Raw genomic sequence first — 57,671 nt, 5'->3', positions numbered from 1 at the left:
TCCCTTTCCTGTGGCCCCGGCGCCGGGGTCATTTCCCTTACCGTAAGCGCCTCAGGCCGCCTCGGCCAAGACCTCGGCATAGAAGGCCGGGTCGACATTGCCGCCGGACAGCACCACGGCGATGGTGCGGCCGGCCGTTTCCACCTTGCCGGCCAGCAGCGCCGCCAGGGCGGCGGCCCCGCCGGGCTCCACCACCAGCTTCAGATTCGCGGCCGCGAATCGCATGGCGGCGCGCACCTCCGCTTCCGTCACCACCAGGCCGGGGCCCAGCAGCGCCTGGGCCAAGGGGAATGTGATGGTGCCGGGAATAGGTGCCAGCAGGGCGTCACAGGAGGATTTGCCGCCCGACGCGTTGGCCACCCGTTCACCGGCGGCCAGCGACCGCGCCATATCGTCAAAGCCTTCAGGCTCCGCCGTGTGCACGCTGACCTGGGGGAAGGTCTGCTTCAGGCCGAGGGCGGTGCCGGTGGCCAGGCCCCCGCCGCTGCAGTTCACCAGGCAGGCGTCGACCGTCAGGCCCAGGGCCGCCGCCTGGCGCCCGATCTCCAGCCCCACGGTTCCTTGGCCGGCGATGATGTGCACGTCGTCGTAAGAAGGCACCAGCACGGCGCCGGTGCGGGCGCACAGGTCGCGCCCGATGACCTCACGATCCTCCGTCAGGCGGTCATAGAACACGATCTCCGCGCCCAGGGCGCGCGTGCCCGCCACCTTGATGGCGGGGGCGTCGGCCGGCATGACGATGGTGGCCCTGGTGCCCACCAGGCGGGCAGCCTCCGCCACACCCTGGGCATGGTTGCCGGACGACCAGGCGACCACGCCCCGCGCCCGTTCCTCGGCCGTCAGGCGGCCCAGGCGGTTGTAGGCGCCGCGGAACTTGAAGGAACCGGTGCGCTGCAGCACCTCGGGCTTCAACAGCACGCGGGCCCCCACCGCCGCGTCCAGGGCCGCGTTGGTGATCAGGGGCGTGGCCACCGCCTTGCCCGCCAACAGCTCCGCCGCCGCCTCGACATCGGCACCCGTCACCGCCATGATCCGTTTCCCCTCGTTGAAGCAAGGGGATCAGGCTGGACCGCCGATCCACCGAAGGCAAGCCGCCGCCGGGCATGGCCCCTATTCGCCGCCTATTCGTAGCGCAGGGCCTTGACCGGCTTGGCCACCGCCACCCGGGCGGCGTGGCCCGCGACGGTGATCCAGGCGATCGCCAATGCGACCGCGCCGGCCGTGACGAAGACCAGGGGGTCGAGCGGCGTGCGCAGCGTGAACCCCGCCAACCAATGCCGCAGCCCCAGCCAGGCAAGGGGCCAGGCGATCATCTCCGCCAGCAGGACGGGTTTGGAAAATTGCCAGACCATAAGGTGGACGATGTCGAGAATGCCGGCCCCCATGACCTTGCGCAGCCCCATCTCCTTGGTACGGCGCTCGGCGGTGAACGCCGCCAGACCGAACAGCCCCAGGCAAGCAATAACCAAGGCCAGTCCGGTGAAAACGCCCAACAGCAGGGCCTGGCGGCGTTCCTGCTGGGACTGGTCCGCCAGGCTATCGGTCAGGAAGCGGCGGATCATCGGCGCATCCGGATACATTCCCCGCCATAGCGCGTCGATGGCCGCCAGCGTGTCCGCCCCAGCGTCATCCGTCAATCGGATGGCCAGACTGCGAATCGACGCTGGATCAAGAACGTAGACCACGGGCTGTGTCGCCATGCGAGCGTCGGTGTAGCGCACCGGGTCTACCACGCCGACGATGGTCATGGGATAGTTCTTGCCGAAGATCACCGTCTGGCCCACCGCCTCTTCCGCGGCGGCAAAGCCCAGGCGCCGGGCTGCGTCCAGGGAAAGCACGATGGTCCTTCCCGCCGGGTCCTGATCCTCGGGGGCGTCCACGCGCAGGGCATCGGCGGGGGCGGTGCCGTCGAATAGGCGTCCAGCCAGCAGGTGTACGCCCAACGCCTTCAGGAATTCGTAATCCACCGGCTCCGTCCGCAGGATGGCTGCGCCGTCATCGGGTGCGTCGGGCCGGCGAAAACTCTCCGTGTCCTCATTGCCATCGCCAGGGAGGGCGGATGCGCCGCCGGCTACCGCCACGCCCTTGAGGCGCACCACCTGTTCCTGGAAGGCCTTCAGCCGGGGCAACTGCCCGTCGGCGCGAGGAAAGCGGTCCCGTACCACCACCACCCCATCGGGTTGGAAGCCCAGCGCCTGAGTGCTGGCATACCGTGCCTGCTGGAAAATAACGACGGCGGCGATGGCCAGCATGATACCGGCGGCGAACTGGAAAACCACCAAGCCCATGCGGAAACCGGCGCCGGTCGCCGCGCCCTCGCCTTTCAGCAAGGTGGCGGGGGCGGGTCGGGAAAGGACCAGGGCCGGGTAAAGGCCCCCCAGCAGTCCGACACCGACGGCACCAGCGACGTTGGCCCCAAACAGCCAGGGGCTGACCAGGAAGCGCGTGTCGATGTGGACGGCCAAGGCTTGCAGCAGGCGGGGCATGGCCAATTCCAACAGCACCTGCCCTGCCACCATGGCCACCAATGCCATCAACACTGATTCCAGCAGAAACTGGGCCACCAGGGCCCGCCGCGGAGCGCCCAGAACCTTACGCAGCGCCACCTCCTTGGCCCGCAGGGTGGAGCGCGCCGTCGACAGGTTGACGAAATTGGCGACAGCGATCAGCAACACCAGAAGCGCGACACCCAGGAAGCCCTGAACCCCGGCACCATCGGCGCCCTGTTCCAGGTTGATGTCGCCCAGGGCCGTCAGCGACAGGGCAATGGTCTCCTTCCCTGTCGCAGGGTCCCGGTAGCCGGGGAAATGCGCGGCTAGGAAACCGGGAAAGCGGGCCGCCAGCGCCGTCGCATCGGCGCCGTGCCGCAGCAACAGGTAGGTGTCGACGAAATAACTGTCCCAGATCGTGGCCCGGCGGGCCAACTTGTCATCAACGCCGGTATTCAGCCGGGTATCAAGCCGCGTAACCAGCTCTCCCAGCAAATGGCTGTTGCTGGGCCGGTCATGCATCACGCCGGTCACCGTCAGGCTGGCGCCGGACGCCAGGGTCAGGACACGGCCCACGACATCGACGGTACCTAAATACTTGCGCGCCAGCCTTTCGGTCAGGACGGCGGTGCCGGGCCGGTCAAGGGCCGTAGCCCCCTGCCCGGCCAGGAAGGGGAAATCGAACAGGCGGAAATAATCCGCGTCCGCCATGGCGGCAATCTCGGCAAAGGACGTGCCGTCGCGCATCACCGCCAGGCGTTCATAATCCACCCGCACGATCCGTTCGATCTCGGGAAAATCGCGCAGCAGCGGCGCCGCCATGGGCAACGACGTGACCGGATAGCTTAGGGGTGCCCGGCCCGGCAGATATTCCGTATGTCCCAAGCGATAGATACGGCCGGCGTCGTGGAAAAAGCCGTCGTAGTGCGTTTCGTGCCAGACAAAGAGGCCGATCATGGACGCAGCTGCCAAGCCCAGTGCCAGCCCGGTGACATTCAGCGCGGTATAGACACGATGGCGCAACAGGATGCGCACGGCGACGGACAGCAGGTTCGGCAGCAGGGCCATATTATTCATATCGCCTCCTTATTCATACCGCAGCGCCGTGACCGGCTTGGCCGAGGCCACCCGGGCGGCGTGGCCCGCCACGGTGGCCCAGGCGACGAGCAGGGCGGCCAGGCTGGCCAAGGCGAAGACCAGCGGATTGAGGTCGATGCGATAGACATAGCCGCCCAGCCACCACCCCATCAGCATCCACGCCACGGGCCAGGCGATCAGGTTGGCCACCAGCACCGGCTTGCTGAATTGCCAGACCAGCAGGCGCACAACGTCGGCCACGGTGGCACCCAGCACCTTGCGGATGCCGATCTCCTTGGTCCGCCGCTCCGCCGTGAAGGCCGTCAGGCCGAACAGGCCCAGACAGGCGATCAAGATGGCGAGGCCGGAGAACAGGGCCAAAAGATCTCCCTGCCGCGCCTCGTCCGCGTAGACCTGGCGAATATGGTCGTCCAGGAATTCACGTGCCAGCGGCAGGTCGGGCAACAGCCGGCGCCAAGTGTCGTCGATGGCGGCCAGGGTGGCGGCGTCGGCGTTGGGTGCAAGACGCACCAGCATGACGGACCGGTCGTCATGCATGGCCAGGTAAATCGTGGGCTCGAAGCCGGAACGGGCGCTGTCGAACTGCACGTCGTCCACCACGCCGATGATGGTCAGCGCGGTGCCGCCGCCATACATCACCGTGCGTCCCACGGCCTGTTCCGCCGTGGCCAGGCCCAGGCGCCGCACCGCCGTGGTCGACAGTATGACGGGAATGGTGACGCCGCCACCACCCGCCCGCAGGGCGGCATGGCTGGTGATGTCGCCGGGCCGCGCCGGATCGAACAGGCGTCCCGCCCGCAAGGGCACGCCCAGGGCCTGCAGATAGTCCGTGTCCACCTGCTCGGTCCGGATCAGCAGGTCGGGCAATCCCTCCGGCGCCTCCGGCAGGCGGTAGTTGTTGGTCCATTCGCTGCGGTCGCTGGGCACATTGGCGGCGGCACCGACGGCGGCGATGCCGGGGATGCGCAGCAGCGCGTCGCGCAGGGCGTCGATGCCGGCCAATCCCGCCGGCCGGTCCAATCCGCGCAGCACCACCGCCCCCTCCGCCCGGAAGCCAAGGTTCTGCGTGCTGGCGTAGCGGGTCTGCTGGCCTATGACGACGGTGGCGATGCCCAGCACGATGGCCACCGTGAACTGCAGCATCACCAGGGCAGCGCGCAGCCGGCCGCCGCCGGTGGCTCGGCTTCCCCGCAGCAGATCGGTGGGCCGGGGCCGCGACAGGGCATAAGCGGGATAGAGGCCGCCCACGAGACCCACGATCAGCACCAGCGGCGAGATGGCCGCCAGCAGCCAGGCGCCGGACAGGAAGCCCGCGTCCAACCGCACGTTCAGAAGGTTGAGGAATCGGGGCATGGCCAGTTCCACCAGCACCAGCCCCAACAGGCCAGCCACCAGGGCCAACAGCAGCGATTCCAGCAGGAACTGCGCCACCAGCTGACCGCGCCGCCCGCCCAGGGTCTTGCGGATGGCGACCTCGCGCGCCCGCAGCGAGGACCGCGCGGTCGACAGGTTCACGAAATTGACGACGGCGATGGCCAGCACCAGGCCGGCGACGCCAACGAACCCCGCAAGCGTGACGGGAGATATGCCCCTGCCCTCGATCGGCTCGATGTGCATGGCTGTCAGCGGCTGCAGCTCCAGGGTTTCCACCAGGCCCGGCGCCACGGCCTCCATGCCTTCGCGGTGAGCGGCCAGCAGGGCCGGGAAGCGCGGCGCCAGGGCCGCCGGATCCACGCCCGGCCGCAGCATCACGAAAGTTTGAAGGAACTCGTCCCGCCACCGGGTGTCCTTGTCGGCGAACAAGGGGTCCCAGCCGTCCTGGAACTTGGTGGCGATGTTGGTCCAAATCTGGGTGGGCATCTCGCGGCTGAACAGGGTGTTGGACGGCAGATCCCGCACCACGCCCGTCACCATCAGCCCGGCGCCCGACGTCAGGGTCAGGGTGCGGCCCAAGACCTCCGTCGTCCCGAAATAGCGGCGTGCCTGCCCCTCCGTCAGGACCACGGTGCCAGGTCCGGCCAGCGCCGTAGCCGGATCGCCCGCCAGGAAGGGAAAGTCGAACAGGCGGAAGAAGGGCGCATCCACCAGCGCGACGCGGTCCTCCACCGGCGCACCCTTGTCGCGTAGCACCACGGTGTGACGCACCACCCGCACCATGGCCTCCACCTCCGGCAGGTCCGCCGCCAGGACGGGCCCCAGGGGCTTCGCCGTTACCGTCATGCGACTGGGCTCATGGCCGGGCAGGTATTGTGCCGGAAGCACGCGGAAAATGCGGCCGGCATCGCGATAAAAGCCGTCGAAGTGGGTCTCATGCCAGACGAACAGCGCCATCATGGCCGCCGTGGCGATGCCCAGCGCCAGGCCCGCCACGTTCAGGGCGGCGTAAAGCCGCTGGCGCACGAGCACACGAAACGCGACACGCAGATAGTTCAGCAGCATGGGGCGGGCATCCTATTCGTAGCGCAGGGCGCGCACCGGCTTGGCGGCGGCCACCCGGGCGGCGTGGCCCGCCACCGTCACCCAGGCGATCAGCAGCGCCACCAGGCCGGCGATGACGAAGACCAGGGGATCGCGGTCGACGCGGTAGACGAATTCGCCCAACCAGCGGCCGGCCAGCACCCAGGCCACCGGCCAGGCGACCAGCGTCGCCACGACCACCGGCTTGCTGAATTGCCAGACGAGCAGGCGCACGATGTCGGGCACGGTGGCGCCCAGCACCTTGCGCAGCCCGATCTCCTTCGTCCGCCGCTCCGCCGTGAAGGCGGCCAGGCCGAATAGTCCTAGGCAGGCGATGAGGATGGCGAGGCCGGAGAACAGGCCCAGCAGCTGGCCCTGGTGCGCCGTGGTGGCGTAGGTGTCACGGATGTGGTCGTCCAGGAATTCCCGCTTCAGCGGCAGGTCGGGGTAGAGGCGGCGCCAGGTGTCGTCGATGGCGGCCAAGGTACCGGCTCCGCTGCCGGCGGCCACCCGGACCGCCATGACGTCCATGAACCGGGGTTCGATCAGGTAAAGGGTGGGTTCCAGCACCGACTTGGCGCTGTCGAACTGCACGTCGTCCACCACGCCGATGACGGTCAAGGCCGTGTGGTCGCCATAGATCACCGTGTGGCCCAGGGCCTGTTGCGGGGTGCCCAGACCCAGGCGCGTCACGGCCAGGGCGGATAGCACGATGCTGTCCCCCTGGGGCGCCTCCTCATCCTCCGGCGCGTCCGGCCGGGTGATCTGGCCGTCCTGGGGATGGGCCTGATCGAACAGCCGGCCGGCCAGGATCTTCATGCCCACGGCTTCCATGTAGCCGAAGTCCACCCCCTCGGTGCGCAGCTGCAGTTCCTTCTCCTTGGGCGTATCGGGCAGGCGGTAGGAGGAGAAGCGATCGGAGCCGTCGCCCGGCATCCACAGGCTGCCGCCCGCCGCGATCACGCCCGGAATGCGCAGCAGCGCCTCGCGCAGGGCCTGCTGGTGGGCATGGCCCGCCGGCGTGTCCAGCCCGCGCAGCAGCACGACGTTTTCCGGCATGAAACCCAGGCGCTGGGTACTGGCGTAGCGCGTCTGCTGCAGCATGACGACGGTGGAGATGCCCAGCACGATGGCGGCGGCGAACTGGGCCACCACCAGGATGGCGCGCAATCGCCCGCCGCCGGCCGCCATGGGCCCGCCCTTCAGCAGGTCGCCCGGCCGAGGCCGTGACAGGACCAGCGCCGGGTAGAAGCCGCCGGCCAAGCCCACCACCGCCACCAGGGGCAGCGACACGGCCGCGATCCACAGGCCGGACATGAAATGCGCATCCATGCGCAGGTCCAGCAGCGCCAGGAAGCGGGGCATGGCCAGTTCCACCAGCACCAGGGCCAAGGCGCCGGAGATGAGGGACAGCAGCACCGATTCCGTCAGGAATTGCATCACCAGCATGCCGCGCCGCCCGCCCAGGGTCTTGCGGATGGCCACCTCCCGCGCGCGCAGCGAGGAGCGGGCGGTCGACAGGTTGATGAAGTTGATGACGGCGATCCCCAGCACCAGCGCCCCCACGCCCAGGAAAGTGACCAACAGGCTGAGGGGCACGCCGTCGTCGCTGATGCCCTCGACATGCACCCGGGTCAGCGGCTGCAGGTCCAGGGTCGCGCTGGGCTTGCCCGTGGCCGTGTCCAGGTATTCCGTCATGCGGGCCGCCAGGAAGCCGGGGAAGCGCGCCACCAGGGACGCCGGCTCCACCCCCAGCTTCAGCAGCAGATAGGTGCGTAGGAAGCTGTGGTGCCATTGGGTGTCAGCCGCGGCGAAAGGCTCATCCCAGCCGTCGTTGAGACGGGTGGAGATGTTGGCCAACATCTCCATATGGAAAACGGTGTTGGACGGCAGGTCGCGGATGACGCCCGCCACCGTCAGCGTCACGCCCGAGGTCAGGGTGACGGCGCGGCCCAGGATGTCGACGCTGGAAAACAGCTTGCGCGCCGTCGTCTCCGTCAGGACCACGGTGCCGGGCTGGCTGATGGCGGTGGTGGGATCGCCCGCCAGGAAGGGCCAGTCGAACAGGCGGAAATAGTCTGCGTCGGCCAGGGTAAGGTGTACCTCGAACACGGCGCTGTCGCGGCGCACGGCCACGGCATGGTTCACCACCCGCACCACGGCCTCCGCCTCCGGGAAGTCATGCGCCAAGGCCGGGCCCGTGGGCTTGGCCTGCGCGGCCACGGTCACAGCGGCGCCGCTGGGTGTGTGGAAGGTGCGGATCAGGCGCTGGATGCGGTCAGCGTGGGAAAAGAAGCCGTCATAGTGCATCTCATGCCAGACGAAGAGGCCGATCATGGCCGCCGTGGCCATGCCCAGCGCCAGGCCGGCGATGTTCAGGGCGGTGTAGAGGCGCTGGCGCACCAGGACCCGCACGGCGACCTTCAGGAAATTGCCGAACATGATGCCCCCTTCCTCTTCGTTCAGGTGCCAGCGGGCCATCCGGCCCTTGACTATCCTCGCTCCGCCTTGCGCCTACTCGTAGCGCAGGGCATCCACGGGCTTGGCCGCCGCCACCCGGGCGGCATGGCCGGCGACCGTCACCCAGGCGATGACCAGCGCCGCCAGCCCGGCCACGGCGAAGACCAGCGGGTTCAACTCGATACGGTAGGCGTAACCCTGCAGCCAGCGCCTGAGCCCCAGCCAGGCCAACGGCCAGGCGATGAGGTTGGCCACCATGACCGGCTTGCTGAACTGCCAGACCAGCAGGCGCACGATGTCGGTGACGCCGGCGCCCAGCACCTTGCGCAGCCCAATCTCCTTCGTCCGGCGCTGCGCGGTGAAGGCGGCGAGGCCGAACAGGCCCAGGCAGGCGATCAGGATGGCCAAGCCGGTGAAGCCCGCCAGCAGGGTCCCCTGGCGCATCTCGCCGGTGTAGGCGTCGCGGATATGGTCGTCCAGAAACTCCCGGTTCTCGGGGATGGTGGGGAAGGTATCCTTCCACAGCTGGTCGATGGCGGCCAGCGTGGCGGCCCCGGCGACAGGTGTCAGGTGGACGGCCATGACATCCAGGCCCCGTTCGTCCAGCAGGAAGGCGGTGGGCTGCAGTTCCGTCCGGGCACTGTTGAACTGCCAGTCGTCCACCACGCCAATGATGGTCAGCGGATAGTCGACGTCATAGATCACCTGGCGACCCACCGCCTCTTCCGCCGTGTGAAAGCCCAGGCGCTGAACGGCCCGCCAGGACAGCACCACCGTGCGGCCCAGCGGATCGGTGGGGCGCACATTGTGGATGCCCTCGGTCGGGGCCGCCGCCGCCGGATCGCGCAGCGCATCCGCCGTGGCGGCGCGGTCGAACAGGCGGCCGGCCAGCAGCCGCACGCCCATGGCCTGCAGATAATCGTGCCCGATGAATTCGCTGCGGAAGACGATGGTACCGTCGTCCACCGTGCCCGGCACATGGTAGTTGTCGGTGCTGTCCGACCCGTCGGCGGGGGCATGGAAGCTGGCGCCCGCCTGGGCCACGCCCGGGATGCGCAGCAGCGCCTGGCGGAAGCTTTCGATGTGGGCGCGCGCCTCCGGCTGGTGCAGCTCCCGCACCAGCAGCACGCCGTCGGCGTTGAAGCCCAGCTGCTGGCTGCTGACGTAGCGCGTCTGCTGGAAGATGACGATGGTGGAGATGGCCAGCAGGATGGCGGCGCTGAACTGCGCCACCACCAGCAGGGTGCGCACCGCCGATCCGCCCGACGACACCGTCCCGCCTTTCAGCAGGACCGAGGCGGTGGGCCGCGACAGGACCAGCGCCGGATAGAGGCCGGCCAGGCCGCCCACCGCCAGCACACCCGCCAGTTCCGCCACCAGCAGCCAGGGGCTGTAGAGATAACCCCGGTCGAACCGGATGCCCAGCGCGGACACGAAGGTGGGCATGAGCATTTCCAGCAGGACGTACCCCAGCACGGCGGCCACCAGGGTCAGCAACACCGATTCCACCAGGAACTGGCCGATCAGCAGCCCGCGCGGCGCGCCCAGCGCCTTGCGTACCGCCACCTCGCGCACCCGCAGGGAAGATCGGGCGGTCGACAAATTGACGAAGTTGACGATGGCGATGCCCAGCACCACGGCAGCCACGGCCAGCAGGCCGTGCAGTACGCCCAACAGGTTGGCGGGAACGCCGGTGGGATCGGTGTGGATGTGGGTCAGGCCGGTCAGGACCAGGGCCTTGGCCGGCTTGTTGGTGCCGGTCGACAGATAGTTGGGGTCGCGCGCTGCCAGGAAGGCGGGGAAGCGCGCCGTCAGCGCCGCCGGGTCGGTGCCGGGCTTCACCAGGATGTAGGTCCGGATGAAGTTGGTGTTCCAGGTCGTGTCCATGCGGGCGAACCAGCCGTCGAAATTCTCGCCCAGCCGGGTCCCGATGTTGGTCAGCATAGCCTCGCGCCGCAGGTGGGTATTGGTCGGCAGGTCGCGGATGACGCCGCTGACCGTCAGGCTGATGCCGTTGGTCAGCGTCAGCGTGCGGCCCAGGATATCCACGCCGTTGAAATACTTGCGCGCCAGGCTTTCCGGCAGCACGACGGTGCCGGGGGCGGCCAGCGCCGTGCCGGGGTCGCCGGCGATGAAGGGCAGGTCGAACAGCCGGAAGAAGTCACCATCCACCACCTGCATCCGCTCGCGGAAGGCATTGCCGTCGCGCGACACCACCACCGGCTCGCTGTGGACGCGCACCATAGCCTCGACTTCGGGGAAATCCTGCTTCAGCATCGGACCCAGGGGCTTGGCCGTGGAATCGTAGGTGATGGGCATGCGGCCGGGCACGAATTCCGTCTTGTCGACGCGGTAGATCTGGCCAGCCTTGCTGAAGAAGCCGTCGTAGTGCGTCTCATGCCAGACATAGAGGCCCAACATGCTGGCGGCGGCGATGCCGATGGCGAGACCGGCCACGTTCAGCAGGGTATACATACGGTCGCGCACCAGGATGCGCACCGCCACCCGCAGGAAATTGCCCAGCATCTTCATGGCGAGGACTCCTTATTCATAGCGCAAGGCGACGACGGGTTTGGTGGCCGCCACCCGGGCGGCATGCAGCCCCACCGTGGCCCAGGCGACCATCAGGGCCGACAGGCCGGACGCCACGAACAGCAGGGGATTAAGGGAAACGCGGTCGGCGAAGCCGTCCAGCCAGTGGCGCATGGCGACCCACGCGACGGGCCAGGCGATGAGGTTGGCCACCAGCACAGGCTTGGAGAACTGCCAGACCAGCAGGCGCACGATGTCGGTGACGCCGGCGCCCAGCACCTTGCGCAGGCCGATCTCCTTGGTCCGCCGCTCGGCGGTGAAGGAGGCGAGGCCGAACAGGCCCAGGGCGGCGATGACGATGGCCAGGCCCGAGAAGGCGGCGAACAGCTGGCCGGTCTTGGTCTCACGCTCATAAACGCTTTGCAGCTGGGCATCCAGGAAGACGCGCGGCACCGGCCGGTCCGGTATCATCTGGCGCCAGCTGCGGTCGATCAGATCCAGCGCGCCGGGCATCTCGCCCGCCTTCACCCGGATCAGCAGCTGGCTATAGCTCTTGGGCGTTTCCAGGAACATCTGCGGCGCCACGGCGGTGTGGACGCTGCCCTGGTGGAAGTCCTCCACCACGCCCACCACCGTGACCTCCACCCCCGCCTCGCCCTCCTTGCCGGGCAGCATCAGCGGCTGGCCCAGCGCCGCCTCGGGCGAGGCGTAGCCCAGGCGCCGCACGGCCGACCGGTTCAGGACCACGCCACCATGGCGCAGTTTTTGCGGATTGGCCGGGTCGGCCGGGGGGATGGCGTCGGCGGGATGCTCACGATCGAAGACGCGGCCGGCCACCTGAAGCACCTTGAGGGTACTGAAATAGTCGGCATCCACGGCGTCGCGGCGCAATACCACCGCCCCGTCGTCAGCCGGCGCACCTGGATGGTTCACGCCCGTGTTGTTCTCCGTGCCGCTGCCGGGATAGGACTCGGCCAGGGCCGCCGCGGCGATGCGCGGGTCCTGGCGCAGGGCGTCGCGCAGGGTTTCCGCCTTCTGCTGCAGCTCGGGCCCGTACAGATCGGTGAGGACAACGATGTTTTCCTTGTTGAAGCCCAGCGCCCGGCCCTGGGCGTAAGCCAGCTGGCCGTAGACCACACCCGTCGCCACCATCAGGCTGATGGAAATGGCGAACTGCAGAACCACCAGAACCACGCGCAGGCGCCCGCCCGCCCCGCTGCCGCCGCTGTTGCCCTTCAGCACCGGTCCCGGCTGAAAGGCGGACAGGAAGATTGCGGGATAAAGGCCGCCAACGCCGCCCACCACCAGCACCAGGGCCGCCAGGCAGCCCAGCACCCGCACGTCGCGCAGATAGTTGAAGGCGAGCGACGGCTTGCCCAGGAAGGCGGTGAAGGAGGGCAGCAGCACCTCCACCAGCGCCACCGCCAGGATCAGCGCCAGGCCCGTCAGCAGGATGGATTCGCCCAGGAACTGCACCATGATCTGGCCACGGCTGGCACCCACCACCTTGCGCAGCGCCACCTCGCGCGCCCTCAAGGACGCTCGCGCCGTCGCCAGGTTCATGAAGTTGATGCAGGCGATGGCCAGCACCAGCACGGCGACGGCGGTGAAGATGCCGATCTCCAGGGGGCTAGTGCCCTCCACCATGGCGTTGCGCACGGAACGCAGGTGGGCATCGGCCAACGGCACCAGGTAGAACTTGAACATGTCGCCCAGATGAACCTCACCCGTGTTGGTGCGGATGGGCGGTATGGCGGCGCCGAAGGCGGGAAGGCCGGCCCGGATGGCGTCGGCGCCGGCCTGCGGGTCGACCTCCGGCTTCAGCTTCAGGAAGGTCAGGGTCATCAGCCCTCCCCAGTGGTCCCTCAGGTAGTCCGGGGTCTGGTTGGCCTGGCTGTCCATGGGCAGCAGCAGGGCGAAGGCGAACTGGGTGTTGGCCGGCAGGTCGCGCATGACGCCCGTCACCCGCAGCGGATGCCCGTCCACCAGCAGCGTCCGGCCCAGCGCGTCGGCGTCGCCGAAATACTTGGCGGCGGTCTTGCGCGTCAGCACCACCGAATTGGGGTCGTCCAGCGCCGTGGCGCGGTCGCCGGCCAGGAAGGGCCAGTCGAACAGTCGGAAGAAGCTGGTGTCGGCCACGGCCACCTGTTCGCTGAACAGCGTTTCATCCCGCTTGAGGCTGGATGTCTGGGGCAGGATGCGGGCCATCTCGGCCACCTGCCGGGGGAAAGCCTGCTTCAGCGCAGGCCCCACGGGCATGGGCAGCGACGCCCCATCCTCCGGCGCCCGGCCGGGCAGGGTGGCGGTGACCAGCACTTGCTGGATGCGGTCGGCGTCGGTGACGTCGCGGTCATAGGTCAGTTCGTTATGGACGAACAGGCCGATCAGGATGGCCGCCGCCAGACCCAGCGCCAACCCCGCCACCGTGATGGCGGAATAGAGCCTGTGCTTGATCAGCGTGCGCAGCGCCACGGTCAGGTAGTTGGCGAACATGGGGCAGCATTCCCCCTTTGCGGCGAAGGGCGGCGGCAGGAACGGGCGGGACGGAAGCGGAGCGTCAGGCGGCGCGCAGGTTTTCCGCCACCACCTGGCCGTCGAACAGGTTGATGATGCGCCGGGCGTACTGGGCGTGGGGCATGGAGTGGGTGACCATGACGATGGTCGTGCCCTCGCCGTTCAGCTCGGTCAGCATGTTCATGACCTCTTCGCCGTTGGCGCTGTCCAGGTTGCCGGTCGGCTCGTCCGCCAGCAGCATGCGGGGGCGCGAGACGACGGCGCGGGCGATGGCCACGCGCTGCTGCTGGCCGCCCGACAGCTGCTGCGGCAGGTGGGTTTCACGGTGGGCGATGTTGACCTTGGCCAAGGCCTCCTTCACCCGCTCCTTGCGCTCGCGCGCCGGGATATCGTGGTAGAGCAGCGCCAGTTCCACGTTCTCGAACACCGTCAGCTCGTCGATCAGGTTGAAGCTCTGAAAGATGAAGCCGATGTTCTTCTTGCGGATGTCGGCCAGCTTCCGCTCGCCATAGCCCGCCACATCCTCATCCCCGAACCAGTATTGGCCGCTGCTGGGGTTGTCCAGCATGCCCACTATGTTCAGCAGCGAGGACTTGCCGCAGCCGGACGGGCCCATGATGGCCACGAACTCGCCCTGCTTGATGTGGATGTTCACCTGGTTCAGCGCCGTGGTCTCCACCTCTTCCGTGCGGTAGACCTTGGTCAGGTCGACTAGCTTCAACATCCTTGCCATCCCCGTCTTATGACAACAAATTCAATGATCGTTTCGCAACCGGATCAATTCAGTTCGATGCGGTCCATGCGAGCCAGGTCGCCGTAGGAGGAGACGATGACCCGGTCGCCCGCCGCCAGCCCGTCGCGCACCTCGATCATCTGGGCATTGCGCCGGCCCAGATGCACGCGCCGCTTCTCGGCATAGGCCCCACCCGGCTGTACCACGAAGATCCAGTCGCCGCCCGTATCCTGGTAGAAGCCGCCGTTAGGGATCAACAGCGCGGTGGTGGCCGCGCCCAGCTTCAGGCGCATCTGCAGGGTCTGGCCGCTGCGGATATCCTGCGGTGCTGCTCCCAGGAATTCCAGGTCCACCTGGAACTGGCCGTCGCGAACCTGCGGATAAATCTTGGCGACCTTCAGCTTGTACTCCCCGGCGCCGATGGCGGCCTCCGCCGTCTGGCCCAGTTCCAGGCGCGACAGGTAGAACTCGTCCATCTGGGCCTGGACCTTGAAGCCGTCGTCGCGATCGATGCGGCCCAGGCGCTCACCCTTCTGCTTGGTCTGCCCGATCTCCACGTCCAGCACGGTGATCTGGCCATCCACTGGCGCCCGTACCACCAGGCTGTCCAGGTTCTTGCGTGCCATGGCTAGGTTCTCCTCAAGCCGGCGGGTGCTGTCCTGCATCTCGGTGTACTGGCTGGCGCGCATCTTGTCGGTGGTGCGCATCGTCTCCAGCGTCAGGTCGCGCCGGCGCTCATACCATTTGATCTGGTCGCGGATGATGTCGATGTCGCGTTGCGAGGACGCGCCCGTCTTGATCAGCGCCGTCTTGCGCTCCAGGTCCTTGGACAGCCAGGAAACATTGTAGTCGCACTCCGCCAACTCACGCTGGTTGCTGATGCGGTTGGTTTCCAGCTGCAGCTCGGTGTCGTGCAGGCGGTTGATCTGTTCCATCACCTGCGCCTCGCGCGAGATGATGTCCAGCTGCAGCTGGGTGTTGGACAGCTCCACCAGCGGCTGGCCGGCCTTCACCTTCTGGCCCACCTCCACCAGCTTCTTCTCCACCCGGCCGCCCTCGATGCTGTCGAGGTAGACGCTGTTCAGCGGCTCCACCGCGCCGCGCACGGGGATGAAATCCTCGAACGTGCCCTGGGACACGGTGGCCACGGTCAGGCGGGACTCCGCCACACGAACAGTCTGACCTCCCTGGGTCTGGGTCAGGACGACCGCCCCGCCGGTCAGCGCCAGCAGTGCCACGCCCGCCGCCCAGGCGCGCCTGTCGGTGCGGGCGCGGTGCACCCAGCCCTTCCAGCCCTTGGGCTTCTCCACCCGGCGGTCCATGCCGATGCCCATGCCGCCGGTGCCGCCCACACCCGTCGCCTTGACGATGTGGACACCGCCAACGGAACCCTCCACGCTGGGCGAGCCCGGCGCGCCCATCACAGCGCCCCCAGGCAACGGATGGCCACGACCAGCAGGGCGCTGACTAGCCACAGGTCCGGATTGACCGACAGCAGCGCATCCTCCACCCGCTCGATCAGCGACCGGGTGTCAGCGACCTCTTGCATATCCATCAGGATGTCGTTCCGGACCATCATAACCCCACTTCCTTTTCAGTCGGACAGGGCGGGCCGGGAAGGGCCACCCCGCCAGCATCCCATCACAAGGCGGACGCTGCGGGCTTCCAATGGCAAAGGGTATGCCAGATCCAGATTCGTTTATTTATCAATGGATTGAACGTGAATTCCCCGCGTCCGTTTGCGAACAGTGTCCGGATGCGGACACCCCTTGCCGCTTGAATCCGGACTCTCCACCGAAACGGACAGGCCAAATGGGCGGGCCAGACGGGCGGGATGGAACCACCCATCGACAGTCCTGCCCCGCTTCAGGCCCGATTGAACGTCACGCCGCGCGGATGCCGGTGAGGAAGGCCTCGATCTCGCGCTTCAGGGTGGCGGCTTGGCCGGAGAGGGAGCCGGCGGCGGACAGCACCTCGCCGGCCGCAGCGCCCGCCTGTCCGGCGGCACGGGTGACATGCACCACGCTGCTGGTCACCTCCTGCGTGCCCACCGCCGCCTGAGCGACGCTGCGGCTGATCTCGGTGGTGGTGGCGTTCTGCTGTTCCACGGCCGAGGCGATGGTGGTGGTGATTTCCGAGATGTCGCCGATGGTGGCGGCGATGGCCTGGATGGCGTTCACCGCCCCGCCCGTGGCCGTCTGGATGGCGGCGATCTGGCCGGAGATCTCCTCGGTGGCCTTGGCCGTCTGGTTGGCCAGGCTTTTCACCTCGCCCGCCACCACGGCGAAGCCCTTGCCGGCCTCACCCGCCCGCGCCGCCTCGATGGTGGCGTTCAGCGCCAGCAGATTGGTCTGTCCGGCGATGTCCTGGATCATCTGCACCACGGTGCCGATGCGGGTCGCCGCCTCTGCCAGGCCCTGCATGGTCTGGTTGGTGGTGCGGGCGTCATCCACAGCGCGCGACGCCACCTGGGACGAGCGCACCACCTGCCGCCCGATCTCGGCGATGGAGCTGGTCATCTCCTCCGTGGCCGCCGCCACGGTCTGCACATTGGCCGAGGTCTGCTCCGCCGCGGCGGACGACACGGTCGCCTGCTCTCGCGTCTCGTTGGCCATGCTGTTCATGGTGCCGGCGGCGCCGTGCAGACGGTCGGCGGAGGTCGAGACATTGTCCAGCACGACGGCGACAGCGTGGTCGAAGTCCATGATCAGCCGCTCCACCATCTGGGTGCGGCGCATGCGCTGTTCCTGCGCCGCTACCTGTTCCAGGGCCAGAATCTCCGCCCGCTGGGCGTTCTGCTTGAACACCTCCAGCGAACGGGCCAGCGAGCCCACCTCGTCCTTGCGGTCCGTGCCCTCCACGGTAATGTCCTGGTCGCCGCCGGCCAGGCGTTCCATGGAGCGCGCCATGCGCACCAGCGGACGCGCCACCAGGCGCTGCACGATCAGCCACAGCACGGTGACGGCAGCACCCAGGCCAATGGCGCTGGCCACCACCAGCAGCATGATGGCGCGGCGGCCCTGTTCCGCCGCCGCCGCCTTGCCGGACGCCAGTTCGCCATCCGTCATCTTGACCTGCAGGGCGATGGCGGCGGCAGCGGCCTTGCGGGCGGTACGGCCTTCCTTGGCCGAGAAATCGTAGGCCTGGTCCAGTTCCTGGCGCAGGCCCATGGGCGCCACGATGTCCGACACCTCGGCCCGGCGCTTCACCGCCTTGACCATGTCCTCCGTCAACTGGCGGTCGGCGGTGGTATCCACCTGGGCCAGGCGCAGGTTGGCGAGGTCCACGGCCTGGGCGAAGTAGTCGTGCCGCTGCTTGTCGAAGCCGGCGCGGGCCTCGGCGTTGCGCTCCAGCAGCAGGTTCTTCTCGGCGATCGTGCCCTCGTTCATGGCGTTGCCCAGCTGCATCACCGTCTGCCGGCGCAGGGCCAGCACGTCGACCAGCTGGTCCGCCTGGCGGTTCAGCGTGGTCATCGCCGCCCCGGCATAGAGGATGAGGCCGCAGACCACGATCAACAGCATGCCCAGCGGTATGGCCATCTTGCGGGTCAAGGCCAGATCGGAAATCCAACGCATCGCCATCACTCCCGAAATCCTAAAGGGCGAACCCCGTACAGGCGCCCCCTTGCTGCCGGCATTCTCCATGATGAGTCTGGTGGATTCAGTTAACGCGGGCGACGTATGCGGAGGGATATGGCCTTGACCTGGATCAACGCCCTGCCGGCGGGACAGGTGGAAAAAAGGGCATCGCCAGGGGGTCCGTCCCGGCTGGCTCCTCTCAAGGTCTCCGCCCCATGCCCGCCCTTTCCTCCCCCGCCCCGTCCGTGGCCCCGGTGCCGCCGGCCAATCGGACGGATGGTGTCCTGAACCTGGATGGCCTGCGCGCCCAGCGCCCAGCCACGGAGCCGTTTCCCCACCTGGTGATGACCGGCTTCATCGCCCCCGTCGTGGCCGTCACCGCCCGCCACGACTTTCCCGACAGCCCCCATGGCGGCCTGGTGCCGGCCCCGTCGCGCGCGGAGCTGGAGCGGGGCGACCTGGACGGCTTCACCCGCCTGCTGGCCGCCTTGACAGCGCCGGAGACGACGCAGGCCTTCGCCGAGACCTTCGGCCTGGACCTGGACCCCGACGCCCTGATGGTGACGGTGCGCAGCCGCTGCGTGCCCAAGGACGGGCGCATCCACACCGACAGCGTGACCAAGCGCCTGACGGCGCTGCTGTACCTGAACGACACATGGACGGCGCCCGGCGGCCGCCTGCGCCTGCTGCGCAGCGCCGACAATATGGAGGACATGCTGGCCGAGGTGCTGCCCCTGGACGGCACTTTGGTGGCGTTCCGCCGCACCGACAATTCCTTCCATGGCCACAAGCCGCACGACGGCGTGAGGCGCTACATCATGTTGAATTGGATGGTCGATGCCGGCACCGCCCGGCGCGAAACCCTGCGCCACGGCGTCACCGCCGGCCTGAAGCGCCTGGGCAACGCCTTCTCCGGCAAGGGGGAGATGTGATGAGCTTTCCCGCCCCCAACCTTCGCGACTCCCAGGCCGACACGCTGGCCTTTGACCCGCAGGCCTTCGACACCGCCACCGGCCAGCATGTGCGCGCCTGCCTGGACGCGGCGGACCGGGACGATCATCCCTACCGCCACTGGTATCTCAACAGCGTCTTCCCAGCCGCCGTGGCGGAGGCGCTGACCACCCTGCCCTTCGCAGCGCCGGAGATCGACGACACCCAGGGCCGGCGGGAGACGCACAATTCCACCCGCACCTTCCTGTCGACCGACAACCAGCTGCTGTACCCCGTGTGCGGCGCCGTGGCGGCCGCCTTCCAGGCGCCTGAGACGGTATCCACCCTGGCGCGCCAGTTCGGCGTGGACCTCGGCGGATCATCGCTGCGCATCGAATATTGCCTGGACCGAGAAGGGTTCTGGCTGGAGCCGCACACCGACATCGGCGCCAAGCTGTTCACCATGCTGGTCTACCTCAGCACCGGGCCGGACGCGGAAAACCTCGGCACCGACATCATGGACGGGCCCGAGGGCGGCCATGCCGGGCGGGCGTCGGGCCGCTTCAACACCGGGCTGGTGTTCATTCCCGGCGGCGACACCTGGCACGGCTTCGCCCGACGCCCCTTCCAGGGCATCCGCCGCACCATCATCATCAACTATGTGAAGCCTGAGTGGCGGGCGCGGCATGAGCTGGCCTTCCCCACCGAGCCTGTCGGCCTACCCTGAGGTCAACTAAAAGGATAGGCCGCAACGCCATTGGAGATTGCGTAAACTGGACCATATGATCGGGCCTGGCGTGGACTGAGGGACGCAAGGGCGGTCGTGACGGTCAATTCCGACATCGGGGCGCCGCGGGCGGCGGAGGCGGAGCCGCCGCCCGCGCCCTCCACCATCGCGGCCCTGCGCCTGCAGATACTGGCCGCCGTGCTGATCCCCCTGGCCCTGCTGGCCGCGGCGGGGTTGGAAAGCCGCAGGGACATCGTCGCCCAAGCCGGCGACCGGGTGGAGCGCATCGCCGCCGCGGTGGACGAACACGCCCAAAAGCTGATCGAGAGCGACCGGCTGATCCTGGACCGGGTGCGCGACCTCGACCCCGCCCATCTCGACCTCGCCCGCCCCCGGGGCGCGGATCAGGTGGGCGCCGCCCTGGCCGGCATGGTAGCCGGCATTCCCCAAATCCAGGCGCTGTGGCTATGGGATGCGCAGGGCCGGCCCCTGGCCGCCAGCCGCCACACCCCCGCCGCCGGCAGGCCCGACATCACCGACAGCCCCGCCTACGGCCAGTTGCGCGCTGGCCAGACGGAGATGCTGATCCCCCCGTCCGACAGCCTGGCGGCCGGCAGCGGGACGTCGGACGATCAGCGCGTCTTCAGCTTGGCCCGCCGCCTGAGCCACCCCGACGGCAGCCTGGCCGGTATTGCCGCCGTTTCCATGTCGCTGGCCTATTTCAACGATTTCTACCGGCGGGTGACGCAGGACGACCCGGCCACGACCGTCATGCTGCTCAACCGCGAGGGCATGATCATGGCGGGCCGCCCGGTCGCGGCGGACGGGGCACGGGTCGATCCCACCTGTCCCGGCCTTCACGCCGCCTGGTCCGCCGCTGGCCTCGCCGGCACCCCGGATGACGGTTCCCGGGAAGCCGATCCGCCGGATGCGGGCGCCGCGAATGAAGGGCGGCAGCGGCTGACGGCCTGCCGGCTGATCGCCAACGCGCCGCTGACGGTGATGGTGAGCGTGGACCGGGCCCAGTTGGACCGCCAATGGCACCGGCGCCTGGGATGGCTGGCGCTGCTGGCCCTGCCGGTCATGGGTGCGCTGTGCGCCACCACGCTGCTGGCCATGCGCCGCGCCCGGCGGGAAAGGCTGGCGGCCCAGGCCCTGCGCGCGGCGGAGACCCGGCGGGAGCAGGCGGAGGGCGCGCTGCTGCGCACCCAGCGGCTGCAGGCGCTGGACCAGATCACGGGGGGCATCATCCACGACTTCGCCAACCTGCTGATGACCGTGCGCAGCGGGGCGGAGGTGCTGTGCCGCCGCCCGCATACCGAGCCCCAGCGCGAGGTGTTGGACGCTATGCTGCAGGCGATCGCCTGGGGGGAACGGCTGACCCACAATCTGCGCACCTTCAGCCGCCGGCCCCGCCTGCACCTGGACCTGGTGCAACTGTCGGACATGGGCAATGACATCGCCGATCTGCTGCGCCCGGCGCTGCGCGGCGACATCCGCCTGGAAGCAGCGCTGCCGCCCAGCCTGTGGCCCTTGCGCATGGACAGGACGGAGTTCGACCTGGCACTGCTGAACCTGGCGGTCAACGCCCGCGACGCCATGCCCCGGGGCGGCGTGCTGCGCCTGGCGGCCGCCAATGTCCACATCGATCCCGCCAGCCATGAAAGCGAACGTACCGGCGGCCTGATGGGCGACTTCGTGCGCCTGACGGTCTGCGACACGGGGTCGGGCATCCCGCCGGACATCCTGGACCGGGTCTTCGACCCCTTCTTCACCACCAAGCGGGACGGCAAGTCCACCGGCCTGGGCCTGGCCCAGGTGCACGGCTTGGCCCGCCAGTCCGGCGGCGCGGCCCTGGCCGACAGCTTGAACGCGGCCGTCCCGAACAGTGCCGCGGCCGGCACCACCATCACCCTCTACCTGCCCCGGGCCGAAGAGGACGCCGCCGCCGCGGGGACCGGCACCGTCCCGGCCAATGGCGTTGCGGCCAACGGCGTTCCGGTGGTCGCCGGCAACGGACGCCAGATCCTGCTGGTGGAGGACAATCCGACGGTGGCCAAGGTCATGCGGGACATGGTGGAGGCATTGGGCTTCCGCGTCCTGGCCGCCACGACGGCCGACGCCGCCCAGTCGCTGCTGGCAGACCGGCCGGACATCTCGCTGATGGTGAGCGACATCGTGCTGCCCGGGGGGCGCAACGGCCTGGAGCTCGCCCAGGCCGTGCGCCACCTGCACCCCGGCCTGCCCGTCCTGCTGGTCAGCGGCTACGGCGACCGCGTGGCGGAAGCGGAGAGCCTGGGCTTCGCCATCGTGCCCAAGCCCCTGGACAGCACCCAGCTGCGGCAGGCGATGTCCCGCTGTCTGGGCACCCCGTAGCGATCACTGTCCCAGGAGCGGGACTACCCCGATAAGAACGGCGTCACCCCTCCCCCATCGCGCCGGGTTTCATGAAACGCCCGTCGCTGCTATATCTGGGGGGCAGACCAGCCGCCGACAGTTGACGCCGGCGCGAATGGAGGACGGGTGTGACCAGACACGAGGAACGGGTTTTCCGCTCCGCCAAGCCGAAAACGGACCTGGCGACCTTGCGCAATCAGTTACAGCGCCTGAAGGGCGACCTGGAACAATATCTGGCCCGCAATCGCAGCAGCCCGATGATCGCCCCCCTGAAGGAGCGTATCCGCGAATTGGAAGGCACCATCGCCGCCGCCGAGGAGCGCAGTGCGCGTCCGCGGTCGTCCGGCTGGACCGGTTCCATCGACGGCGCCGCCGCGCAGCGGGCCGAGGCGCCGCCGCGCAGCCATGGCGGCCCGGCCGGGGGCGACCGCTTCCCCCCGCGCCGCCGCGCCGCGCCGGGTTCGGCCGCCGACGGCGACAGCGAAGAGTAAACGTCAAGGACCCGCGGGGCCGGGCGTCATGCCCGTGGCCCCGCTGTCTTCGGCCTCAGGCGCCGGTCGTTCCCGGCTTCGGGGCATCCTGGGGTGCCGCGTCCTTGGCCGCACCATCCCCATCCCTGTCATGGTCCCCGCCCTTGCCCTTCGGGTCCGGCGGCACGGCGATGATCTCCCGCACCGGCACGCGCAGGTGCAGGGGCTCGCCGATGATCTCGATATCCATGGGGGAACAGACCCAATCCGACCCGCCCGGTTTGGTCACGATGGCCAACTGCAGGCGGGTGGACAGGTCGGGCTGCGGCATGAACAGCTTCAGGTCATAGCGCTTGTTGACGCCCACACGGATGCGCACCGTGTAGGGGTCGATGCTGTTCCAGCCATCGATGTCACGGGTGAAGAAGCAGGCCGGCTGCGCCGCCATAGGCTTGGCGCCGGGCGCCTCGTTCGCCTGGGCCACGGCACCCCCGGCGGGGCCGTTCTTGGAGGCCGCGTCCGGCGGGGCGGACTGGCAGCCCGCCAGGGCCAAAGCCATCACCGCCCATATCTGCACGTACCGCTTGGTCATCGTCCTACTCCCGAATTGCCGAGGAAACGGCCCTGGAAGGCCCCGGTTCCACACCCCTTATACGGGGGAGTCCCGGCCGGACCCGCTTGCGACAAAAATTCTATCCTGCCGCCGGGGCCGGGTGTACTTTCCCTAGTGGTTCAGGGACCGTGGCATGACTAAAGCCCGGCCCTTTCGGAACAATCCGGCGGCACCATCCCGCCGGACAGGAGACGACGATACATGGCGATCCGGGTACGTGAAGATTACCGGGGTCTGACGGGGCCGGAAAAGGCCGCCGTGCTGATGCTGGCGCTGGGCGAGGAGCATGCCAGCCGCCTGTTCGCCCTGATGGCGGAAGACGAGATCAAGGAACTGTCCCAGACCATGGCCAACCTGGGCTCGGTCAGTTCCAACATCGTGGAGCGCCTGTTCGTCGAGTTCGCGGAGCAGATCAGTTCCACCGGCTCCCTGGTCGGTACCTTCGACAGCACCGAACGCCTGCTGATGAAGGTTCTGCCCAAGGAGAAGGTCGATACCATCATGGAAGAGATCCGCGGTCCCGCGGGTCGCACCATGTGGGACAAGCTGGCCAACGTGAACGAGCAGGTGCTGGCCAACTACCTGAAGAACGAATACCCGCAGACCGTCGCCGTCATCCTGACCAAGATCAAGGCCGACCACGCCGGCCGCGTGCTGCAGCTGCTGCCCGAAAGCTTCGCCATGGAAGTCATCATGCGCATGCTGCGCATGGAATCGGTGCAGAAGGAAGTGGTGGACGACATCGAGCGCACGCTGCGCACCGAGTTCATGTCCAACCTGGCGCGCACCAACCGCCGCGACGCGCACGAGATGATGGCGGAAATTTTCAATAGCCTGGACCGCAGCACGGAAAGCCGCTTCATCGCAGCACTGGAGGAACGCAACCGCGACAGTGCGGAGCGCATCCGGGCCCTGATGTTCACCTTCGAGGATCTGGGCAAGCTGGACCCGTCGGGCGTGCAGTCGCTGCTGCGCTCCGTCGACAAGGCCAAGCTGGCAACCGCGCTGAAGGGCGCCTCGGAAACGCTGAAGGACCTGTTCTTCACCAACATGTCCGAGCGCGCCGCCAAGATCATGCGCGAGGACATGGCCGCCATGGGCCCGGTGCGCCTGCGCGACGTGGACGAGGCACAGATGTACATGGTGCAGCTGGCCAAGGACATGGCCGCCCGCGGCGAAATCGTCATCGCCTCCGGCAAGGGTGACGACGAGCTGGTGTATTAGGGTTGTCTTTTGTTCCCTCAAGCGCCGGGCGCGGGCCTCCGCCCGCTTGGCTTGTCCTCGCTTTCCAGTCCGCTCACGCTCCCCAGAAAGCTCCGGCGGACGCGGTCGCGTCCTATAGCGGCACACGTCAAAGCCTCGTGCCGCCGACATGTCCCGCTGTGATGGGGGCCACGGCATGGCGCCTTTGACTGATGCACGGTGCCTGCCTCAGCCCCTGTCTGCCGGAAAGCCCGTGCCCCATGTCCAAGCGTCTCAGCATCGACTTCGTCTCCGACGTTTCCTGCCCCTGGTGCGTCATCGGGCTGAAGGGCCTGCAAACGGCGCTGGCGCGGCTGGAGGGGGAGGTTGAGGCCGACATCCACTTCCAGCCGTTCGAGCTGAACCCCCAGATGGGGGCGGTGGGCCAAGACCTGGACGAGCACATCAGCCAGAAGTACGGCTCCACCCTCGACCAGATGGCCCAGACGCGGGAGATGATCCGCGCCCGCGCGGCGGCCGTCGGCTTCACCATGTCGGCCACCGGCGCCAATGGCGGCAAGCGCCGCATCTATAACACCTTCGACGCCCACCGCCTGCTGCACTGGGCCGAAACCCAGGAGTCCGAGCGCCAACTGGCGCTGAAGCTGGCCCTGTTCGAGGCCTACTTCACCCGGGGGGAGGATCCGTCAGACACCGGGGTGCTGCTGACAGCCGCAGCCCAGGCCGGCCTGGATGTGGAGGAGGCCCGCGTTCTCCTGGCCGGAGACCGCTATGCCGCCGAGGTGCGCGAGGCGGAACAGCTGTGGCTGTCACGCGGCATCCAGTCGGTGCCCGCCGTGATCGTCAACGGCCGCTACCTCATCTCCGGCGGCCAGCCGCCCGACGCCTATGAGAATGCCCTGAAGAAGATCGCCGCGTCCTGACCGGCCGGGTCAGCGGGCGGACTGCATTCCCCGCTTCTCGAACCAATGCTGGGCGTAGGGATTGTCGTTGTACGGCGGAATCTCGCCATAGCCATTGCGGGCGTAGAGCTTGCGCGCCTCGGTAAGGGTACCATTGGTGTCCAGTTGCAGGACGTCCACGCCGGCGGCGACCGCGCGACCCTCCAGCGCCCGCAGCAGCCGCTGGGCGACGCCCAGGCCGCGAACGGACGGCGCCACCCACATGCGCTTGATTTCCCCGTAGCCATCCCCTTTGATTTTAAGCGCCCCGCAGCCCACGGCCGCGCCGTCCAGCCGCGCGAGCAGGAACCAGCCCGAGGGCGGCACGAGTTCGCCAGGCTCCGCCGGGGCGCTGCGCGCCGGATCGAAGCCGGTGTCGAACCGCGTCGCCAACTCCTGGAAATATGCCTGGAGGCAGGCCTGGACCTCGTCGCTGAAAGGGTCGGCGGGCTCGATCACCACCGCCGACGCCCGCAGGAACCGTTCCACCTCCGCCATCGCGTCCAGCAAGCGTTGGCGCTGCGACGGGCCCAGCGGCTCCAGCAGTGCTGCCGCCCGGTTCCATGAGCGCTGGTCCAGCAGCTCCCATTCCCGCCGGCCCTTGGGCGTCAAGGTCACGCGCCGCACCCGCGCGTCCCGCGCGTCGGGCGTGGATGTCGTCAGCTCCTCCGCCTCGAAGGCCCGCAGCATCCGGCTGATATAACCCGAGTCCAGGCCCAGGCGGGCCCGCAGCTCGCGCACCGTCGTACCGTCACGGCCGATCTCGAACAGCAGGCGGGCCTCTCCCAGCGGGCGGCCGCTGCCCAGGTAGTTGCCGTCCAGCACACCGATGCGGTGGGTGACCGCCCGGTTGAAGCGGCGCACGCGAGAGAGTTGGTCGTCGTCCATATCCCTGACTTTAGTCAGGTAATATTCGAGCGTCAATCGCCCCCACCGGATAACAAACGGCCCGGCAGGTTTCCCCACCGGGCCGGTGCCCTATGAAGGCCTGAACCCACTTGGCCTGGGCCGACGTGCCAAGCGCTGGTCACTCACCCGCCGCCTTCGGCGGTTGGGCAAACTGGATCAGGTAATTGGCGTAGTCGGCGACCTTCAGCTTGAAGTCCAGGCTTTCGTTGCCGGCCATGGCGCGGGCCACGATCAGGTGGTTGCCCACGGTGGTGGGCGTCAGCTTGTAGACGCCGGCAGCCCCCTTCAGGCGGGGGTAGTAGTTGGGGTCGACGGGCTTCTCCTTGGCGGACAGGCGTTCCAGTGCCTCTTCCTCCGTCCAGTCGCCGACCTCGACCTTCTTCACCAGGGTCCAGTCCTTTTCCGCCGCCCAGCCGGCGGCCAGCGCCGCGGCCACGGCATCGGCGCCGCCCTCGACCACGCCCACCTTGAAGATGTTCTTGGGCAGGCCGACATCGGACGCCCATTTCGACAGGTTGGCGCTGCGCGCGACGAACAGGGTGGCCATGATGAAACCGGTCTGTTGTTGAAAGGCGATGTCCTGGTCTACCCCAGGGCGCCGGCGGAGACCAGATTTAGACGACCCCCAATCGCGACACTTTCGGAATTCGCGCAAACGTGTCACGGAAGCGGATGCAACGCCGTCCGCATCTGGGTATGGTGGGGCCGCAAACGCCGGGGGGCGGCGTTCAAGTAGACCCATATACCGTTATTTAACACCTGCGGCCGCATTCACACGCGCTGTACTAAAACGCTACAAGAGTCGGGCGATCATCCATGTCGGCACTTCACCGGTTCCGTTTCTCCCGCTTCACGCGGATCCTGGCCACGACCTTGGCGGGCGCCCTGATGCTGTTCACAGGGCTGCTGTCCACCGGCGCGCTGGCCTCGTTCCGCCTGATCCCCATAGAAATGGACATGGAGCCCAGCGGGCGCGGCGCCACCCAGATCTTCCGGGTGGAGAATGACGGCAAGGACCCCGTGGCCATCGACGTCAAGGTCATGGCGCGCGGCATGGACCAGGACGGCCAGGATGTCCTGACCGACGCGGAGGACAGCTTCGCCATCGTGCCTGAGCAGATCATCCTGCAGCCCGGCGAGAATCAGTCCATCCGCGTGCAATGGTCGGGCGATCCCAAGCCGGCCAAGGAACTGCCCTTTCGCCTGGTGGCCGAACAGCTGCCCATCGACCTGGGCGGCACGCCCGTGCAGGGCGGGCAGGTGAAGCTGCTGGTGAAGTACGTCGCCTCGCTCTATGTCGTGCCGGAAGGGGCCAAGCCCAAGCTGACCGTGGTGTCGGCCGGGCCCAAGCCGGCCACGGCACCGGCCACCGGCACCGTCATGGAAGTGGTGGTGCGCAACGACGGCACCTCGCGCCAGGTCATGCGCGACCTGGAGGTGACCGCCCAGGTGAATGGCAAGACCGTCACCCTGCGCAAGGAGCAGCTGACGGGTATGGTCGGTGAAAACGTCCTTGCCGGGGTCACCCGCCATTTCCATATCCCCTGGCCGGCGGATCTGCCCCAGGGCCCCGCCACGGTGACCCTGTCGGTGCCCTGACCTTCTCCCCCCGAGTACCCTGAGACGAGGACGGCGTTGCGCCTGTCGCGCCTGAATACCGGTGACCGCCTGTTCGGCGGCGCCTTTTCCCTTGACCGCCCCGGCCGTCCGCGCCGGGGCGCGCTTGTTTGCGCGCTGATGGCGGCCCTGGTCGGGTCGGCGCTGGTCGTGTCTGGGGTGGCGCATGCACAGACCGCCCCGGCCGGTGCGTCCCCCGCCGCCCAGAACACCGAAGCCCTGTTCGAAAAGACCTTCGGCAAGAAGAAGAAGGCGGAGAAGCCCACCACCCTGGACCTGCCGGTGAAGGTGGAGGGGCGCGAGGTCGGCCAGGTGCCGGCCAAGGTGGCACCCGACCCCGCGGAAACCCAGGTGGACCTGAACCGCCTGGCCCTGCTGCTGCGCGACTTCGTCCAGCCCAAGGCGCTCAGCGACCTGGTGGCCCAGGCCGGCCCCGACGGCTATGCCAAGCTGAGCGCCCTGAGCCTGGGCGGGCCGGCCGGCGGCCCCAGGAGCGGCCCGGGTGCGGCCGCCATTTCCATCACGGTGGACCCCAAGGAGCTGACCCTGTCCGTCAAGGTGCCGCCGCAGCTGCGCGCCGTGCGCAACCTGACGGTGGTGAACCGTGCCAACGCCGCCAGCGGCTACCAGGTGCTGGAGCCGGCGGATGCTGCCGCCTACATCAACCTGCGCACCGCCCAGGTCTTCCTGGCCCAACCCGCCACCGACAGCGGCAACTACCGCCAGCCCCTGAACATCGGGCTGGATGGCGGCGGCAACATCGACGGCTGGTCCTTCGAATGGGAGGGGCAGTACCAGGAACAGTACAGCCACCACTTCATGCGCGGCACCACCCGGCTGATCCGCGACTTTCCCGAGGACGCGGTGCGCCTGCAGGCCGGCGACCTGGACTATTCCATCACCGGCATCCAGACCAACCGGCCCCTGACCGGCCTGTCCATCGCCCGCAACTACACCCTGCAGCCCTATCGCGCCATCCAGCCCACGGGCAGCCGCGACTTCATCCTGGATTCGCCGTCGACGGTGGAGGTGCTGGTGAACGGCCGCCCCACCCGCGTCTTCCGTGAAGATGCGGGCCCCGTGAACCTGTCCGACTTCCCCGGCACGTCCGGCACCAACGACGTGCAGGTGCGCATCACCGACGCCTATGGCCAGACGCGCACCATCGACTTCCCCTTCTTCTTCGATTCCGAGCTGCTGGCCGAGGGGGTGTCGGAGTTCAACTACACGGTGGGCATCCCCTACACCACCGGCACCGACCGGCTGATCTATGACCGCAGCCGCCCCACCTTCTCCGCCTATCACCGCCAGGGCATCACCGACGACCTGACCCTGGGCGCCAGCCTGCAGGCGGATAAAAGCCAGCAGGTCATAGGCACGGAGGTGCTGTTCGTCACCGGCCTGGGCACCATCGGCATCAACCCCGGCGCCAGCCTGGGCGCGTCGCGCGGCGCGTCGGTGGACCTGACCTACCGCAACTATACGAATGACGAGCAATTCTACCAGCAGCGTACCCTGACGGCGCAAGGCAGCTGGCGGTCCGGCGGTTATGCCAGCCTGGGCACCCTGGACCCGCGCAACACCGTGTCCTACGACCTGTCCGCCCGCTATGGCCAGCCGCTGGACGAGGATCTGACCGCGACGCTCAGCGGCCGCTACCAGCTGGTGCGCGACGACAGCCAGATCGACGGCTATTCGGTCGACCTGGGCTTCCGCCGCCGCTTCGGGCGCCACGCCACGCTGGAGCTGACCTTCAGCCGGGCGCGCAACACCGTGACGCGCGAGGCGGACAACAGCGCCTACCTCGCCTTCCGCTACACCTTCGGTGACGGCGTCCAGTCCGCCGGCTTCACCATGGACACGCTCAGCCGCCAGCGGGAGCTGGACTGGCGCTACCAGGATCCCTGGCCCACCAATTCCTGGAACCTGGGCGTGGACGCGACCAACACCACCGGCACCTACCAGGCCAGCGGCTCCGTCGGGTACACCATGGACCGGTTCGAAGCCTCCGTCCGCCATGACTACAGCCAGCGCCTGTCCACCCTGGACGGACCGCTGCAGAATGATGAGCGCACCACCCTGAACTTCGCCACCGGCCTGGTCTTCGCCGACGGCCATGTCGGTGTCACCCGGCCGGTGACCAACAGCTTCGCCCTGGTCGTGCCCCATCCCCGCATCGCGGATGAGGAGATCGGCGTCGATCCCGTCACCGGCCACTACCTGTCGTCCAGCGACTGGCTGGGCCCGCCGGTGGTGCCCAACATCTCCGCCTACCTGGTGCGGCCGCTGCTGCTGGACGTGCCGGACGCGCCCATGGGCTATGACATCGGCAACGACCGCCCGGCCATCGTTCCCGGCAACCACACCGGCACCCTGGTGCCCATCGGCACCGACGCCACCGTGTCGCTGGACGGCGTGCTGCTGGATCCGGAGGGCAAGCCCGTGCCGCTGGCGGCCGGCGTCCTGCACCGCACCGACGGCAAGGGCGCTAAGGCCGCCAACGCCAAGGACCCCAAGGCCGGGCAGGAGGTGCAGTTCTTCACCAACCGCAAGGGCCGCTTCCGCGTGGAGAGCGTACGCCCCGGCGAGTGGCAGATGCAGCTGACCGGCGTCCCGCACAAGCCCATCCCCGTGACGGTGCCGGCCGAGGCTGAGGGCATGTTCCCGCTGGGCACGCTGAAGCTGGAGGCGCTGCCCGGCCAGACCATCAACCTGTCGCCCAACAAGCCGGCGACGACGAGCAACGGACCATGAGGATCATGGGGATAGGGTTGGGCCGCCAGGGCGCGAAGCATGCCCGGCCGGAACGCTTCTTGCTTGCAGCCCCTCCATTGCCCGCCGGCCCCCGCCGCCGGGCCCATCCCCTTGACCGGGTGCGCCCGGGCGGGGACGCCGCTATTTTGGATACCATGGACCAGCCGACCCGCCTTCGCCCCCCCTTTGCCGCCCGGTTCCAGGGCGTCCATTTTTGGGCCCTGCTGGCGCTGACCCTGCTGATGGCCCTGCCCGCCACCCCGGCCCGCGCGCTGCAGACGTGCTTCGCCCAGCTGAGCGGCCTGTCGCAGGTGACGCCGGTCACCAGCTACGACCCGTTCGCGGCCCTGCAGCCCCCGACCTACAACACGGTGACGGTGCAGTATATCGCCGGCAGCAACTGCACCTTCGGCATCGGCATCGACAGCGGCCTGTGGGGCAGCACGCGGCGCATGCTGGGCCTCAGCGGCAATTGGCTGAGCTATGACCTGTACAAAGACGCGGCGTTGACCCAGCGGGTGGGCGACTATGGCACCGGCAACGTCAGCAACCTGATCACCGGCTCGGTCAACAACGGCCGGGGCACCCAGACGGTCACCACCGGCTTCTACGCCTCCGTCCCCGCCGGCCAGCTGGTGGGATCCAACTACTACTTCGATCAGGTGACGGTGACGCTGTATCAGCTGAACAGCTCGGGCAACATCGTCGCCGTCATGGACAGCGCCATCGTCCAGGTGCGGGCGACCGTGCGCACCTCCGTCTCCGCCACCGTCAATGTCGGCGGCGTGCGCACCAACCTGGGTGCGTCGGCCGCCAACGTGGATTTCGGGGAGCTGACCACCGGCGCCAGCCGCAGCTTCGACCTGGAGGTGTCGGGCAACACCGGCTACAGCGTCTCCATCCAGTCGCAGAACGGCGGCCGATTGGTGAACGGCAGCGCCAGCACCTCGATTCCCTACAGCATGACCGTGGATGGCCGGGGCGTGCCGTCCAGCGGCACCACCCTGACCTATTACAGCTATTCCAGCCTGGACCGGCACACCTTCATCGTCGTCATCGGTGACGTCACCAAGGTCATCGCTGGCACCTACACCGACTATCTGTTGATGACGGTGACGGCCAACTGACGTAAGATCTGGATCAGCGTCCGGGATCACCCAATTGATCCAGGACAGGGTGCCGCAGAAGGCGGTGGCCCATCATGAACGACAGATGGCGCCGGCCCCGTCGGCGTCCTTGGAGACTAAAATGTCCCAGCATCTGCCCGATACGCCCCATGCCCCCGCGCATGGTGTTTGTTTGGCCCTGACCGTCGCCGCCACCTTGGCCCTGGCCTCCGGCGCCTGGGCGGCCGGCACCAGCGGCACCATCCACATAGGCGCGACCGTGCCCACCGTGTGCACCGTCGCGGTCACCGACAGCAACGCCACGCTGGATCTGGTCAACGGCCAGAACGCCGTGACCGTGGGATCGGTGACGGAGCAGTGCAACGCCGGCAGCGGCTATACCGTCTCGGTCGCATCGGCCAACAGCGGCACGCTGAAGAGCAGTGCCACCGGATCCGGCGCCGTCGCCTACAACCTGACCTACGACAACACGGCCGCCGCCAAGAACGGGTCGCTGACCACGGACCGCTCCGGTTCCGGACAGGCCCGCCAGGGCACCCTGGCCGTCAGCCTGCCGGGCAACAACCAGGCCGTTGCCGGGCAGTACCAGGACACGGTCACCATCTCGATCGCCGCGAAATAACCGTTCAAATCACTTGCCCTTGGTCGGGCCCAGGACCGATCCTGCGGCCTGGAAGGCGGCCCCCTTTTCCGGGTGAGATGGCTGCCACGAGGAATGAAGGGGAAGCGATGCGTCGTTCGATGGTAGCCGCCCGCCTGGCGGCAGCCCTGGTTTGCCTGTCCGCCACCGCCTACGCCGCCGATGCGGCCCAACCCGCCTCCCCCGGGCCAGCAGCGCCCAAGGCGGCAATCAAGACCGGCCCCGTCGCGGCCGACGTGCTGGCCGCTTCCAGCCCTGCGGATTGGCGCTCCCCCGACCCGGAAAACCTGCTGTACATGGATCTGGCCCAGGGCCGGGTCATCATCGAGCTGGCGCCCGCTTTCGCCCCCGCTCACGTCGACAACATCCGCAAGCTGGTGCGCGAGGGCTGGTTTGACGGTCTGGCCGTTGACCGGGTGCAGGACAACTACGTCACCCAGTGGGGCGACGCCGACAACACCCGCACGCCCAAGACGGCGCAGACCAAGCTGGCGCCGGAATTCGTGGTGCGTGGTGCCGCCGTGGCCAAGCTGCCCTTCACCCCCCTGCCCGACCGCGACACCTACGCCCCCGAGGCGGGCTATAGCGACAGCTTCCCCGCAGCGCGCGACGCCAAGGGCCAGCAGGCTTGGCTGATCCATTGCTACGGCATGGTGGGCGTGGGCCGCGACATGGCGCTGGACAGTGGCAGCGGGGCGGAACTCTATGCCGTCATCGGCCAGGCACCGCGCCACCTGGACCGCAACATCACCGTCGTGGGCCGGGTTCTGCGCGGCATGGACATTCTGAGCAGCCTGCCGCGCGGCACCGCCGCCCTGGGCTTCTACGACAAACCGGAACAGCGCATTCCCATCGCCAAGGTGCGGTTGGCGGCCGACCTGCCGGCCGACCAGCGCGAGAAGCTGATGGTGCTGCGCACCGACACCCCCACCTGGGCCGCCTATGTCGAGGCGCGGCGCAACCGCCGGGAAGATTTCTTCCCCGCGCCGGCGGGGCACGTGGACGTTTGTAATATCCCCCTGCCCATCCGTATGGCGGATGCGTCCAAATAAGGTCCATAGGGTAGAAGCGGGGGCAGCCAACCCCCGCCCGACCCTAACCTAAAGAACACGTCGGCGCCGTTGCATCCTGCAATGTCTGACGTTGACAGCGCAGGACGATTGCTTGAGAAACTGCAAGCTGCAATGCCTCACGCATTTCCGATGAGGATAGGCGCTGGCAATTAAGTTCCGGTGAAAGCGTCCGCCCTATGGAAACCCGTCCGCGCCGCGTCCTGATCGTCGAACCCACGCCGTCCCTGGCCGCCGCCTACAGCCAGGCGCTGCGTAAGGATGGGCATGCCCTGCAGGTGGTGGACACGGCGCCGGCCGCCCGCCGCGCCCTGGCGGAGGCGCCGGCCGACGTGGTGCTGCTGAACCTGCAGCTGCCGGGCGGCAACGGCCTGGATCTGCTGAAGGAACTGAAGGCCGACGCCAAGGCGCCGCAGGTGGTGGCGCTGACGGCCCAGGGCTCGGTGCAGATGGCGGTGGACGTCATGCGCGCCGGCGCGGTGGACGTGCTGCTGCTGCCGGCGGGCACGGAGCGCCTGCGCCAAGCCATGGCCGCTGCCCTCGCCGAACGGGCGAAGGTGCTGGAGGCGGCCCCGCCCACCGCCCCGGTGGAGGATCCGCTGGGCTATCTGGGCTTCGTCGGCACCTCGCCCGCCATGCGCGGCGTCTACCGCATGATCGAGGCGGCGGCGCCATCCAAGGCCACGGTGTTCATCACCGGTGAGAGCGGCACGGGCAAGGAGGTCTGCGCGGAGGCCATTCACCGCCGCAGCCCGCGCGCCGGGCGTCCCTTCATCCCGATCAACTGCGCCGCCATTCCCAAAGACCTGATGGAAAGCGAGATCTTCGGCCACGTGAAGGGCGCCTTCACCGGAGCGACGACGGATCACGCCGGCGCGGCGTTGCAGGCCGACGGCGGTACGCTGTTCCTGGACGAAATCGGCGAGATGGACCTGTCGCTGCAGGCCAAGCTGCTGCGTTTCCTGCAGACCGGCATGGTCAAGAAGGTAGGCAGCGAGAAGGCGGAGGCCGTGGACGTGCGCATCGTCTGCGCCACCAACCGCGACCCCTTCGCCGAGGTGCAGGCCGGCCGCTTCCGCGAGGACCTGTTCTACCGCCTGCAGGTCATTTCCATCGAGCTGCCGCCCTTGCGCGACCGGGGCGACGATATCCTGCTGATCGCGCGGGAATTCCTGGCCAAGTACACGCAGGAGGAACGCAAGTCCTTCACCGGCTTCAGCGATGAGGCGGAGGAGATTATGCGCACCTATGCCTGGCCGGGTAACGTCCGCCAGTTGCTGAACGTGGTGCGCAACGTGGTGGTGCTGAACGACGGCGCCGTCATCCAGCCCTTCATGCTGCCGCCGCCGCTGAACAAGCCCACCATGATCGTTCCGCCCATGCTGAACGACCCGCGCTGGGCGGCCATGGCGGGGCCCATGCCCTTCCCCTTCACACCGCCGCCGGCCGCCAATCTGGCCGGCCCCGCCCCCGGGGGAACGCTGGGCGGCGTGGCGCCCAGCGGATTCGGCATGCCGCCGATGGCACCGGCGGCACCGGCGCCGGGGGGCGTGTCAGTGGGCGGTGCCCGTATCCCCGGGGTTCCCGCCGGCGCAACCAGCTGGGCCGCCCCCATTCCGCTGGACGACGCGCCCGCCGCCCTCGAGTCCGATCCCAATCCCGAGCGCCGCATCCGGCCGCTGTGGATGGTGGAGGAGGAGACGATCGAGGAAGCCATCCGCCTCTGCCAGGGCAACATCACCCGCGCCGCCGCGCTGCTGGAGATCAACCCCTGCACCATCTACCGCCGCCGCCAGAAGAAGCGCGCCACGGCCTGAAGTCCAAGGAAACGGTCATGATCACGGAAATCCGGCACATCATTTTTTCCAATGACGAGCTGAAGCTGGTCTTCCAGACGGTGCCGCTGGAGGGCTTCGACGCCGGCCGCCGCATCCTGAGCATCCAGGTGGTGGAGGGTCCGCCGCCCACGGTGAAGCTGTCCAGCGACCTGCCCACTGGCGGCGGGCGGGAGGAGATCCAGGTGGAGTCCTACCAACTGGCCCGCCTGATCGTGGCCTACTGCCGGGAAAAGCGCATCCCCCTGCCCAAGGACGCGCTGAAGACCCTGCACGCCCAGGGCGACCAGCTGTGCTTCAGCATCATGAGCTCGCTCAGCTAGCCAAGTCTTCACGGGGGCCAAATCTTCGCGGCCCTCGATCTTCACGGAATGGGCCCGACTCTATGCCTTGAGTGGCGGGCCGATCGGCGCGATACTGCAAGCGATCAGCCGCCCCAACCGGGCACGGCTCCCGGAGTAGTTTAGATGCAGATCGACAGCCAGGCCGCCGCGGCCACCGCCGCCAACGTGCTGCAGGCCAGCCAGCAGTTCCAGGTGCGGGCCCTGAAGCAGACCACGGACGCCGAGTCCGCCGTCGCCACCGAACTGCTGACCGGGCAGAGCGCCGGCCCCGCCCCCACCGACGGTCGCGGCCAACTGGTCGATATCAGCGCCTGATTCCCCTTGGCGTCCCTGTCCGAAGCACTGTCCACCGCCGTCGCCCATCATGGCGCCGGTCGACTGGATGAGGCGGAGGCCATTTACGCGGCCATCCTCGAGCAGGTACCGGACCAGATCGACGCCCTGCACTTGATGGGTGTCCTGACCCTGCAGCGGGCGGTGGCCGCGGTGCCCATCGATCCCGCCCGGGTCGCGGCCGGCGTGAAGCTGATCCGACGCGCCCACGCCCAGCCGGATGCCGCCGCCATCCCCGACATCGCTGCCAACCTGGGCCGTGGATTGAGCGCGCTGGCGCGCGCGCATGCCATGGCGGGTGCCCGGACCCGGGCGCTGGAAGCCTTGCTGGAGGCGCATGAGCTGGGCCTGCCATTGACGCCGGCCGACCGCCTGGCCCTGGCCGACAACCTGTCGCTGGTGCAGGCGGTAACGGAGGCGGAAGGGCACTACCGCGCCCTGCTGGCGGCTGGCCCGGCTGCCCGCACCGAAGAACTGCCGGCCCGGGTGGGCCTTGCCAAGCTGTTGATCGCGCGCGAACGCCGGACTGAGGCCTTATACGTGCTGGACGGCCTTGCGCCAGCCGGCTCCCCACAGGCCGAGCCCAATGCCGATGCCCAAGCCATGGCCCAGGGCCTGCGCGCGCAACTGCTGATGACCTCGAGGCTACAGGACGCGGCGGCCGCCCTGGTCCAGATGGAAAGCGCCGGGGGTATCAGCGCCGACCTGCGCCATCTCTCAGGCATGCTTCTTCAGGTCCAGGGGGACATCGCCGGCGCCCGGGCCCTGTATGCCCAAGCCCTGGCGCTGGAGCCGGGCCACGCCGCGGCCCGGCTGGCCCATGCCGAAGCCTGCCTGCGCCTGGGTGCGTGGCGGGACGGCTTCGCCGACCTTTCCTGGCGCTGGATGCGTCCCACCGCCCCCCGGCTTCATGGGACCATCCCCCTGTGGGAGCAGGCCGACCAGGACGTTTCCGGACGGCGTCTGCTGGTCTGGGACGAGGTGGAGTTGGACGTCCTGCCCCACCTTGCCCGCCTTCTGCCCCGCCTGCGGGACCGGGGGGCGGAGGTGATCGTGGAGGTGTCGCCCGGCTGGGCCGCCCTGCTGCCCACGGCGCCGGGCGAGCCGTTGGCCGGCATCACCGTCGCCACGCGGGGAACGGATGCAGTGCGCGCCGATTTGCAGGTGCCCCTGCAGGAACTGCCCGACCGGCTGTCACTGTGGGATGCCGGTGATTTCTGGACCGGCCCTTATCTGGCGGCGCCGGCCGGCATACCGCCGCAGCCCTTCAGCGGGCGGGGGGTGGGGGTTGCCGCCAACGCGCCGCCGCCCCTGGCGCCGCCCTTGCCGCCGGGCGTGACGGCCATACCCTTGGCCGTGCCCGACACGAACCAGCCCGAAGCCTGGGGCCGATTGGCGGCAACCCTGGCCGCGCTGGACGCCGTGGCGCTGCCGGCCGGCCCGCTGGCCCACCTGGCCGGCGCCATGGGCCGCCCAGGCGTGGTACTGGTGCCGGTGGATGCCGACTGGCGCTGGCCGGCGGGGACCGAGCGCACCCCGTGGTACCCGTCCCTGCGTTTGGTCCATGGCGCCAGCTGGCCCGCCAGCCTGGGCCTGACCCTGGAGTCGCCGTCATGAGCGGCATCCTCTATGTCACCGGCGCCGATGAGCGCTATTTCGCCACCACCCTGCTGCTGCTGGAAAGTTTCGCCCGGCAGTTGCCGCAGGCGCGGCTGATGGTCTGCGACTATGGCCTGGGGCTGGGGCAGCGGGCCTATCTGGCGGAACGCGGACAGCTTCTGCCCCGGCCCCCCGGTTTGCCGGAAACCCTGCATCCCTATGCCAAGAAGGCCGCCATCCTGGATTATGTCGGCGACCTGCCCTGGCAGGCGCTCTGCTGGATCGATGCCGACATGCTGGCGGTCGGTCTGGATGACACCGTCATGGCCCAGTTGCTCCAGCGCCTGGAGGCGAGCGGCGTCGACATCGCGCTGACCACCGACATCAACAGCCTGACCCTGTCCGACGTGGCGGCCATGGACAAGGGCGGCACCGGCATGGCGCCCTTCCGCGCCTTGCTGGCCGACAGCGGCGCCGGCCCCGCCGCGCCCTATATCAGCGTCGGCTTTTGGTTGTGCCGGTCACGGGATCTGCTGGTCGAGTGGGACCGGCGCAGCCGGGGAATGCGGCCGCATTCCCTGTTTGAGCAGAACGTCATGGCCCTGCTGATCCACGGGCCACGCTGGGGCCATGCCGGCCGGGCGCTGCTGCTGGATCCGGTGGAATGGCAACCGCAAAACCATCTGCTGCCGCTGATCCGCCCGTCCGGCGGGGGCTATGGGGTGCGGGGCCGCACCGTGCGGCTGGTGCACTGCACCTCCTGCGGCTACTGGTTCATGGATGTCTATAAAAGCCATGTCGAGGTCAACGGACGGGCCCTGGCCGGGTATTTCCGCATCCTGCACAATCCGGCGCTGCGCGCCCTGCAGACGGACCTTTTGCATGATCATGTGACGCGCCATGGTGACGCACTGGCCCGCCACGGCCTGCTGGGGGATGCGCCGGCCGGGCGAAATCCCTGAAATAACCAGTGAATCGGCGCTCAATGGGCATATCTTGCCTCTGTTCACCAGCGGCGGCGCCCCCTATCCTCTCGCGATGAGAGAAGCGAGGCGGGCCCCAGGGGTAATCCCGGGACGGGGCCGGCCGGCGGAGGAAGCATGACCGACACGACCGACAGCACGCCCGCCACCCCGGAAGACGCGGCCGCCCTAACCCTGCAGGCGGAAGGCCTGGCGGCATTGGAAAGCGGCGACAACGCCCAGGCGGTATCGCTGCTGACCCAGGCCGTGGGCCTGCGCCCCGACGACGCCGTCCTGCGCGCCGATCTGGGCATGGCCCTGGAACACCAGCAGGATAACGAGGGCGCCAAGGGCGCCTACGCCATGGCCGTGGCACTGGATCCGGACAACCCCATTTATCGCTTCAACCTGGGCGCCGCCTGCCAGCGCCTGGGCCAGGGCCATGAGGCCGCCACCCATTACCTGGACGCGCTGGAGCGCGAACCCATGCTGGCGGAGGCCTATTTCAACCTGGCCACCCTGTTCCAGGACGCCGGCCATCTGGACATCGCCGAGCAGCACTATCGCAACGCCCTGGAGGCGCGACCGGCCTATGTCGAGGCCGCCGCCAACCTGGGCCTGGTCCTGCGCCGCCTGGGCCGCCTGGGCGAGGCGCTGGATTACCTGCGCGCCACGGCCCAAGCCCAGCCCGACGTGGCGCAGACCTTCTCCAATCTGGGCCTGGTCCTGAACGAGGCCGGCCAGTACCAGGAGGCGCTGACCGCCTTCGACCGGCTGGCGGCGCTGCGCCCCTTCGAGGCTGCCCCGCATGTGGGGCGCGCCCACGCCCTGCGCGGCCTGGGACACCTGAGCGAGGCGGCCACCGCCATCCGCCAGGCGCTGAGCCGGCCGGAACCGACCATCTCAGCGGAACTGGAAGCGGCGCAGATCGCGGCCGCCCTGCAGGCCGGTGGCAACGGGGCCGCCGCCCAGGCACTGGTGAGCGCGTGGCGGGCCTGCGGCGTCACCCCCATCCTGCGCCATACCGAGGCCGCCCTGGGCGTGGCCCCCACGCCCCCCAGGGCCGACCCCGCCTATCTGCGGCAGATGTACGACGCCCAGGCCGCGATGTTGACGGAGCAGACGGTGGCCAGCGCCGCCGCCACGCTGTCGTCGACCTTGGCCAGCACCTTGGCACGTCACCTGGGGCCGGCGGCCGGCACCCTGCAGGTGCTGGAGATCGACTGCGGTGTGGGCGCCCTGGCGCCGCTGCTGAAGCCGTACGCCACCCATCTGGTGGGCGTGCACCCGTCCGACCCCGCCCTGCAAATGGCGGCCCGCAGCGGCCTCTATGACCAGCTGGTGCATGGCGACCACGCCCAGGTGCTGGAACAGTCGGCCGACAGCGCCAACCTGATCGTATCGACGGACATCGCCAACCACCTGGGCGATCTGGCTCCCCTGGCCGCCGCGGCCGCCGACGCGTTGCTGCCCGGCGGCATCGTGGCCCTGGTGATGGACGCGGCGGAGCCCTGGGCGCCCGCCGTGACGCTGAAGGAAAACGGCCGTTATCTGCATCGCCGCGACGCCGTGGAGACGGCCCTGCGCCAGGCGGGCCTGGCGGTTGTGGAAGCGGTACCCCTGCCGCCCGCCACCGCCGCCGGTGTTGAGCGCCTGCTGGTCGTCGCCCGCAAGGGCTGAACGCGGCCCCTTGCGTCCGCCCGCCATGCCGCCACTTCCGCCCCCCGCCCCCCGCCCTTTGGGGCGGGTCTTGGCCTTGCCCCGCTATGACCGGCTGGGGGCCAGCAGCCGGCTGCGCTTCTTCGACCCGCAGCCCCACCTGGCGGCGGCGGGCCTGGACGTGAGCACGGCGCCTTTTTTCGACGACGGCTACCTGCGACGGCTGTACGCCGGCCAACCGGTGAGGGGCTGGACCCTGGCCGACCGCTACCGCCGGCGCATGGCCGCTCTGAAGGCGGCTGGGCGAACGGATCTGCTGTGGATCGAGAAGGAGGCGCTGCCCTGGTTGCCTGCGGGGGTGGAGCGTCGCCTGTTCGGGGGCCGGCCTTATGTGCTGGATTTCGACGACGCCTGGCACCTGCGTTATGCCGGCCATCGCCTGGCGCCGCTGCGGAGGCTGCTGGGCGACAAGCTGGAACGGCTGGTGGCGGGCGCCACCCTGACGGTGGTGGCCAACGATGCCCTGGCCTCATGGGCGGAAGCCGCCGGCGCCCGCCGCCTGCTGCGCCTGCCCACGCCTGTGGACCTGGCCCGCTACCAGGCCGCGCTGGCCCCGAACCGTCCACCTGGAGACCGCCCGCCCGGGGAATTTCGCGTGGGCTGGATCGGCACGCCCTCGTCCGCCCGTTATCTGGCCGCCTTGGCTGAGCCGCTGGCGGCCCTGGCGGCCAGTGGTCCGCTGACCCTGGTGACCATCGCCCGCCACCCCGTCGCCCTGCCCGGCGTGCCGGAGGAATTCATACCCTGGAGCGAGGCGGGCGAGACCGCCGCCCTGGCCGGCATCGACGCCGGCATCATGCCCCTGCCCCATACGCCGTTCGCGCAGGGCAAGTCGGGCTTCAAGCTGCTGCAGTACATGGCCGCCGGCAAGGCCGTGGTGGCCAGCCCGGTGGGGGAGAACCGCCGCATCGTGGCCGATGGCGTCACCGGCCTGTGGGCCGACAGCCCGGAGGGCTGGGTACAGGCGCTGGAAGCGTTACGCGGCGACCTGGATTTGCGCCACCGCCTCGCCGCGGCCGGCCGCGACCTGGTGGCGCGGGAGTATGACCTGGCGGTCCTGGGCCCCCGCCTGGCGGCGGCGCTGGCCCAGGTGGCCAGGGGCTGAAACATTCAGGCCGGGAACGGCGTGCCGATGTCCGCCAGGGTGGGCTGCTTGCCGTCCTTGTCCGACAGCACGGCGCCGGCGAACTCCGGCCACGGGATGCCCAGCGCCGGATCATTCCACAGCAGGCCGCGGTCATGGGCGGGGCTGTAAAGCGCCGTCACCTTGTAGGCGATCTCGGTATCGGGGACGAGGGTGCAGAAGCCGTGGGCGAAGCCCACCGGTACCCACAACTGCCAGCCTTCCTCGGCGTCCAGTTCCACGGCGACGTGGTGGCCATAGGTGGGGGACCCTTGGCGCAGATCCACCGCCACGTCCAGGATGCGACCGCGGATGACGCGGATCAGCTTGCCCTGGGCCGCCGGCGCCAACTGGAAGTGCAGCCCGCGCACCGTGCCCTGAATCCGCGACAGCGACTGGTTGTCCTGGACGAAGGGGCCCGTGATGCCGGCGGCGGTGTGCTTTTCGTCGTTCCAGGTCTCCACGAACCATCCCCGCTCGTCGCCGAAGCGGCGGGGCTTCACCATGACCAGGCCATCGATGTCCAGACGCTTCACGTCCATGCTGGGTTCCCACTTTATCTGCCGGTTATGCCGTGCCGCCCGGGATACGCCGGAGACCATCAGAAGTCCAGGGCCGCGCCGTCCCGCAGCACGGCATCGGCCGCCGGCGTGTAGCGCCCGCCCTCATCATGCAACACCAGGCCCGACAGCAGGCGGGCCGGGGTGCGGGCGCCCAGCCGGGCGCGGACGATGATGCGCTTGGCCTCCGCCCCGGCGCGGGGCCACAAAGGATAGAGCACCACGGCACCGAAGCGGCCGGCCAGGCGGGCCAGGATCTCATCCACACGGTCGGCGCGATGGATCATGGTCAGTGTGCCGCGCGGCGCCAGCAGGCGGGCCGCCGCCGCGACCCAGGCGGCGAGATCGGCCGTGCCCTCGCCATGCGATACGGCCTTGCCCACCCGTGAGGAACGGGTATGGCGGCCGCCGGGATAAAAGGGCGGGTTGGTCATGACATGGTCGAAACGGCCGGCCACCAGGTCGGGATCCGATCCCGGCGGCAAGTGAGCCGGGGCCAGGGCGGCGTCGCCCAGGGTGATGCGCACCCGGGCGGCGACGCCGTTGAGCTCGGCATTGCGCCGGGCGAGGTCAGCCGCCTCGGGCTGCAGTTCCAGTCCGGCGACGCGGACGCCGGGCAGCCGGGCGGCAAGACAGAAGGATGCCGCCCCGGCGCCGCAGCCCAGGTCCAACACCCGCTCGCCCCCCTCGGCCGGCGTGGCGGCGGCCAGCAGCACGGGGTCGATGGCTGCCCTATATCCCTGCGTCGGCTGCAACAGACGCACGCGCCCGTTCAGCAGACGGTCCTCGGTGATGCCGCCGTCCGCGGAATCCTCCTTCCGGGGTTCCGCGGCGGCGGAGGTGAGAATCACGGGGCGGCCTCCAACTGCGCCCGGGCCACGGCCAGCGCGGCGGTGGCGGCCGTGACGGCGCCATCCGCCACCATCAGGCGGCGCGGAATGGCGCTGATGCTGCCTTCCACAGCAGCGGTGTAGTCGTCCAGCAGCACGGCCTCGATGCCGGCGTCGGCCAGCACGGCCCGCGCCCAGGATATCTCCACCGCGTTGTTGCTGGTCAGGATGGGTTGCATGAAGGCCTCATGGGAAGGGCGCCGGTTGGTGACGCATCGGGCGCTGATTGACGCACGCGGCATAGATGGGGGGCGGCGATGTGGTCTGCCAGCTTGACCACGGGGGTTGCGCCGGTATGCTCGCTGTCCTATCCAGGGCCGTCAACAGGTCTGCGTTCCGCCACCGTTGGCCCCTACTGGCAGGAGTTCGTTTCGTGGCCGTCGTCACCCCCCTCGATCCCAAGCGCCGGAAGGCCGGCACCGATGCCCTGGAGGCGCTGGTGGAATTGGTGGCGACCGACCTGGCGGCGGTCAACGACCTCATCATCCGACGCATGCATTCCGACGTGGAGATGATCCCCCAGCTGGCGGGCTACATCGTGGCCAGCGGCGGCAAGCGCCTGCGCCCGGTGCTGACCCTGGCCGCCGCCCGCCTGTGCGGCTATCAGGGAGAACGCCATCAGCCGTTGGCGGCCTGCGTCGAATTCATCCACACCGCCACCCTGCTGCACGACGACGTGGTCGACGAAAGCGACCTGCGCCGCGGCCAGCCCTCGGCCAACGCCGTCTTCGGCAACAAGGCCAGCGTGCTGGTGGGCGACTTTCTGTTCTCCCGCGCCTTCCAGGTGATGACGGAGGACGGGTCGCTGGACGTGCTGCGCATCCTGTCCAGCGCCTCCGCCGTCATTTCCGAGGGCGAGGTGCTGCAGCTGATCACCGCCAACGACACCACCACCAGCGAGGAGGCCTATCTGGAGGTCATCCGCGCCAAGACGGCGGAGCTGTTCGCCGCCGCCTGCCGCATCGGTGCCGTGGTGGCCGGCCGCCCTGCGGCGGAGGAGGAGGCGCTGCGCAGCTACGGCCTGAACCTGGGCATCGCCTTCCAGGTGGTGGATGACGTGCTGGACTATTCCGCCGTGCAGGCCCGCTTAGGAAAATCCATCGGCGACGACTTCCGTGAGGGTAAGATCACCCTGCCCGTCGTCCTGGCCTTCCGCCGGGGCGATGACGAGGAACGCGCCTTCTGGCGCCGGACGCTGGAGGACATCGACCAGCGGGACGGCGACCTGGAGCACGCGCTGGCCCTCATGCAGCGTCACAACACCCTGCGCGACAGCGTGGAACGCGCCCGCCATTACGGCGCCATGGCCCGCGACGCCCTGGGCCTGTTCCCCGCCAGCCCCATCAAGCGCGCCCTGCTGGACGTGATCGACTTCGTCGTCGACCGGGATTTCTGATCCCATTCGAATCCGGATTTCGGAAAGGCGCGCCCTCACCGGCGCGCCTTTTTGCTTGGCTGTGGATGCCATCGCCCCAAAAGCGAAACGGCCGGCTTCGGGAGAAGCCGGCCGCTTATGCGTCCCTGAGATGGTCGGAGAGAGAGGATTCGAACCTCCGGCCCCTGCCTCCCGAAAGCAGTGCTCTACCAGGCTGAGCTACTCTCCGTCTCGGGGTGGGCGGGTATATATCGACATCCGCCGGCCGCCGCAAGCCCTCTCTTTCATCCAATCGCACATCGCCGCCGCATGGGTGTCCCGCAGGGGGTACGGGGGCGACCTGTTGCCCATCGGCCACAGGGCCCCAGGAGTCTGCGCCTGCCCCCGGAAGTTCCGGTTCTCGCCATGGTTCCGCCACGGTTGGCCGCGAGTTTCAATTCCACGCCCATCAGTCGTTCGGCCTAGCAACAGACGCCGCTCAGGGCCGATCGTTTTATGGAGGTGGTATTATGACGACCGTTCGCAGCCTGCTCACCGGCCTGTTCCTGGGCCTGCCCTTCCTGGTCGCCCCCGCCATCCTGGTCGCCGCACCGCGCCCCGACATCGCCGCCGTGGCGCAGGGGACGCCCGCGCCGGCCGCGACGCTGGCGGCCACACCCTCCGGCAAGCTGAAGGTCATCCCCGCCCGCATGGACGGCGCCAAGTCGGGCGGCGTTGCCCTGCCCTGCAAGGCCACGACCGCCACCATCATCAAGGCCCATGCCGGACGCAGCGTCCCGCATCAACTGATCGCCCTGAACTGATCAGCGACTATCGGGATAGGTGCCGGCACCCGAACGACCGGCCCGCCCACCCGAGCATCCCTCATGAAGGTTGAAGTGCCGAAGGGCCGGTCAGCGCCTCTGCTGACCGGCCCTTTGTATTATGCCCGCCAGGCCTTGAGGCGGCGGGCTGCCTCCACCATCTCGGCCTCGGCGCCGGCGAAGCTGATGCGCACGGTGTGATGGCCGCGCAAGGGATCGAAATCCACGCCCGGGGTCAGGGCCACCCCCGTCTCGTTCAGCAGCCGGGTGCAGAAGGCCTGGGAATCATCCGTGCGGTCGGAAATGTCGGCATAGATGAAAAAGGCGCCGTCGGCCGGGGCCAACTTGCCGAATCCGGCGCTGGGCAGCAAGTCCAGCAGGATGTCACGGTTGCGGCGATAGCGCGCGACATGGCCTTCCAGCTCTTCCACGCAATCGAAGGCCACCGCCGCCGCATGCTGCGACAGGGTGGGCGGGGAGATGTAGAGGTTCTGCGCCAGGCATTCCACCGACCGCACCAGTCGCTCCGGCACCACCGCCCAGCCCAGACGCCAACCGGTCATGGAAAAGTATTTGGAGAAGCTGTTGACGGTGATGGCGCCCTCGCCCCCATCGATCGCCAGCGCCGTGGCCGCCGGCACCGTGCCGTATTCGATGCCGTGATAGATTTCATCGGAAATGAGCCAGACGCCATCGCGGCGGCACCAGTCGCCCAGGGCGGCCATGGCGGCGGGGTCCAGCATGGTGCCGGTGGGGTTGGAGGGGCTGGCCACGATCAGCCCCCGGATGGGTCCCCCGCCCCGCGCCAGCAGACCGTCCAGCAAGGCAGGCGTTGGCTGGAAGCGCGTCTCGGGCCCGGTGGGCAACTCGATCGGCACCAAGCCGGCCGTCTTCAGGATGTTGCGGTAGGCGGGATATCCCGGGGCTGCCAGGGCCACGCGATCGCCCGGGTCGAAGGCCGCCAGGAAGGCCAGGAGGAAGGCGCCGGACGATCCCGTGGTCACCACCACCCGGTGCGGGGAGATCACCACCCCATGGCGATCTTGGTACCAACGTGCTATGCCCTCTCTCAAGGCTGGCAGGCCCAGGGCATCGGTGTAGGCTAGGCGATCGGCGGCCAGGGCGTGGGCGGCCGCGGCGATCACCCCCTTCGGGGCCGGGGTGGACGGCTGGCCTATTTCCAGATGCAGGACGTCGCCGCCGGCGGCCTGCCGTGCGTTGGCGGCGCGCAGCACCTCCATCACCATGAAGGGAGAGATGGTGCTGGCGCGTATAGCGACAGCCGGGTGCCTCGCCGCGCGTGGAAATTCATCCTTGGAGTATGTAGGGATCATACCTTACCGCTCGCCTGTTCGGGTATCGACGGCACCGCCGATGGAATTGACAATGTTCTTGCGACCGCGCCGCCTTGCCCGCCTGATCCTGGTCAGCCTGCTATCCTCGGTTTTGGCCGTGGAGCCGGTGCTGGCCCAGGACCGCGGCATCAACCTGGTGCGTGACGCGGAAATCGAGCACACGCTGCGCGTCTTCGCCACCCCCATCTTCCGCGCGGCCGGTATCGTTCCCGACGCGGTCACCCTGGTCCTGGTCAATGATGACGAGCTGAACGCCTTCGTGGCGGGCGGCCAGAACATGTTCGTCAACACCGGCCTGATCATGGCGGCCGACACGCCGGAACAGCTGATCGGCGTCATGGCCCACGAAACCGGCCACATGGCCGGCGGGCACCAGGTGCGCTCACGCGACGCCATCGAGAACGCCGTCATCCTGTCCACCCTGGCCACGCTGCTGAGCGTGGCGGCGGCCATCGGCGGCACGCGGCGGGGCGATGGTGGTGGTGCCGCCATGGGCGGCATCGCCGGCGCGCAGGAACTGGGCGCCCGTTCCTTCTTCGCCTTCAGCCGCGCGCAGGAGGCATCGGCGGACGAGGCCGGCCTGTCCTACATGGAAGCCAACGGCTATTCGTCCAAGGGCATGCTGGAATTCATGGAGAAGCTGCGCCGCCAGGACGCCGGCCTGCCGCAGACCAAGCAGGTGGAGTTCCTGATGACCCACCCGCTAACCAAGAACCGCGTGGAATACATCGAGAACTTCGTCGACCATATCTCGAAGTTCACCAACGCCAAGATGCCGTCGGCCTATTACGACATGCACCAGCGCATGCGGGCCAAGCTGTACGGCTTCATCCATCCCGATCTGGCCCTGCGCAAGTATCCGGAGAGTGATACCAGCGTCCCGGCACGTTACGCCCAGTCCATCGCCTATTACCAGGTGGGCGACATCAACAAGGGCCTGAAGATCGTCGACGGCCTGATCGAGCAGGAACCGAAGAATCCCTACTTCTATGAGCTGAAGGGCCAGATCCTGTTCGAGAACGGCCGCGCCAGGGAAGCGGTCGACCCCTACCGCAACGCCGTCAAGTATGCCCCCGACAGCGCCCAGCTGCGCATGGCCCTGGGCCATGCCCTGCTGGAGGCCGGTGACGACAAGCTGGTGCGCGAGGCCATCGACGTCCTGCGCTCCTCCGCCCGGGACGAGCCGCTGGTGGAGCTGACGTGGCTGTTGCTGGCCAGCGCCTACGCCCGCGCCGACATGGCGCCGCAGCTGGCCTATGCCCGCGCGGAAGAGGCCTTGGCCCGGGGCGACATCCGCGCCGCCCGCTATCACGCCGACCGGGCTGAGCAGATGCTGCCGGCCGGCTCGCCCGACTGGGTGCGGGCCCAGGACATCCGCGTGCTGGTGGAAAGCCGCCTGCCGCACAACATGCGTCCGCAACTGGCGCCCAGCAGCGGCCTGGCCTCGCCCGACACGCCCATCATCTCCACCGGGCGCATGCCGGAAGACGCGCTGTCCACCGGCGGAATCTCCGCCATCGGGGCCGGCTTCCCCAGCGTCGCCGACCTGCCCAACGCCACCACCATCGGCAGCGGCCCCACGGGCCTGGGCACGTTGGGGACGGGCGGCCCGATGGGAGGCACGCCTTTGGGCGGCGCGGGCCGTGGCGGTCCACAACCCGGCGGGCGCTGATCCCTATCGGCTGCTTTCTTATTGAGGCACCGCAGCGGGTTAGCCGCCCTTAGCCCGACCCGTCAGGCCGGGTCACGCGCCTGTTCCAGGGCCCAGGCAGTGACCAGGGCGTCGGCAATGCGCATCATCATCAGCAAGGCCAGCCGGCGCGCGATCTCATCCAGGGGGCGCACCAGATGCAGGTGCAGCATGGCGACCGCCCCGGCATGGGCACCACCGCCGCTGGAGGCCTGGGGCGTCAGCGGCCAGGCCAGTGTCATGGCATCGTCGGTGAACTCGTGCCGCAGATCGCCGGGGCTGCGCAGGGCGGTGGCCAAGGCGCCGGTGTCGGCCACGGTGGCCAAGGGATGGCCGGCCGCGTCCTGATAGCGCCCGCGTCCCGCCAGGATGCGCGCCGACAGGCGGTCGGCACCATAGATGACGCAGAACAAGCCGTCGGCCGGCTGCTCCAGCACCTCGGCCATCTGGTCCAGCGCGGCGCCCGCCGCCGAGGACGGGCCGGCCTGGGCCATCTGGCACAGGCCCAGGCCCGCCACACGCTCCATGCCCTGGCAGGAGCGTTCCAGCGTACGGATGTGGTGATAGGCGCGCAGCGCCGTGATGGTGGCGGTGACCAGCTTGCGCGCGGTCAGTTCCGTCTTGGCCTTGTAGTCGTTCACGTCATAGCCGGCGATCACCGCATCCTCCGGCGCCTGGCCCGGCTGGCCCGTGCGCAGGATGATGCGTACCGCCCGGTTGCCCAGCTCGTCACGGATGCGGGGCACCAGCTTCAGCCCGGCGTCGTCGCTTTCCATCACCACGTCCAGCAGGATCATGGCGATGTCGTGCTCCCCCTTCATGACCTCCAGCGCCTCGGCGGCGGAATAGGCGGAGATGAAGGCCAGGCCGCGGCCCTGGAATGCGAACTTGCGCATGACCAGGCGGGTCATGGCATGGACTTCGGGATCATCGTCGACGATCAGCACCTGCCAGGGCGGCATGCCTGGAACCAGTTCCGAGACCTCGTCGGCCTCGTCCTCTTCCTCGTCCTGGAACAGAAAATCGTCGTCATCATCCGCCATGGTCATGGCCAACCCCACCGTCGTGCCCGGGCGTGGAAACGCATCCCCGCCGGCGTGATCCCTCGTGACCCGGGCCCGTCCATGACCGCACAGCGCCGCGGCCCTGGCAAGCGCGACGATAGGTAGCCTACAAACGCAGGCAGTCGCGGTTCGCGCACGACGCCGCACCCAGGTCCCGCCAAGGCTTGCGGCATTGCGCCCCGCCGCCGGCTGGTCCATGCTGCCGGCCTTCGCCGTTCCCCGAAGGTTCGGGCCGCAAACCGGAGTTCGTCTCGATGTCGCGTACCATCGCCGCCACCCTCTACGCCACCGTGGCGCTCGCCGGCCTGGCGGTCGTCAGCCCCGTCTTCGCCGCCGACAAAGCAATGAGCGACAAGCCGGTGGCCGACAAGGGCCCCTACGACAAGGCGCAGGTGGAACAGATCGTCCACGACTATCTTCTGGCCCATCCCGAGGTGATCGCCGAGGCGGTGCAGGCCCTGCAGGACAAGAGCGAGGCGGAGGAGGCCAAGGCCGCCGCCGACGCGCTGGTGAAGCACAAGGATGAGCTGTTCGCCTCCAAGACCTCCCCCGCGGGCGGCAACCTGAAGGGCGACGTGACGATGGTGGAGTTCTTCGACTACCAGTGCGGCTACTGCAAGCACACCCAGCCGGAGATGGACGCCGCCATCAAGAAGGATGGCAAGGTCCGCATCGTCTACAAGGAATTCCCCATCCTGGGCCCGGCGTCGGTCATCGCCGCCAAGGCCGCCCTGGCCGCCAACATGCAGGGCAAATACGACACCGTGCACGCGGCGCTGATGGCCGCCACCGGCAAGCTGGACAAGGACCGCATCCTGTCCATCGCCAAAGACGCCGGCGCCGACACCGACCGGCTGGCCAAGGACATGGAGTCCCCGGCGGTGCAGAAGGAGATCGACGCCAACCTGGCGCTGGCCGACGCGCTGAACATCCACGGCACGCCGGGCTTCGTCATCGGCAACACCCTGGTGCCGGGCGCCATCGGCGCCGACGCCTTCAAGGATCTGTTCGCCAAGGCCCGCAGCGCCAAGAGCTGATCCCGGTGTGGCCACGCCAGCAGGCGTCAGGCGGGTTTCCGATGCCGGAACGCATGGGCGCCCCCTGGCGGCCATGCGTGTGGATTCTTGCCCCCGCTGCTGCCCGTGTTATAAAGCGGCCTTCGACGAACGCCGCGCGGGGCACGCATACCCTCCGCACGTTCGGTTTTTGAGACGTACGTACGCAAAGGCGATATATCCTTGGCCATCGCGCCCTCCGTCCTGATCCTGAACGGTCCGAACCTCAACATGCTGGGGATTCGCGAGCCGCACATCTATGGCGCGGAGACGCTGGAGGATATCGAGAACGCTTGCCAGGAGATGGCCGCGCGCCTGGGCCTGGAGGTTGATTTCCGCCAATCCAACCATGAGGGCGAACTGGTCAGCTGGATTCAGGAGTCCCGTGGCGAACACGACGCCATCATTCTGAACGCCGGCGCGTACACACATACATCCATCGCCATCCACGACGCGCTAAGCGCCGTGGGCCTGCCGGTGGTCGAGGTGCATTTGAGCAACATCTTCCGGCGCGAGCCGTTCCGGCACCATTCCTACGTGTCGCCGGTCGCGAAGGGCGTCATCTGCGGCTTCGGCTCGCAGGGTTACCTGCTGGCGCTGCAGGCGGCGGCCCGCCTGATCGACAGCCCACCCCCCGCGTGACCCGTGACAGGGTAACCGTAACGCCGTCACCGGCGCAGCACCTACGGGCAACCGGCCTACCCCAACAAATCGATCGACCCATCGGCGGCTTAACCGCAGCCCAGTACCCAGGATCATGACAATGGCGACCTTCGAACTCGACAGCGAATTCGTCCGCAAGTTGGCCGAGCTTCTCGGCGAGACCGGTCTCACCGAGATCGAATACGCGGAAGGCGAAAAGCGCATCCGCTTGTCCCGCGCCGCGCCGGCCGCCATGGCCCCGGTCGCCGTGGCCGCCGCCCCGGTGGCCGCCGCCCCCGCCACCGCTCCGGTGGCCGCCGTGCCGCCGGCCCAGCACCCGGGTGCTGTGAAGTCCCCCATGGTCGGCACCGCCTACCTGGCGCCCGAGCCGGGCGCCGGCACCTTCGTGAAGGTCGGTGACGCGGTGAAGGTGGGCCAGACCCTGCTGATCATTGAGGCCATGAAGGTCATGAACCCGATCAAGGCGACCAAGGCCGGCACCGTGACCCAGATCCAGGTTGGCGACGCCCAGCCGGTCGAATACGGCGAAGTCCTGCTGATCATCGAGTGAGGGTTTGACCATGGGCGGCCTGTTCGAAAAGGTCCTGATCGCCAATCGCGGCGAGATCGCGCTTCGCATCCACCGCGCCTGCCGCGAGATGGGCATCAAAACCGTGGCGGTGCATTCCACCGCCGACGCCGACGCCATGCACGTCCGCCTGGCGGACGAGAGCGTGTGCATCGGCCCGCCCTCGGCCAAGGAAAGCTACCTGAACATTCCGGCCATCCTGTCGGCGGCGGCCATCACCGGGGCGGACGCCATCCACCCGGGTATCGGCTTCATGTCCGAGAACGCGCAGTTCGCGCAGATGGTGGAGGAACACGGCTTCGCCTGGATCGGCCCGTCGCCGGAACACATCCGCATCATGGGCGACAAGGTCACGGCCAAGCGCACGGTGCTGGAGCTGGGCCTGCCGGTCGTCCCCGGTTCGGACGGCCCAGTGGAGACGGTGGAGGCCGCCCTGGTCAACGCCGCCCGCATCGGCTACCCCGTCCTGATCAAGGCGGCGGCCGGCGGCGGCGGCAAGGGCATGAAGGTGGCCTGGGCCGAGTCCGAGCTGCGGGAGGCTTATCAGTTGGCCCGGGGCGAGGCGCGCGCCGCCTTCGGCAACGACCAAGTCTACATGGAAAAGTACCTGGCCAAGCCGCGCCACATCGAAATCCAGCTGTTGGGCGACCACCACGGCACCGTGGTGCATTTCGGCGAGCGTGACTGCTCCATCCAGCGCCGCCACCAGAAGGTGGTGGAAGAGGCGCCGTCGCCGGCGCTGAACGCGGAAGAGCGTGCCTTCATCGGCAACTTGGCGGCCAAGACGGCGGCGGCCTTCGGTTACCGCGGCGTCGGCACGATGGAGTTCCTGTACGAGAACGGGCAGTTCTACTTCATCGAGATGAACACCCGCCTGCAGATCGAACACACCATCAGCGAGATGGTCACCGGCGTCGACCTGGTGCGCGAGCAGATCCGTGTGGCCACTGGCGCGCCGCTGGGCTATGGCCAGGACGACATCAAGTTCAACGGCCATTCCATCGAATGCCGCGTGAACGCCGAGAACCCGGTGACCTTCGCCCCCAGCCCGGGCAGGATCGACGGCTACCACGCCCCGGGCGGCCTGGGCGTGCGCGTCGACAGCGCCCTGTACGACGGCTATCGCGTGCCGCCGCACTACGACAGCATGATCGCCAAGCTGATCGTCCACGGAAACAGCCGTAACGAGTGCCTGATGCGCCTGCGCCGCGCCATCGAGGAATTCGTCATCGGCGGCATCGACACTACCCTGCCCCTGCACCAGCGCATCATCGCTCAGCCGGACTTCATCAACGGCGACTATGACATCCGCTGGCTGGAGGAATGGATGAAGAACCAGCCCGCCGGCTGATTTCCATCCTTCGGCATCGCTTGAGCGCGGGCCCGGGAGCGACCGTGACGGTCGGTCCCGGGCCCGTCGCTTTTTCCGGGCCTGCACGGACCGGGGAAATGCACTACCCTTCCTGTCACTGAGCGCGACACCGGGACCGGCATGGCCTTTCTTGTCTTCATCGCCCTGATGGTGGCCCTGTGGGCCCTGATCCGCAGTGAAAAGTCGGAACGCCGTCTGGCAGAGCTGAACGCCCGGCTGGAGGCGTTGGCCCACCGTTTGAGCCACCTGGAGGGGGGTGCCCCACCCGCCCGGCCCGCGGTGGCGCCGCCGCCCGCCCTCCCAGCCTCCGGCCCGCCGCCCGGCCCAGTCGCCCCACCGTCGCCGGCGCCCATTCCCAAAGCCGCTTCCCAGCCTGCTTACCGGCCCGCCGCCCCGTCGCTGGAACAGGCGCTGGGCACGCGCTGGCTGGTGTGGCTGGGTGCGCTGGCCGTGGCGCTGGCCGGCGTGTTCCTGGCCAAATATGCCGTGGACCAGGGCCTGCTGGGCCCCGCCGTGCGTCTGACCCTGGGCGGCCTGTTCGGCGCGGCCCTCGTTACCGCCGGTGACGTGATGCGCGGCCGCGCCGGGGACACGACCACGACCAAGGCGCCCCTGCCCGCCGCCTCCATCCCCGCGGCCCTGACGGCGGCGGGCCTTGCCATCGCCTTCGCCTGCGTCTATGCCGCGCACGCCCTGCACGGGCTGATCGGCCCCGGCGCCACCTTCGCCGGCCTGGGCGCCCTGTCGGCCGTGGCTTTTCTGCTGGCTCTGCGCCACGGCGGGGGGGACGGGCTGTCCCCCGGCGCCTTCATCGCCCTGCTGGGCCTGGGCGGCGGCCTGGCCGTGCCCGCCCTGGTGCCCAGCGACCACCCCTCCGCCTGGGCCCTGTTCGGCTATCTGGCCCTGCTGAATACCGCCACCCTGGCCGTAAGCTGGCGCCTGCCGGCCGCCTGGCTGGGCCTGCCCGTGCTGGCCGGGGCGGCGTTATGGGTGGTCACCGCCGCCGCGCATACCGTGGAAGCCACGCCCATCGTCCTGTTCCTGGTGGCCTTGTCCGCCGCCGGGCTGGGCTTCGGCCTGCTGGACCTGCGGCGGGAGCGGCCGATTGTCACCGACGCCTGGATCGTCGCCGCCCTAGGCGGCCTGCCCATGGTGCTGGATTGGTTGTTGCTGGTGGCCACGGACTATGACGCCGCTGGCGTGGCCGGGCTGGCGGCCCTGGCCCTGCTGGCCGTCGCCGCTGCGCGCGCGCCGTCCCACAGGCCGGAGGTGACGGAGGCGCTGGCGCCCATCGCCGCCCTGCTGGCCACGCTGGCATTGGCCCAGGGCTATACCGTGCGCACCGCCGGCCTGTCCTATCCCGTTCAGCTGGGCGTGGCCGCCGCCTTCGGCCTGGGCTTCGCGGCGGCAGGGCTGCGGGCCCTGACCGGCACGCACCGCCTGCCCCGGGCCTGGGCTTGGGGTGCCGCCCTGCCCCTGGTGGGGCTGGCCTGGGCCGGCTGGACCTTCGACCATACCGGCGCCCTGCCCGACCTCGCCTGGGCGGGCGGGGCCGTGGCGCTGGCCGGCGGCATGGCCTGGGCCGCCGCTTGGGCGGGGCGGCCAGACCGCCCACAGCCTGTGCCGGGCGCCTTCGTCCTGGCGGCCTTGGCCCTGGCCGGGCTGGCGCTGGCCGCCCTGCTGCGCACCTCCTGGCTGACGGCGGCGTTGTCGCTGCTGGTACCGGCGGCGGCACTGATCGAAAACCGCACGACTGCCTCCCCACTGGCCAATGCCTTGCGGCGCGGGGCGGTGGCCGTGGCGGTCGTGGTGGTGGCGCGCCTGACCCTGAACCCCTGGCTGCTGGACTATCCGCTGAACGGCACCTCCCCCCTCAACTGGCTGCTGTGGGGCTATGGCGTGCCGGCGGTGGCCTGTACGGCCGGCACCTGGCTGTTGCGACAGCGGCGGGACGACCGGCCGGCACAGGGGCTGGCGGCGGCGGCCCTGGTGCTGGGCCTGCTGTTCGCCTGTCTGGAAATCCAGGTCATGCAGACCGGTAGCCTGGCCAGCGATCCCTTCGCCCTGTTGCCCACCAGCCTCCGCAGCGTGCTGTTCCTGGCGGTGGCCCTGGTGCTGACCGGGCGCGTCGGCAACACCGCCGGGCCCGTCACCCACCCCGTCGCCCATTGGGGCGCCCGCATCCTGGTACGGGTGGCGGCGGCCCAGGTGGTGCTGGTGCAGCTGGGCGTGCTGAACCCCCTGTGGGCGGTGGAGCCGGTGGGGCCCTGGCCGGTGTTCAACCTGCTGCTGCTGGTCTACGCCCTGCCCGCTCTGATGTTCGGTCTGGCGGCTTGGCGGCGGGAGGCGGGACTGGTGCGCCGCGCTCTGGTCATCCTGGTGCTGGTCCTGGCGTTCACCTGGGTGTCGCTGGAGGTGCGCCAGGCCTTCCACGGCAGCACCTTGACCCTGTGGGCCCATGGCGGCGAGCGCACGGACGCGGAGTGGTACAGCTATTCCGCCGCCTGGCTGGCCTTCGCCCTGGTCCTGCTGGCGCTGGGGGTGCGCACGCGCCGGGCGGATCTGCGCTACGCCTCGCTGGCCGTGCTGCTGGTGACGGTGCTGAAGGTCTTCCTGTCCGACATGGCGGACCTGACCGGCCTCTTGCGCATCCTGTCCTTCCTGGGGTTGGGCCTGTGCCTCATGGGCATCGGCTACGTCTACCAGCGGGTGGTGTTCGCGCCAGCACGGGTGCCGGCCAATCCAATGCCAGGTGAGACCCCGTGATGCGCCTGACACCGGAACTGCTGCTGCGCGCCTACGCCATGGGTGTCTTTCCCATGGCGGAGTCCGCCGATGACGACGAAATCTTCTGGTTCGACCCGCCGGAGCGGGGGATCCTGCCCCTGGACGGCTTCCACGCGCCGCGCCGCCTACTGCGCACCGTGCGCCAGGGGCGCTTCCAGGTCAGCGTCGACACCGACTTCGAAGGGGTGATGCGGGCCTGCGGCGAATCCACCACCGACCGGCCGGATACCTGGATCAACGCCCAGATCCTGGAGGCCTACGTCGCCCTGCACCGCCAAGGCCATGCCCATTCCGTGGAATGCCGGCGGGAAGGCCAACTGGTGGGCGGCCTCTACGGCGTGTCGATCGGCGGGGCTTTCTTCGGGGAGAGCATGTTCTCGCGCGAGACGGACGCCAGCAAGGTGGCCCTGGTCCACCTGGTGGCCCGCCTGCGCGCCGGCGGCTACAGCCTGCTGGACACGCAGTTCGTCACCACCCACCTGTCGCAGTTCGGCGCGGTGGAAATCCCCCGCGCGGAGTATCAGGCCCGGCTGGCCCGGGCCCTGCCCCGGCCGGCGCGGTTTCACTGCGGCTTGCCAGACGGAAGTTTGGACGAGGGCGCCTTGGTCGCCGGGTTCTTGCAGTCCACCACCCAGACGTCATAGACGGGGTCTTCCATCGCCGACAGGGCCGGGCTGGAGGCGAACATCCAGCCGGTGAAGACCTTGGCCGCCGGATCGTCCGGCTTGGCTTCCACGATATCCAGGAAGGCGGCCGATTCCGGTTCCTCGATGGGCGTGGTCTTGCGGCAGGCCCGGGCGGCCACCGTCAGCTGCCCGAAGCGGCCGGTCTGGCCCACCGCGATCTCCACAGTGGAGACGCGGCCCGTCACCTTGTCCAGGCCGCCCAGCACGGCGATCTTCATATCCTCGAAGGTGCGCGCCACGGCCGGCTGCGGCGGCAGGGGGGGCAGCGGCGTCACAGGCGAGGCCGCGCCCTCGGCCGGGGCTGCGGCGGCGCCCTCCGCCGGGGCCTGCTGCGGCGGCTGGCCGGCGGCACCGGGCCCGGTCACGGGCTGGCTGGGGGGCGGCTGCTCCTCCGGGGCCTGGTCGCCGGACTTTTTCTGATCCGGAGTCGCGGCGGGCGGGGCCGGCGGCGTGCCGGGAATGGTGGGGGCGTTACCAGTAGGCGCGTTCTGGGGCACGTTCTGGGCCCAGGCGCCGGCCGCGGCGGCCAGCACCAGGCACGAGGCCGCCGCCATCAGCAGGCGGCGCTGGCTCATTTGCCGCCGCCGTTCAGCAGCCCCTTGGACGGGTCGGCCTTGGGTTGCTGGGTCTGGGCGGGCTGCTGCCCCTGCGGGGCCGGCTGTGCGGGCTGGCCCTGGTTCTGCTGACCCTGGCCGTCGCCGCCCTTGTTGGCGTTGCTGCCGCCAGCGCTGAAGATGAAGCGGCCAAGCAGATCCTCCAGGTTCACCGCCGACTGGGTGTACTGGATGCGGCCGCCGGGCTTCAGCATCTCTTCCTCGCCACCGGGCTGCAGGTTCAGGAACTTGCCGCCCAGCAGGCTTTCCGACGCGATGCCGGCGCTGGTGTCCTCGGGCAGCTTCACCTGGCTGTCGATCTGCATCTCGATGACGGCCTGGTAGGTCTTGGGATCCAGGTAGGCCTTGGTGACCGATCCCACCTTCACGCCGCTGATGCGCACGTCGCTGCCGGCCGTCAAGCCGCCGGTGCTGGCGAAGCGGGCCTGCAGGGCATAGCCCGACACGGCCCGCACGTTCGCCGTGGTGTAGGCGAAATAGAGGAAGAACGCCGCCACCACCAGGACGACGGCCCCCAGCACGGTCTCGATCACATTGCTGCGCATTCGCTTCCTCTGGAAAACCCTAGAAATAGGACAGGTCCGGAAAGACGCAAGGCCCCGGGAGGGGCCTTGGCCGACGCCTGTCGGGGGGACACCGGTGCCACTGCCCGGTCCCCAGCCCTGTCATCCAACCTGTCACGATGTCGGGGCGGCGTCACCGTCGGCGATGCGCCGCGCATCCTGCAGGCCGGCGCCCCCTTACGCGGGGGTCCAGGGCTCGTAATCGCCGGTGGCGGCGGCGCGGTGGCCACCTTCGTAGGTGTGACCGGGCGGACGGTACGCGTCCACAGTGCCGGTCTGGTTGGCCTCGTGCGGCTTCACCCACGGCTTGTGATAGGCACTGTTCTCCGGCAGGGGCTGTTCCATGGAGTAGTGCAGCCAGCCGTGCCACTCGGCCGGGACGGCCGACGCCTCGGGCTCACCCGCGAACAGCACCCAGCGGCGCACCTTCATGCCCGGACGCGCCTTCTTTT

General features: G+C 69.0%; 48 protein-coding genes and 1 tRNA gene (1 of these 49 cut by a window edge). 27 read left to right on the top strand and 22 right to left on the bottom strand.

Features of this window, described 5'->3' with window-relative positions:
- Positions 1-51 precede the first annotated feature (51 nt).
- The 10 genes from Y958_RS14240 to Y958_RS14200 all read right to left on the bottom strand — a co-directional run bounded on the left by Y958_RS14240 (position 52) and on the right by Y958_RS14200 (position 17,858).
- Positions 52-1,029, bottom strand: coding sequence for a threonine ammonia-lyase (locus Y958_RS14240; RefSeq protein ID WP_088872753.1), 978 nt, complete (start codon positions 1,027-1,029; stop codon positions 52-54).
- A gap of 92 nt (positions 1,030-1,121) precedes the next feature.
- On the bottom strand, positions 1,122-3,566 hold the full coding sequence (locus Y958_RS14235) for an ABC transporter permease (protein ID WP_088872752.1): 2,445 nt from the start codon (positions 3,564-3,566) through the stop codon (positions 1,122-1,124).
- 9 nt (positions 3,567-3,575) lie between these two features.
- On the bottom strand, positions 3,576-6,026 hold the full coding sequence (locus tag Y958_RS14230) for an ABC transporter permease (RefSeq protein ID WP_088872751.1): 2,451 nt from the start codon (positions 6,024-6,026) through the stop codon (positions 3,576-3,578).
- Positions 6,027-6,038: 12 nt separating this feature from the next.
- Positions 6,039-8,525, bottom strand: coding sequence for an ABC transporter permease (locus Y958_RS14225; protein WP_088872750.1), 2,487 nt, complete (start codon positions 8,523-8,525; stop codon positions 6,039-6,041).
- Between the two features lie 33 nt (positions 8,526-8,558).
- Positions 8,559-11,036 (bottom strand): ABC transporter permease, encoded by a 2,478-nt coding sequence (locus Y958_RS14220; protein WP_088872749.1) that lies wholly within the window; start codon positions 11,034-11,036, stop codon positions 8,559-8,561.
- A 12-nt stretch (positions 11,037-11,048) separates the two neighbouring features.
- Positions 11,049-13,529: an ABC transporter permease gene (locus Y958_RS14215; protein WP_088872748.1), complete on the bottom strand. Its 2,481-nt coding sequence runs from the start codon at positions 13,527-13,529 to the stop codon at positions 11,049-11,051.
- Between the two features lie 64 nt (positions 13,530-13,593).
- On the bottom strand, positions 13,594-14,274 hold the full coding sequence (locus Y958_RS14210; protein WP_004274291.1) for an ABC transporter ATP-binding protein: 681 nt from the start codon (positions 14,272-14,274) through the stop codon (positions 13,594-13,596).
- Positions 14,275-14,327: 53 nt separating this feature from the next.
- Entirely contained in the window at positions 14,328-15,704 is a 1,377-nt protein-coding gene (locus Y958_RS14205) for an efflux RND transporter periplasmic adaptor subunit (RefSeq protein WP_088872747.1), read from the bottom strand.
- Positions 15,704-15,862: a hypothetical protein gene (locus Y958_RS31995; RefSeq protein ID WP_157999591.1), complete on the bottom strand. Its 159-nt coding sequence runs from the start codon at positions 15,860-15,862 to the stop codon at positions 15,704-15,706. Before Y958_RS31995 ends, Y958_RS14205 begins: the two co-directional genes overlap by 1 nt.
- Before the next feature lie 304 nt (positions 15,863-16,166).
- Positions 16,167-17,858 (bottom strand): methyl-accepting chemotaxis protein, encoded by a 1,692-nt coding sequence (locus tag Y958_RS14200; RefSeq protein WP_186291406.1) that lies wholly within the window; start codon positions 17,856-17,858, stop codon positions 16,167-16,169.
- Between the two features lie 218 nt (positions 17,859-18,076).
- Between Y958_RS14200 and Y958_RS14195 the strand changes: the two genes are divergently transcribed.
- The 4 genes from Y958_RS14195 (at position 18,077) to Y958_RS14180 (ending at position 22,406) form a co-directional block, all read left to right on the top strand.
- Positions 18,077-18,793, top strand: a complete 717-nt coding sequence (locus tag Y958_RS14195; protein ID WP_088872745.1) for a 2OG-Fe(II) oxygenase — start codon at positions 18,077-18,079, stop codon at positions 18,791-18,793.
- Positions 18,793-19,518, top strand: a complete 726-nt coding sequence (locus Y958_RS14190; RefSeq protein WP_338039496.1) for a 2OG-Fe(II) oxygenase — start codon at positions 18,793-18,795, stop codon at positions 19,516-19,518. The genes Y958_RS14195 and Y958_RS14190 overlap by 1 nt, the downstream gene beginning before the upstream one ends.
- A 96-nt stretch (positions 19,519-19,614) precedes the next feature.
- Positions 19,615-21,894, top strand: a complete 2,280-nt coding sequence (locus Y958_RS14185; protein ID WP_088872744.1) for a hybrid sensor histidine kinase/response regulator — start codon at positions 19,615-19,617, stop codon at positions 21,892-21,894.
- Between the two features lie 149 nt (positions 21,895-22,043).
- Entirely contained in the window at positions 22,044-22,406 is a 363-nt protein-coding gene (locus Y958_RS14180; protein ID WP_088872743.1) for a hypothetical protein, read from the top strand.
- A 55-nt stretch (positions 22,407-22,461) separates the two neighbouring features.
- On the opposite strand, the gene Y958_RS14175 is transcribed toward Y958_RS14180, so the two are convergent.
- Positions 22,462-22,977: a DUF6491 family protein gene (locus tag Y958_RS14175; protein ID WP_088872742.1), complete on the bottom strand. Its 516-nt coding sequence runs from the start codon at positions 22,975-22,977 to the stop codon at positions 22,462-22,464.
- Between the two features lie 222 nt (positions 22,978-23,199).
- Between Y958_RS14175 and fliG the strand changes: the two genes are divergently transcribed.
- Both fliG and Y958_RS14165 read left to right on the top strand, forming a co-directional pair.
- Positions 23,200-24,222 carry a flagellar motor switch protein FliG gene (gene fliG, locus Y958_RS14170; RefSeq protein WP_004271656.1) on the top strand — a complete coding sequence of 341 codons (1,023 nt, stop codon included), beginning with the start codon at positions 23,200-23,202 and terminating at the stop codon, positions 24,220-24,222.
- Between the two features lie 239 nt (positions 24,223-24,461).
- Positions 24,462-25,124 carry a DsbA family oxidoreductase gene (locus Y958_RS14165; protein WP_088872741.1) on the top strand — a complete coding sequence of 221 codons (663 nt, stop codon included), beginning with the start codon at positions 24,462-24,464 and terminating at the stop codon, positions 25,122-25,124.
- A gap of 9 nt (positions 25,125-25,133) precedes the next feature.
- Here Y958_RS14165 and Y958_RS14160 read toward each other — a convergent pair whose 3' ends face one another.
- Entirely contained in the window at positions 25,134-26,030 is an 897-nt protein-coding gene (locus tag Y958_RS14160) for a bifunctional helix-turn-helix transcriptional regulator/GNAT family N-acetyltransferase (RefSeq protein ID WP_088872740.1), read from the bottom strand.
- A 139-nt stretch (positions 26,031-26,169) separates the two neighbouring features.
- A complete protein-coding gene (locus Y958_RS14155) occupies positions 26,170-26,598 on the bottom strand; it encodes a hypothetical protein (protein WP_088872739.1) in 429 nt (142 codons plus the stop codon).
- Between the two features lie 269 nt (positions 26,599-26,867).
- Here Y958_RS14155 and Y958_RS14150 point away from each other — a divergent pair, with 269 nt between their 5' ends.
- The 12 genes from Y958_RS14150 (at position 26,868) to Y958_RS32800 (ending at position 41,156) form a co-directional block, all read left to right on the top strand.
- A complete protein-coding gene (locus Y958_RS14150) occupies positions 26,868-27,650 on the top strand; it encodes a fimbrial biogenesis chaperone (RefSeq protein ID WP_088872738.1) in 783 nt (260 codons plus the stop codon).
- A 36-nt stretch (positions 27,651-27,686) separates the two neighbouring features.
- Positions 27,687-30,422: a fimbria/pilus outer membrane usher protein gene (locus Y958_RS14145; RefSeq protein WP_244909516.1), complete on the top strand. Its 2,736-nt coding sequence runs from the start codon at positions 27,687-27,689 to the stop codon at positions 30,420-30,422.
- Between the two features lie 155 nt (positions 30,423-30,577).
- Complete coding sequence (locus tag Y958_RS14140) at positions 30,578-31,549, top strand: spore coat protein U domain-containing protein (RefSeq protein WP_145727881.1); 972 nt, start codon at positions 30,578-30,580, stop codon at positions 31,547-31,549.
- A gap of 121 nt (positions 31,550-31,670) precedes the next feature.
- On the top strand, positions 31,671-32,171 hold the full coding sequence (locus tag Y958_RS14135) for a spore coat protein U domain-containing protein (RefSeq protein ID WP_088872736.1): 501 nt from the start codon (positions 31,671-31,673) through the stop codon (positions 32,169-32,171).
- Positions 32,172-32,278: 107 nt separating this feature from the next.
- Positions 32,279-33,241 carry a peptidylprolyl isomerase gene (locus Y958_RS14130; RefSeq protein ID WP_088872735.1) on the top strand — a complete coding sequence of 321 codons (963 nt, stop codon included), beginning with the start codon at positions 32,279-32,281 and terminating at the stop codon, positions 33,239-33,241.
- A gap of 197 nt (positions 33,242-33,438) precedes the next feature.
- On the top strand, positions 33,439-35,076 hold the full coding sequence (locus tag Y958_RS14125) for a sigma-54-dependent transcriptional regulator (RefSeq protein WP_088872734.1): 1,638 nt from the start codon (positions 33,439-33,441) through the stop codon (positions 35,074-35,076).
- Positions 35,077-35,093: 17 nt separating this feature from the next.
- Positions 35,094-35,417 carry a hypothetical protein gene (locus Y958_RS14120; protein WP_040848345.1) on the top strand — a complete coding sequence of 108 codons (324 nt, stop codon included), beginning with the start codon at positions 35,094-35,096 and terminating at the stop codon, positions 35,415-35,417.
- Between the two features lie 144 nt (positions 35,418-35,561).
- A complete protein-coding gene (locus Y958_RS14115) occupies positions 35,562-35,753 on the top strand; it encodes a hypothetical protein (RefSeq protein ID WP_088872733.1) in 192 nt (63 codons plus the stop codon).
- 6 nt (positions 35,754-35,759) lie between these two features.
- Positions 35,760-37,388, top strand: a complete 1,629-nt coding sequence (locus Y958_RS14110; protein WP_088872732.1) for a tetratricopeptide repeat protein — start codon at positions 35,760-35,762, stop codon at positions 37,386-37,388.
- The gene (locus Y958_RS14105; protein WP_088872731.1) at positions 37,385-38,332 is read left to right on the top strand and encodes a hypothetical protein; all 948 of its coding nucleotides are present in this window, start codon (positions 37,385-37,387) and stop codon (positions 38,330-38,332) included. Before Y958_RS14110 ends, Y958_RS14105 begins: the two co-directional genes overlap by 4 nt.
- A gap of 138 nt (positions 38,333-38,470) precedes the next feature.
- Positions 38,471-40,012, top strand: a complete 1,542-nt coding sequence (locus Y958_RS14100; protein WP_088872730.1) for a tetratricopeptide repeat protein — start codon at positions 38,471-38,473, stop codon at positions 40,010-40,012.
- Between the two features lie 70 nt (positions 40,013-40,082).
- Positions 40,083-41,156, top strand: a complete 1,074-nt coding sequence (locus tag Y958_RS32800; protein WP_186291405.1) for a glycosyltransferase — start codon at positions 40,083-40,085, stop codon at positions 41,154-41,156.
- 5 nt (positions 41,157-41,161) lie between these two features.
- Here the strand turns inward: Y958_RS32800 and rfbC are convergent, their stop codons facing one another.
- Genes rfbC through Y958_RS14080 form a run of 3 tightly spaced genes read right to left on the bottom strand, consistent with a single transcriptional unit; the run spans position 41,162 to position 42,803 of the window.
- Positions 41,162-41,716, bottom strand: coding sequence for a dTDP-4-dehydrorhamnose 3,5-epimerase (gene rfbC, locus Y958_RS14090; RefSeq protein WP_004274093.1), 555 nt, complete (start codon positions 41,714-41,716; stop codon positions 41,162-41,164).
- A gap of 59 nt (positions 41,717-41,775) precedes the next feature.
- A complete protein-coding gene (locus Y958_RS14085; protein WP_338039495.1) occupies positions 41,776-42,585 on the bottom strand; it encodes a tRNA1(Val) (adenine(37)-N6)-methyltransferase in 810 nt (269 codons plus the stop codon).
- The gene (locus tag Y958_RS14080) at positions 42,582-42,803 is read right to left on the bottom strand and encodes a putative signal transducing protein (RefSeq protein ID WP_088872728.1); all 222 of its coding nucleotides are present in this window, start codon (positions 42,801-42,803) and stop codon (positions 42,582-42,584) included. The genes Y958_RS14085 and Y958_RS14080 overlap by 4 nt, the downstream gene beginning before the upstream one ends.
- A 194-nt stretch (positions 42,804-42,997) precedes the next feature.
- Between Y958_RS14080 and Y958_RS14075 the strand changes: the two genes are divergently transcribed.
- Positions 42,998-44,020, top strand: coding sequence for a polyprenyl synthetase family protein (locus tag Y958_RS14075; RefSeq protein WP_004272436.1), 1,023 nt, complete (start codon positions 42,998-43,000; stop codon positions 44,018-44,020).
- A gap of 131 nt (positions 44,021-44,151) precedes the next feature.
- Here the strand turns inward: Y958_RS14075 and Y958_RS14070 are convergent.
- Positions 44,152-44,228 (bottom strand) — tRNA-Pro (locus tag Y958_RS14070).
- 280 nt (positions 44,229-44,508) lie between these two features.
- Here Y958_RS14070 and Y958_RS14065 point away from each other — a divergent pair.
- Positions 44,509-44,802: a hypothetical protein gene (locus Y958_RS14065; RefSeq protein ID WP_088872727.1), complete on the top strand. Its 294-nt coding sequence runs from the start codon at positions 44,509-44,511 to the stop codon at positions 44,800-44,802.
- A 119-nt stretch (positions 44,803-44,921) separates the two neighbouring features.
- Here Y958_RS14065 and Y958_RS14060 read toward each other — a convergent pair whose 3' ends face one another.
- Positions 44,922-46,136 (bottom strand): pyridoxal phosphate-dependent aminotransferase, encoded by a 1,215-nt coding sequence (locus Y958_RS14060; RefSeq protein WP_244909515.1) that lies wholly within the window; start codon positions 46,134-46,136, stop codon positions 44,922-44,924.
- A gap of 52 nt (positions 46,137-46,188) precedes the next feature.
- On the opposite strand from Y958_RS14060, the gene Y958_RS14055 reads away from it, so the two are divergent.
- The gene (locus tag Y958_RS14055) at positions 46,189-47,829 is read left to right on the top strand and encodes a M48 family metalloprotease (RefSeq protein WP_244909514.1); all 1,641 of its coding nucleotides are present in this window, start codon (positions 46,189-46,191) and stop codon (positions 47,827-47,829) included.
- A gap of 62 nt (positions 47,830-47,891) precedes the next feature.
- On the opposite strand, the gene Y958_RS14050 is transcribed toward Y958_RS14055, so the two are convergent.
- Positions 47,892-48,896 (bottom strand): DUF3369 domain-containing protein, encoded by a 1,005-nt coding sequence (locus Y958_RS14050; protein WP_088873989.1) that lies wholly within the window; start codon positions 48,894-48,896, stop codon positions 47,892-47,894.
- A 269-nt stretch (positions 48,897-49,165) separates the two neighbouring features.
- Here Y958_RS14050 and Y958_RS14045 point away from each other — a divergent pair, with 269 nt between their 5' ends.
- From Y958_RS14045 to aat, 6 genes are all read left to right on the top strand, one after another.
- Positions 49,166-49,948 (top strand): DsbA family protein, encoded by a 783-nt coding sequence (locus Y958_RS14045; RefSeq protein ID WP_040846529.1) that lies wholly within the window; start codon positions 49,166-49,168, stop codon positions 49,946-49,948.
- 201 nt (positions 49,949-50,149) lie between these two features.
- A complete protein-coding gene (aroQ, locus tag Y958_RS14040; protein WP_088872724.1) occupies positions 50,150-50,608 on the top strand; it encodes a type II 3-dehydroquinate dehydratase in 459 nt (152 codons plus the stop codon).
- Between the two features lie 121 nt (positions 50,609-50,729).
- Positions 50,730-51,179 carry an acetyl-CoA carboxylase biotin carboxyl carrier protein gene (gene accB / locus Y958_RS14035; protein WP_088872723.1) on the top strand — a complete coding sequence of 150 codons (450 nt, stop codon included), beginning with the start codon at positions 50,730-50,732 and terminating at the stop codon, positions 51,177-51,179.
- A gap of 19 nt (positions 51,180-51,198) precedes the next feature.
- Complete coding sequence (gene accC / locus Y958_RS14030; RefSeq protein ID WP_040848005.1) at positions 51,199-52,548, top strand: acetyl-CoA carboxylase biotin carboxylase subunit; 1,350 nt, start codon at positions 51,199-51,201, stop codon at positions 52,546-52,548.
- Between the two features lie 141 nt (positions 52,549-52,689).
- Positions 52,690-55,335, top strand: coding sequence for a DUF2339 domain-containing protein (locus Y958_RS14025; protein WP_088872722.1), 2,646 nt, complete (start codon positions 52,690-52,692; stop codon positions 55,333-55,335).
- Entirely contained in the window at positions 55,335-56,000 is a 666-nt protein-coding gene (gene aat / locus Y958_RS14020) for a leucyl/phenylalanyl-tRNA--protein transferase (protein WP_088872721.1), read from the top strand. Before Y958_RS14025 ends, aat begins: the two co-directional genes overlap by 1 nt.
- Here aat and Y958_RS32375 read toward each other — a convergent pair.
- From Y958_RS32375 to Y958_RS14005, 3 genes are all read right to left on the bottom strand, one after another.
- Positions 55,919-56,617, bottom strand: coding sequence for a DUF2155 domain-containing protein (locus Y958_RS32375; RefSeq protein ID WP_244909513.1), 699 nt, complete (start codon positions 56,615-56,617; stop codon positions 55,919-55,921). The two genes, aat and Y958_RS32375, sit on opposite strands and share 82 nt — an antisense overlap.
- Entirely contained in the window at positions 56,614-57,201 is a 588-nt protein-coding gene (mlaD, locus tag Y958_RS14010; RefSeq protein ID WP_088872720.1) for an outer membrane lipid asymmetry maintenance protein MlaD, read from the bottom strand. Before mlaD ends, Y958_RS32375 begins: the two co-directional genes overlap by 4 nt.
- A gap of 195 nt (positions 57,202-57,396) precedes the next feature.
- Positions 57,397-57,671 carry the 3' portion of an NADH:ubiquinone oxidoreductase subunit NDUFA12 gene (locus Y958_RS14005; protein WP_004272057.1) on the bottom strand. Its footprint extends 115 nt past the window's final position, so 275 of the gene's 390 nt are visible here — the last part of the coding sequence; the start codon falls outside the window, past its right edge — the gene reads right to left on this strand; it ends in the stop codon at positions 57,397-57,399.

Origin of the sequence: Nitrospirillum viridazoti CBAmc, from assembly GCF_000730165.1 — a bacterium.
GTDB classification, from domain to species: domain Bacteria; phylum Pseudomonadota; class Alphaproteobacteria; order Azospirillales; family Azospirillaceae; genus Nitrospirillum; species Nitrospirillum viridazoti.
The sequence above is the reverse complement of the archived record's forward strand: the minus strand, read 5'-3'. Positions and strand labels throughout refer to the sequence as shown.

Coding starts and splice junctions, on each gene's coding strand:
- Y958_RS14240 (WP_088872753.1), bottom strand. CDS start 1,029: ATGGCGGTGACGGGTGCCGATGTCGAGGCGGCGGCGGAGCTGTTGGCG.
- Y958_RS14235 (WP_088872752.1), bottom strand. CDS start 3,566: ATGAATAATATGGCCCTGCTGCCGAACCTGCTGTCCGTCGCCGTGCGC.
- Y958_RS14230 (WP_088872751.1), bottom strand. CDS start 6,026: ATGCTGCTGAACTATCTGCGTGTCGCGTTTCGTGTGCTCGTGCGCCAG.
- Y958_RS14225 (WP_088872750.1), bottom strand. CDS start 8,525: ATGGCCCGCTGGCACCTGAACGAAGAGGAAGGGGGCATCATGTTCGGC.
- Y958_RS14220 (WP_088872749.1), bottom strand. CDS start 11,036: ATGAAGATGCTGGGCAATTTCCTGCGGGTGGCGGTGCGCATCCTGGTG.
- Y958_RS14215 (WP_088872748.1), bottom strand. CDS start 13,529: ATGTTCGCCAACTACCTGACCGTGGCGCTGCGCACGCTGATCAAGCAC.
- Y958_RS14210 (WP_004274291.1), bottom strand. CDS start 14,274: ATGTTGAAGCTAGTCGACCTGACCAAGGTCTACCGCACGGAAGAGGTG.
- Y958_RS14205 (WP_088872747.1), bottom strand. CDS start 15,704: ATGGGCGCGCCGGGCTCGCCCAGCGTGGAGGGTTCCGTTGGCGGTGTC.
- Y958_RS31995 (WP_157999591.1), bottom strand. CDS start 15,862: ATGATGGTCCGGAACGACATCCTGATGGATATGCAAGAGGTCGCTGAC.
- Y958_RS14200 (WP_186291406.1), bottom strand. CDS start 17,858: ATGCGTTGGATTTCCGATCTGGCCTTGACCCGCAAGATGGCCATACCG.
- Y958_RS14195 (WP_088872745.1), top strand. CDS start 18,077: ATGCCCGCCCTTTCCTCCCCCGCCCCGTCCGTGGCCCCGGTGCCGCCG.
- Y958_RS14190 (WP_338039496.1), top strand. CDS start 18,793: ATGAGCTTTCCCGCCCCCAACCTTCGCGACTCCCAGGCCGACACGCTG.
- Y958_RS14175 (WP_088872742.1), bottom strand. CDS start 22,977: ATGACCAAGCGGTACGTGCAGATATGGGCGGTGATGGCTTTGGCCCTG.
- fliG (WP_004271656.1), top strand. CDS start 23,200: ATGGCGATCCGGGTACGTGAAGATTACCGGGGTCTGACGGGGCCGGAA.
- Y958_RS14165 (WP_088872741.1), top strand. CDS start 24,462: ATGTCCAAGCGTCTCAGCATCGACTTCGTCTCCGACGTTTCCTGCCCC.
- Y958_RS14160 (WP_088872740.1), bottom strand. CDS start 26,030: ATGGACGACGACCAACTCTCTCGCGTGCGCCGCTTCAACCGGGCGGTC.
- Y958_RS14155 (WP_088872739.1), bottom strand. CDS start 26,598: ATGGCCACCCTGTTCGTCGCGCGCAGCGCCAACCTGTCGAAATGGGCG.
- Y958_RS14150 (WP_088872738.1), top strand. CDS start 26,868: ATGTCGGCACTTCACCGGTTCCGTTTCTCCCGCTTCACGCGGATCCTG.
- Y958_RS14140 (WP_145727881.1), top strand. CDS start 30,578: ATGGACCAGCCGACCCGCCTTCGCCCCCCCTTTGCCGCCCGGTTCCAG.
- Y958_RS14135 (WP_088872736.1), top strand. CDS start 31,671: ATGTCCCAGCATCTGCCCGATACGCCCCATGCCCCCGCGCATGGTGTT.
- Y958_RS14130 (WP_088872735.1), top strand. CDS start 32,279: ATGCGTCGTTCGATGGTAGCCGCCCGCCTGGCGGCAGCCCTGGTTTGC.
- Y958_RS14125 (WP_088872734.1), top strand. CDS start 33,439: ATGGAAACCCGTCCGCGCCGCGTCCTGATCGTCGAACCCACGCCGTCC.
- Y958_RS14120 (WP_040848345.1), top strand. CDS start 35,094: ATGATCACGGAAATCCGGCACATCATTTTTTCCAATGACGAGCTGAAG.
- Y958_RS14115 (WP_088872733.1), top strand. CDS start 35,562: ATGCAGATCGACAGCCAGGCCGCCGCGGCCACCGCCGCCAACGTGCTG.
- Y958_RS14105 (WP_088872731.1), top strand. CDS start 37,385: ATGAGCGGCATCCTCTATGTCACCGGCGCCGATGAGCGCTATTTCGCC.
- Y958_RS14100 (WP_088872730.1), top strand. CDS start 38,471: ATGACCGACACGACCGACAGCACGCCCGCCACCCCGGAAGACGCGGCC.
- rfbC (WP_004274093.1), bottom strand. CDS start 41,716: ATGGACGTGAAGCGTCTGGACATCGATGGCCTGGTCATGGTGAAGCCC.
- Y958_RS14080 (WP_088872728.1), bottom strand. CDS start 42,803: ATGCAACCCATCCTGACCAGCAACAACGCGGTGGAGATATCCTGGGCG.
- Y958_RS14065 (WP_088872727.1), top strand. CDS start 44,509: ATGACGACCGTTCGCAGCCTGCTCACCGGCCTGTTCCTGGGCCTGCCC.
- Y958_RS14060 (WP_244909515.1), bottom strand. CDS start 46,136: ATGATCCCTACATACTCCAAGGATGAATTTCCACGCGCGGCGAGGCAC.
- Y958_RS14055 (WP_244909514.1), top strand. CDS start 46,189: ATGTTCTTGCGACCGCGCCGCCTTGCCCGCCTGATCCTGGTCAGCCTG.
- Y958_RS14050 (WP_088873989.1), bottom strand. CDS start 48,896: ATGACCATGGCGGATGATGACGACGATTTTCTGTTCCAGGACGAGGAA.
- Y958_RS14045 (WP_040846529.1), top strand. CDS start 49,166: ATGTCGCGTACCATCGCCGCCACCCTCTACGCCACCGTGGCGCTCGCC.
- accB (WP_088872723.1), top strand. CDS start 50,730: ATGGCGACCTTCGAACTCGACAGCGAATTCGTCCGCAAGTTGGCCGAG.
- Y958_RS14025 (WP_088872722.1), top strand. CDS start 52,690: ATGGCCTTTCTTGTCTTCATCGCCCTGATGGTGGCCCTGTGGGCCCTG.
- aat (WP_088872721.1), top strand. CDS start 55,335: ATGCGCCTGACACCGGAACTGCTGCTGCGCGCCTACGCCATGGGTGTC.
- Y958_RS32375 (WP_244909513.1), bottom strand. CDS start 56,617: ATGAGCCAGCGCCGCCTGCTGATGGCGGCGGCCTCGTGCCTGGTGCTG.
- mlaD (WP_088872720.1), bottom strand. CDS start 57,201: ATGCGCAGCAATGTGATCGAGACCGTGCTGGGGGCCGTCGTCCTGGTG.